This is a genomic window from Rhodococcoides corynebacterioides (assembly GCF_019834675.1).
GTDB classification, from domain to species: domain Bacteria; phylum Actinomycetota; class Actinomycetes; order Mycobacteriales; family Mycobacteriaceae; genus Rhodococcoides; species Rhodococcoides corynebacterioides_A.
This window is the reverse complement of record NZ_JABUBU010000023.1, coordinates 1-44,176: the sequence shown is the minus strand read 5'-3', so window position 1 is coordinate 44,176 and position 44,176 is coordinate 1. Positions and strand designations below refer to the sequence as shown.

46 protein-coding genes are annotated in these 44,176 nt (G+C 70.3%); 20 read left to right on the top strand and 26 right to left on the bottom strand.

The genetic code is table 11. From position 1 onward, the window contains the following. From HQ603_RS16520 to HQ603_RS16510, 3 genes are all read right to left on the bottom strand, one after another. Positions 1–1,685 (bottom strand): DUF222 domain-containing protein (locus HQ603_RS16520; RefSeq protein WP_222685859.1); only part of this gene is annotated, 1,685 nt, incomplete at its 3' end. 77 nt (positions 1,686–1,762) lie between these two features. Then, positions 1,763–2,254, bottom strand: coding sequence for a hypothetical protein (locus tag HQ603_RS16515; protein ID WP_222685858.1), 492 nt, complete (start codon positions 2,252–2,254; stop codon positions 1,763–1,765). Continuing rightward, on the bottom strand, positions 2,251–2,745 hold the full coding sequence (locus HQ603_RS16510; RefSeq protein WP_222685857.1) for a glutathione peroxidase: 495 nt from the start codon (positions 2,743–2,745) through the stop codon (positions 2,251–2,253). The genes HQ603_RS16515 and HQ603_RS16510 overlap by 4 nt, the downstream gene beginning before the upstream one ends. A gap of 69 nt (positions 2,746–2,814) precedes the next feature. Between HQ603_RS16510 and HQ603_RS16505 the strand changes: the two genes are divergently transcribed. The 3 genes from HQ603_RS16505 to HQ603_RS16495 are packed head-to-tail and all read left to right on the top strand — an operon-like array spanning position 2,815 to position 6,553. Then, on the top strand, positions 2,815–3,141 hold the full coding sequence (locus tag HQ603_RS16505) for a hypothetical protein (protein ID WP_222685856.1): 327 nt from the start codon (positions 2,815–2,817) through the stop codon (positions 3,139–3,141). A 41-nt stretch (positions 3,142–3,182) separates the two neighbouring features. Beyond that, positions 3,183–4,568, top strand: a complete 1,386-nt coding sequence (locus HQ603_RS16500; RefSeq protein ID WP_222685855.1) for a sigma 54-interacting transcriptional regulator — start codon at positions 3,183–3,185, stop codon at positions 4,566–4,568. Continuing rightward, positions 4,568–6,553, top strand: coding sequence for a vWA domain-containing protein (locus HQ603_RS16495; protein ID WP_222685854.1), 1,986 nt, complete (start codon positions 4,568–4,570; stop codon positions 6,551–6,553). The genes HQ603_RS16500 and HQ603_RS16495 overlap by 1 nt, the downstream gene beginning before the upstream one ends. A 1-nt stretch (position 6,554) precedes the next feature. Here HQ603_RS16495 and HQ603_RS16490 read toward each other — a convergent pair whose 3' ends face one another. From HQ603_RS16490 to rpmB, 6 genes are read right to left on the bottom strand one after another with little or no spacing between them, the layout of a single operon-like run. After that, on the bottom strand, positions 6,555–7,013 hold the full coding sequence (locus HQ603_RS16490) for a hypothetical protein (RefSeq protein WP_222685853.1): 459 nt from the start codon (positions 7,011–7,013) through the stop codon (positions 6,555–6,557). Between the two features lie 32 nt (positions 7,014–7,045). After that, complete coding sequence (locus HQ603_RS16485) at positions 7,046–7,972, bottom strand: AEC family transporter (RefSeq protein WP_214504125.1); 927 nt, start codon at positions 7,970–7,972, stop codon at positions 7,046–7,048. Between the two features lie 32 nt (positions 7,973–8,004). Next, complete coding sequence (gene rpsR, locus HQ603_RS16480) at positions 8,005–8,259, bottom strand: 30S ribosomal protein S18 (protein WP_068102727.1); 255 nt, start codon at positions 8,257–8,259, stop codon at positions 8,005–8,007. 41 nt (positions 8,260–8,300) lie between these two features. Then, positions 8,301–8,606 carry a 30S ribosomal protein S14 gene (gene rpsN / locus HQ603_RS16475; RefSeq protein WP_222685852.1) on the bottom strand — a complete coding sequence of 102 codons (306 nt, stop codon included), beginning with the start codon at positions 8,604–8,606 and terminating at the stop codon, positions 8,301–8,303. Next, entirely contained in the window at positions 8,606–8,773 is a 168-nt protein-coding gene (gene rpmG, locus HQ603_RS16470; protein ID WP_222685851.1) for a 50S ribosomal protein L33, read from the bottom strand. The genes rpsN and rpmG overlap by 1 nt, the downstream gene beginning before the upstream one ends. Before the next feature lies 1 nt (position 8,774). Further along, entirely contained in the window at positions 8,775–9,011 is a 237-nt protein-coding gene (gene rpmB, locus HQ603_RS16465; protein WP_068102722.1) for a 50S ribosomal protein L28, read from the bottom strand. Between the two features lie 93 nt (positions 9,012–9,104). Here rpmB and mrf point away from each other — a divergent pair, with 93 nt between their 5' ends. From mrf to HQ603_RS16440, 5 genes are read left to right on the top strand one after another with little or no spacing between them, the layout of a single operon-like run. Further along, complete coding sequence (mrf, locus tag HQ603_RS16460) at positions 9,105–10,361, top strand: ribosome hibernation factor-recruiting GTPase MRF (RefSeq protein WP_222685850.1); 1,257 nt, start codon at positions 9,105–9,107, stop codon at positions 10,359–10,361. Next, positions 10,358–10,606 (top strand): type B 50S ribosomal protein L31, encoded by a 249-nt coding sequence (locus tag HQ603_RS16455; protein ID WP_068147374.1) that lies wholly within the window; start codon positions 10,358–10,360, stop codon positions 10,604–10,606. The genes mrf and HQ603_RS16455 overlap by 4 nt, the downstream gene beginning before the upstream one ends. Positions 10,607–10,609: 3 nt before the next feature. Continuing rightward, positions 10,610–10,777 (top strand): 50S ribosomal protein L32, encoded by a 168-nt coding sequence (gene rpmF / locus HQ603_RS16450; protein ID WP_068102716.1) that lies wholly within the window; start codon positions 10,610–10,612, stop codon positions 10,775–10,777. Positions 10,778–10,827: 50 nt separating this feature from the next. Beyond that, entirely contained in the window at positions 10,828–11,307 is a 480-nt protein-coding gene (locus tag HQ603_RS16445) for a cation:proton antiporter regulatory subunit (protein ID WP_068147376.1), read from the top strand. 2 nt (positions 11,308–11,309) lie between these two features. Then, complete coding sequence (locus HQ603_RS16440; protein ID WP_222685849.1) at positions 11,310–12,488, top strand: cation:proton antiporter; 1,179 nt, start codon at positions 11,310–11,312, stop codon at positions 12,486–12,488. Here the strand turns inward: HQ603_RS16440 and HQ603_RS16435 are convergent. Beyond that, entirely contained in the window at positions 12,400–12,897 is a 498-nt protein-coding gene (locus HQ603_RS16435) for a J-domain-containing protein (RefSeq protein WP_222685848.1), read from the bottom strand. The genes HQ603_RS16440 and HQ603_RS16435 overlap by 89 nt on opposite strands. Positions 12,898–12,911: 14 nt before the next feature. After that, a complete protein-coding gene (locus HQ603_RS16430; protein ID WP_222685847.1) occupies positions 12,912–15,293 on the bottom strand; it encodes an ATP-binding protein in 2,382 nt (793 codons plus the stop codon). Between the two features lie 195 nt (positions 15,294–15,488). Between HQ603_RS16430 and zwf the strand changes: the two genes are divergently transcribed. Then, positions 15,489–16,940 carry a glucose-6-phosphate dehydrogenase gene (gene zwf / locus HQ603_RS16425; protein ID WP_222685846.1) on the top strand — a complete coding sequence of 484 codons (1,452 nt, stop codon included), beginning with the start codon at positions 15,489–15,491 and terminating at the stop codon, positions 16,938–16,940. 71 nt (positions 16,941–17,011) lie between these two features. Here the strand turns inward: zwf and HQ603_RS16420 are convergent, their stop codons facing one another. From HQ603_RS16420 to HQ603_RS16375, 10 genes are all read right to left on the bottom strand, one after another. Further along, complete coding sequence (locus tag HQ603_RS16420) at positions 17,012–18,202, bottom strand: lipase family protein (protein ID WP_222685845.1); 1,191 nt, start codon at positions 18,200–18,202, stop codon at positions 17,012–17,014. A gap of 3 nt (positions 18,203–18,205) precedes the next feature. Beyond that, positions 18,206–19,483 (bottom strand): hypothetical protein, encoded by a 1,278-nt coding sequence (locus HQ603_RS16415; protein ID WP_222685844.1) that lies wholly within the window; start codon positions 19,481–19,483, stop codon positions 18,206–18,208. Continuing rightward, entirely contained in the window at positions 19,470–20,582 is a 1,113-nt protein-coding gene (locus HQ603_RS16410) for a glycosyltransferase (protein ID WP_222685843.1), read from the bottom strand. Before HQ603_RS16410 ends, HQ603_RS16415 begins: the two co-directional genes overlap by 14 nt. Then, positions 20,566–21,804 carry a hypothetical protein gene (locus HQ603_RS16405; RefSeq protein WP_222685842.1) on the bottom strand — a complete coding sequence of 413 codons (1,239 nt, stop codon included), beginning with the start codon at positions 21,802–21,804 and terminating at the stop codon, positions 20,566–20,568. Before HQ603_RS16405 ends, HQ603_RS16410 begins: the two co-directional genes overlap by 17 nt. A gap of 250 nt (positions 21,805–22,054) precedes the next feature. After that, the gene (locus HQ603_RS16400; protein ID WP_308126579.1) at positions 22,055–23,167 is read right to left on the bottom strand and encodes a glycosyltransferase family 4 protein; all 1,113 of its coding nucleotides are present in this window, start codon (positions 23,165–23,167) and stop codon (positions 22,055–22,057) included. Then, a complete protein-coding gene (locus HQ603_RS16395) occupies positions 23,164–24,654 on the bottom strand; it encodes a flippase (RefSeq protein WP_308126578.1) in 1,491 nt (496 codons plus the stop codon). Before HQ603_RS16395 ends, HQ603_RS16400 begins: the two co-directional genes overlap by 4 nt. Before the next feature lie 10 nt (positions 24,655–24,664). Continuing rightward, positions 24,665–25,720 carry a glycosyltransferase family 4 protein gene (locus HQ603_RS16390; protein ID WP_222685840.1) on the bottom strand — a complete coding sequence of 352 codons (1,056 nt, stop codon included), beginning with the start codon at positions 25,718–25,720 and terminating at the stop codon, positions 24,665–24,667. Then, positions 25,630–27,003, bottom strand: coding sequence for an O-antigen ligase family protein (locus HQ603_RS16385; RefSeq protein WP_222685839.1), 1,374 nt, complete (start codon positions 27,001–27,003; stop codon positions 25,630–25,632). Before HQ603_RS16385 ends, HQ603_RS16390 begins: the two co-directional genes overlap by 91 nt. 10 nt (positions 27,004–27,013) lie before the next feature. Continuing rightward, entirely contained in the window at positions 27,014–28,465 is a 1,452-nt protein-coding gene (locus HQ603_RS16380; RefSeq protein ID WP_261773963.1) for a sugar transferase, read from the bottom strand. 190 nt (positions 28,466–28,655) lie between these two features. Further along, on the bottom strand, positions 28,656–29,384 hold the full coding sequence (locus HQ603_RS16375) for a GAF domain-containing protein (protein WP_222685837.1): 729 nt from the start codon (positions 29,382–29,384) through the stop codon (positions 28,656–28,658). A gap of 76 nt (positions 29,385–29,460) precedes the next feature. Here HQ603_RS16375 and HQ603_RS16370 point away from each other — a divergent pair, with 76 nt between their 5' ends. Next, the gene (locus tag HQ603_RS16370) at positions 29,461–30,585 is read left to right on the top strand and encodes a beta-xylosidase (RefSeq protein WP_222685836.1); all 1,125 of its coding nucleotides are present in this window, start codon (positions 29,461–29,463) and stop codon (positions 30,583–30,585) included. A gap of 292 nt (positions 30,586–30,877) precedes the next feature. Here HQ603_RS16370 and HQ603_RS16365 read toward each other — a convergent pair whose 3' ends face one another. Continuing rightward, entirely contained in the window at positions 30,878–31,108 is a 231-nt protein-coding gene (locus HQ603_RS16365) for a hypothetical protein (RefSeq protein WP_222685835.1), read from the bottom strand. A gap of 81 nt (positions 31,109–31,189) precedes the next feature. Between HQ603_RS16365 and HQ603_RS16360 the strand changes: the two genes are divergently transcribed. The 7 genes from HQ603_RS16360 (at position 31,190) to HQ603_RS16330 (ending at position 38,764) form a co-directional block, all read left to right on the top strand. Beyond that, the gene (locus tag HQ603_RS16360; RefSeq protein ID WP_222685834.1) at positions 31,190–32,332 is read left to right on the top strand and encodes an alpha/beta hydrolase family protein; all 1,143 of its coding nucleotides are present in this window, start codon (positions 31,190–31,192) and stop codon (positions 32,330–32,332) included. An 81-nt stretch (positions 32,333–32,413) separates the two neighbouring features. Continuing rightward, entirely contained in the window at positions 32,414–33,100 is a 687-nt protein-coding gene (locus HQ603_RS16355) for a response regulator transcription factor (protein WP_068102687.1), read from the top strand. Between the two features lie 62 nt (positions 33,101–33,162). After that, positions 33,163–34,635 (top strand): HAMP domain-containing sensor histidine kinase, encoded by a 1,473-nt coding sequence (locus HQ603_RS16350; RefSeq protein WP_222685860.1) that lies wholly within the window; start codon positions 33,163–33,165, stop codon positions 34,633–34,635. 49 nt (positions 34,636–34,684) lie between these two features. After that, positions 34,685–36,100 carry a trypsin-like peptidase domain-containing protein gene (locus tag HQ603_RS16345; RefSeq protein WP_222685833.1) on the top strand — a complete coding sequence of 472 codons (1,416 nt, stop codon included), beginning with the start codon at positions 34,685–34,687 and terminating at the stop codon, positions 36,098–36,100. A gap of 110 nt (positions 36,101–36,210) precedes the next feature. Then, positions 36,211–36,705, top strand: coding sequence for a MogA/MoaB family molybdenum cofactor biosynthesis protein (locus tag HQ603_RS16340; protein ID WP_139277256.1), 495 nt, complete (start codon positions 36,211–36,213; stop codon positions 36,703–36,705). Positions 36,706–37,474: 769 nt separating this feature from the next. Continuing rightward, positions 37,475–38,095, top strand: coding sequence for an MspA family porin (locus HQ603_RS16335; RefSeq protein ID WP_261773961.1), 621 nt, complete (start codon positions 37,475–37,477; stop codon positions 38,093–38,095). A gap of 228 nt (positions 38,096–38,323) precedes the next feature. Continuing rightward, positions 38,324–38,764: a hypothetical protein gene (locus HQ603_RS16330; RefSeq protein ID WP_222685831.1), complete on the top strand. Its 441-nt coding sequence runs from the start codon at positions 38,324–38,326 to the stop codon at positions 38,762–38,764. 65 nt (positions 38,765–38,829) lie between these two features. On the opposite strand, the gene mscL is transcribed toward HQ603_RS16330, so the two are convergent. The 4 genes from mscL to HQ603_RS16310 all read right to left on the bottom strand — a co-directional run bounded on the left by mscL (position 38,830) and on the right by HQ603_RS16310 (position 41,155). Next, complete coding sequence (gene mscL, locus HQ603_RS16325) at positions 38,830–39,288, bottom strand: large-conductance mechanosensitive channel protein MscL (protein ID WP_068147422.1); 459 nt, start codon at positions 39,286–39,288, stop codon at positions 38,830–38,832. 73 nt (positions 39,289–39,361) lie between these two features. After that, entirely contained in the window at positions 39,362–40,027 is a 666-nt protein-coding gene (locus tag HQ603_RS16320) for an SAF domain-containing protein (RefSeq protein WP_222676627.1), read from the bottom strand. Between the two features lie 90 nt (positions 40,028–40,117). After that, positions 40,118–40,468, bottom strand: coding sequence for an FmdB family zinc ribbon protein (locus HQ603_RS16315; RefSeq protein WP_222676628.1), 351 nt, complete (start codon positions 40,466–40,468; stop codon positions 40,118–40,120). Positions 40,469–40,561: 93 nt separating this feature from the next. After that, positions 40,562–41,155: a 5-formyltetrahydrofolate cyclo-ligase gene (locus tag HQ603_RS16310; RefSeq protein WP_222685830.1), complete on the bottom strand. Its 594-nt coding sequence runs from the start codon at positions 41,153–41,155 to the stop codon at positions 40,562–40,564. 75 nt (positions 41,156–41,230) lie between these two features. Here HQ603_RS16310 and HQ603_RS16305 point away from each other — a divergent pair, with 75 nt between their 5' ends. Genes HQ603_RS16305 through HQ603_RS16295 form a run of 3 tightly spaced genes read left to right on the top strand, consistent with a single transcriptional unit; the run spans position 41,231 to position 44,140 of the window. Continuing rightward, positions 41,231–42,187: a UTP--glucose-1-phosphate uridylyltransferase gene (locus HQ603_RS16305; RefSeq protein ID WP_222685829.1), complete on the top strand. Its 957-nt coding sequence runs from the start codon at positions 41,231–41,233 to the stop codon at positions 42,185–42,187. 28 nt (positions 42,188–42,215) lie between these two features. Beyond that, positions 42,216–43,472, top strand: a complete 1,257-nt coding sequence (gene glp, locus HQ603_RS16300) for a molybdotransferase-like divisome protein Glp (RefSeq protein WP_068102676.1) — start codon at positions 42,216–42,218, stop codon at positions 43,470–43,472. Positions 43,473–43,489: 17 nt separating this feature from the next. Next, the gene (locus tag HQ603_RS16295) at positions 43,490–44,140 is read left to right on the top strand and encodes a GNAT family N-acetyltransferase (protein ID WP_222685828.1); all 651 of its coding nucleotides are present in this window, start codon (positions 43,490–43,492) and stop codon (positions 44,138–44,140) included. Positions 44,141–44,176 lie beyond the last annotated feature (36 nt).

Here is a 44,176-nt window from a genome sequence, read left to right as displayed (position 1 = left end):
TGGAAGCGGCATTTGGCGCCGAGCCCGCAGGCCGTGGTCTGACCTCCCCGCTCCGGGTTGCGGTGGTCGTATTCGGTGATGTGGTCGAGGTCGCCGTCCCAGGCGGCTCGGTTGCAGCCGGGCCAGGTGCAGTACCGGTCGCGAGCACGGATGTAGGTGTCCAGGGCCGCGGACGGCCGGTAGGGGTCCGCCGGTTGCGTCGCCGGAAGCGGGGTATCGGTGCCGTCGCCGAGGGGTCGGATGAGGGTGGCGGGGTCGGCGGCGAGGTCGCGGAGGTGGGCGCCGGAGACGATGCCGAGTCCGGCGATGTAGCCGACACCGTCGACCAGCTCGGGGTCGACGCGCGGAGCCTCGACCGCAACGGCATCGGCCGCAGCTGCCGCCTCGACCGCAACCGCATCCGTCGCCGATTCGGCCGCAACGTCCTCAGCCGCGACCTCGTCGGTAGCGACCGCGTCCGCACCAACTCCCTCGGCTGCGACGTCCTCGGTCGAGACCGCCTCCGCGGCAACGCCATCGGCCGCAACGGCATCGGCCGGAGTCTCATTGGCCGCGAGCTCCTCGACCACGACCTCCTCGACCACGACCTCCTCGACCGGGGTCTTCTCGGGCGCGACCTCATCGAGTGAGACCTCGTCGGCGAGGACCTGGTCTGCCGGAGCCGCGACCGCGGTCGTATCCGCGTCTTGAGTCCGTGCGTGCGCTGCCGGCTGCCCGGGCTCGCTGACCGCAGCGTCGGCGGAGGTGGTCGCAGCGGCGGTGGTCGCTGAAGTGGTTGCGGGTACGGGTCCGGCGAGGGTGGTGGTGTCGGTGACGACGTGAATGACGATCCGTGCTGCGTTGGCCGCGACCTCGTCCGCATCGACCACGGTGAAGGCGCACTCCGGGCGTGCGCAGTCGCAGCCGAACGGGGCGTGCTTGACCAACGCGAACAGCGCATCCGATGCCCGCGCGGTCTTGGTGCGACTGTCGTGCTTGCAGACCTGTGCGGCGAGGCGTTCGACGACGCGGGCGACGATCGCGGCGTGTTCGGCGGACATCGTCGCCCCCACCGTCGCCATGCCGTCGAGTCCGGCCTCGGTGAAGAAGCACCGCCCCTTCAGTGCGTCGTCTCGGCGTTCGCGGACGGCGTCGGGGTCGCGGCGGTAGACCATCTGATCGCACAGATCCCGCACTCGGGCTGTCGACCACGTCCCCGGTTTTCGCAGGGCGGCGGCGATGTCGGCGTCCACCAACCCCTGATACGGGCGACCGTGGATCAGTTCGGTGCGCGAGACGATGGTGCGGATGAAGTTGGCGGAGACCACCCCGTCGCGCAGGCATTCCGCCACCCGCGGCAGGCGGTCACGCAGGGCGACGGCGTCGTCGAGGAGGCGTTCGGCGACGTACTGCGACACCGACAATGAGGTGGCGACGCGGGCGGCGCACTGAGCGAACGCATCCACCGCTCGCTCGTCGCTACCCTCCTCCGGGACGACCAGTTCGGTGTGCAGGGCGGCGGCGTGCTGGTAGCGGCGCCACTCGAGGTACGCCGTCCCCGCACTGAGGTCGGCCAGGGCGTCGAGGTGCCCACCGACGGGGAGATCGAACGAGGCGGGCAGACCGGTCGCAGTGAGGTCGCGCGAGGACCACGGCACACCGCCGACCTGCGCATCCCCCGCCGCTCCGACCCCCCGATCGCTCATGTGTTCGATTGTATCGACCCCCACCGACACGATCCAGCAAACCGACCGCAAACCGGGACGGAATCAGGAACCGAGTATCAGGAATCGGGCCCGCTCGACAGGCGCTCCGTGCGGTGCTCAGCCACCGCCTGGCGCAGCTCGGTGAGGGCCGAGCGGATCATCTCGCCGTACGCGTCGTCGGGTAGTGCCGACAGACGCTCCTCGGCGCGATCGAGGTGGTCGGCGGCGGCCGGAAAGGACCCCAACCGCCGGAGGTTGTCGGCAAGGTTCAGATGCAGGCTCGGGTAGAACGCCGCGACCTGCAGGCTCGCGTGGTGCTGCTGCGCCCGGTCGTCGTCGAGGGCATCGGCCGCGTCGAGAGCGCGAACATCCCAGATCAGCGCGACGGCGGCGTCGTCGTACAGATCGGCGAGGTAGTGCGCCAGCGTGCAGCGATGGAACTCGTCGCCGCGCACCCCGATCTCGGACCAGAGGGCCTCGAGGTCGGACCGCGCCCCGGCGACATCGCCACCGCGGCCGCGCATCACGGCCGCGGTGATCGCCTCCATCGTCGGATCGGGTGCCGTCATGCGCGGTCCGTCAGCACCTTCTCGATCGGGTCGGCGAGCTTCTCGGGCTTGGTGGTGGGTCCGAAGCGGTCCACCACCTGCCCGTCGGCGTCCACCAGGAACTTGGTGAAGTTCCACTTGATGCGGTTGCCCAGCACGCCGGACTTCTGCTGCCGCAGCCACTGATACAACGGGTGGGCCTCGTCGCCGTTCACGTCGATCTTCTCGTGCAGGGGGAAGGTGACGTCGTAGCGCAACGAACAGAAGTTCTTGATCTCGTCGGCGTCGCCCGGCTCCTGGTGGCCGAACTGGTCGCACGGAAAGCCGAGCACCACGAGTCCACGGGGACCGTAGGTGCGGTGCAGGGCTTCGAGACCTTCGTACTGCGGCGTGAACCCGCACTGGGAGGCGGTGTTCACGATCAGCATCGGCTTCCCGCGGTAGTCCGCGAGGTCGACGGGCTCGCCGTCGATGGTGGTGGCGGTGAAGTCGTAGGCACTGGTGCTCGTCACGTCGAACGACGCTACCGAAGATCCGCTCCGGGGGGTTTGGTCGGGTTTTTCGCAGGGTAGACGCGGCGCATGACTCCGGACCGAGTGGCGCCCGACGGCGAAGCCGAGGGAAGCGAGGACCGCGAGCCGCGCGACGACGAGCGAACCATGCGCGCGCACGCCGGCGAAGCGATCGCCGACGCGCGCAACTGGCCCGGCTACTTCCTCATCGCTCTCGGTCTGGGGGCGCTGGGGTCCGCTCTGGTGGCGGCCGGCTACGGCTTCGAGGGCTGGGCGATGATCCTCTTCCCCGCCACCGTCGTGCTGTGGGCGGCCGGCCTCGCGCTGGTTCTGCTCGAGCGCAAGCGGGTCAAGAACGCCGAGGGCAAGGACCTGTTGGATCAGACCGGTCACTGACGGGGCGTGCCGGATCGCCGCGGGGCTCGTACGTTGGAGAAGTGACCTCGAGCATCGACCGTCCGACCACACTCGGTGAACTCCGCGCGTCGGGCCACGTCCAGAAATCCGTGAAGACCGAACTTCGTGAGAACTTGCTCGCCGCCCTCCGGGACGGGCGCGACGCCTGGCCCGGCATCCTGGGCTTCGAGGACACCGTCCTCCCGCAACTCGAACGTGCCCTGCTCGCCCAGCACGACGTCGTGCTGCTCGGCGAACGCGGCCAGGGCAAGACCCGACTGCTCCGCACCCTCCTGACCCTGCTCGACGAGTGGACGCCCGTCATCGACGGTTCCGAACTCGGCGAGCATCCCTACGAGCCGATCACCCCGACGTCCCTCCGTCGGGCCGCGGAACTCGGTGACGACCTGCCGGTCGCCTGGCGCCATCGCAGCGAGCGGTACTCCGAGAAGCTGGCGACGCCGGACACCTCCGTCGCCGACCTCGTCGGTGACGTGGATCCCGTCAAGGTGGCGGAGGGCCGCAGCCTCGGGGACCCCGAGACCATCCACTACGGCCTGGTGCCGCGCACGCACCGCGGCATCGTCGCCATCAACGAACTCCCGGACCTCGCCGAGCGCATCCAGGTGTCGCTCCTCAACGTCATGGAGGAGCGGGACATCCAGATCCGCGGCTACACCGTGCGCCTGCCGCTCGACGTGCTGTTGGTGGCCAGCGCCAACCCCGAGGACTACACCAACCGCGGCCGCATCATCACCCCGCTGAAGGACCGCTTCGGCGCCGAGATCAGGACGCATTACCCGCTGCTGCTCACCGACGAGATCTCGGTGATCGAGCAGGAGGCCGACCTGTCCGCCGACGTGCCTCCGCACGTCCTCGAGGTGCTGGCCCGTTTCACCCGGCTGCTCCGTGAGTCTCCCTCGGTGGACCAGCGTTCCGGCGTCTCGGCGCGCTTCGCGGTCGCCGCGGCGGAAACGGTGGGCGCCGCCGCGGTCCACCGTGCCGCGGTGCTGGGCGAGGACGATCCCGTCGCCCGTCCCGTCGACACGACGACGGTGGTCGACGTGCTGCGCGGCAAGGTGGAGTTCGAGTCGGGCGAGGAGGGCCGCGAGATCGAGGTGCTGACTCACCTGCTGCGTCGCGCCACAGCCGACACCGCGCGAGATGCGTTGGGTGGCATCGATCTCGGCCCGCTGGTGAACGCGATCGACCAGGGCGAGCCCGTGGTCACCGGTGCCCGGGTGACGGCGAAGGCGCTGCTCGACGCGCTTCCCGACCTCTCGGTGGTCGACGAGGTCGCCCGGCGGCTCGGCGCGACCTCGGTGGGAGAGCGGGCGTCCGCCCTCGAATTGGCCCTGGAGGGCCTGTATCTCGCGCGGCGTATCGGCAAGGACACCGCCGACGACGGGCAGACGGTGTACAGCTGATGGCGCGCTCACCCGACAGGCCGACCCGATCGACCCGCTACGGCCCGTACGTCGACGGTCCGGATCCTCTTGCGCCGCCGGTGGATCTGCGCGAAGCGCTCGAGACCATCGGCCGCGATGTGCTCGAGGGCTCGTCGCCGCGGCGGGCTCTGCAGGAGATGCTCCGCCGCGGAACACGATCGATGCGGGGGCTCGACGATCTCGCGGCACGCGCGAACCGGAAGCGCCGGGAACTGTTGAAGAACCGCAACCTCGACGGCACCCTCCAGGAGGTCCGCGAGCTGCTCGACAAGGCGGTGCTCGAGGAGCGCAAGGCGTTGGCGAGGGCGTTGGACGATGACGCCCGATTCGCGGAGATGCAGCTCGCCGAGTTGCCGCCGTCGACCGCGCAGGCCGTGCAGGAGCTCACCGACTACGACTGGCGCAGCTCCGAAGCGCGCGAGAACTACGAGAAGATCAAGGACCTGCTCGGCCGCGAGGTGCTCGACCAACGCTTCCAGGGCATGAAGCAGGCGCTCGAGGGCGCCTCGGAGGAGGACCGTGCCCGGGTGCAGCAGATGCTCTCGGACCTCAACGATCTGCTCGACGCCCACGCGCGCGGGGAGGACACCGACCAGCAGTTCCGGGACTTCATGGCCGAGCACGGCGAGTTCTTCCCGGAGAACCCGCAGAGCGTGGACGAGCTGATCGACGCTCTGGCCCAGCGGTCGGCGGCGGCGCAGCGGCTGCGCAATTCCCTCTCGGCGGATCAGCGTGCCGAGCTGGATGCGTTGGCGCAGCAGGCCTTCGGCAGTCCGGACCTGATGGACCAGCTCGCTCGACTGGACGCGAATCTGCAGTCCGCCAGGCCCGGTGAGGACTGGGACGGGTCGCAGAACTTCAGGGGGCAGCAGGGCATGGGGCTCGGCGACGGGACCGGCATGCTGCAGGACATCGCCGAGCTCGAGGAACTGGGAGACCAACTCTCCCAGCAGTACAACGGCGCGGCGTTGGACGACATCGACGCCGACGCGCTCCTGCGGCAACTCGGGCCCGAGGCGGCCGCCGACGCGCGCATGCTGGCCGACCTGGAGAAGGCGCTGCAGCAGGAAGGATTCCTCGACAAGGGTGCAGACGGTCAATGGCGCCTGTCCCCGAAAGCCATGCGGCAGTTGGGTCAGGCCGCGCTGCGCGACGTGGCCGGGTCCCTCGCGTCGCGACGCGGTGAGCGCGACACCCGGCGGGCGGGTGCGATGGGCGAGCCCACGGGCGCGTCCCGCGCGTGGGAGTTCGGCGACACCGAACCCTGGGAGGTGGTGCGAACGGTGACCAACGCGGTCCTGCGGACCGCGGCGGAACCGCGGTCCGAAACGGGAGCGGTCGGAGTGCGTCTGGCGGTCACCGACGTCGAGATCACCGAGACCGAGCAACGGTCGCAGGCCGCGGTCGCGCTGCTGGTCGACACCTCGTTCTCCATGGTCATGGAGGGGCGGTGGGTGCCGATGAAGCAGACGGCCCTGGCCCTGAACCATCTGGTGTCCACCAGGTTCCGGGGCGACGCGCTGACGATGATCGGATTCGGTCGGCACGCACAGACGCTGACCCCGTCGGAACTGGCGGGGCTCGACGGCGCCTGGGACCAGGGCACCAACCTGCATCACGCGTTGATGCTCGCGGTGCGCCACCTCCGCCGGCACCCCAACGCGCAGCCGGTGGTGCTGATCGTGACCGACGGCGAACCGACGGCGCATCTGGAATCGGACGGCAACGCCGTGTTCGACTACCCGCCGAGTGCGCGCACGCTGGGGTTGACGGTGCGCGAACTCGACACCGTGGCCCGAATCGGCGCGCAGGTCACCATCTTCCGGCTCGGGGACGATCCGGGGTTGGCTCGTGTGGTGGACCGCATGGCCCACCGCGTGGGAGGCCGGGTGATCGCCCCGGACCTCGACGGGCTGGGCGCCGCGGTGGTCAGCGACTACCTGTCGTCGCGGAAGCGGCGGTAGGTCAGGTTCCGTTCCGGACGGTGCGGTCGCCCACCGGGGCGGAGAGGTCGAGCTCCATGGTGCCGACGACGGCGATCATGATGCAGGACTTGTCCTGCGCGGACGCGAGGCGACCGGTGCGGACGGTGATCGTCACGTCGCGGTCGGTCTCGGCGACGGTCGCGTCGGCGCCGTAGCACTCGGGGGAGCCGGTGACGAAGTGCACCGCGATGCGGTTGCCGGACAGCGGAGTCCAGGCCTCGAACGGTGTCGACTGCGCCATCACGAGGGCGGGCTCGGGGCGAAACGCGGTGCCGGACTGGTCGATCGGTACCTCGTGCGGCACGGGCGGGGCGCCGGGCACCGGCACCATGTCGGTGGGGCTCGCTCCTGCGCCGTCGGGGTCGGCGGGTTCGGCGGAGCCGGAACTGCAGGCGGCGAGCGCCAGACAGAGCAGTAGTCCGACCGCGAGCGCCTTCATGACCTCCACCGTAGCGAAAGTTTTTCGCGCCCCTAGGCGAGCAGCGCGGCCACGGTGGCGATGAGGGGGATGGCGAGCACGGTGGTGACGAAGCCGGTGTCGCGGGCGAGGACGACGCCGCGGCCGTAGCGGGAGGCGTAGACGAACACGTTCTGCGCCGTCGGGAGCGAGGCGATGACGACGACGGCGAAGAGTTGCTCGCCGTCGACTCCCCACACCCACCGTGCCAGGACGTAGGTGAGGACGGGCAGGGCGACGGTCTTGAGTCCGGCTGCTATCAGGACGTCCGATCGGGGGGTGTCTCCGCCGCGCTGGAGTACGCGTGCGCCGCGCAGCGACATGCCGAACGCCAGGAGTGCGCCGGGGACGCTGACGGCGCCGAGAAGGGCGAACGGTTCCGCGACCGGCGCGGGCAGGGTGACACCGGTGACGGCGAGGGCGAGGCCGGCGAGCCCGGCGAGCACGATGGGGTTGGTGAACGGCGCGGCGACGATCGACAGGGCCGAGGCGCGCCCGGGTGACGTCGTGACGTCGAGGATGCCGAGTGCGACGGGGGAAAGCACCATGATCTGGAAGAGCAGCAACGGGGCGACGAAGGATGCGTCACCGAGGACGAAGACCGCGATGGGGATGCCGAGATTGGCCGCATTGACGTAGCACGCGGAGAGGGCGGCGACCGTGGCCTCGGGTGCCGGGCGTCGCCGCAGGAGTGCAACGACAAAGGCGAGGACGCCGATCGCCGACGCGCTGACCGCGGTGATGGCCAGGGTGGACGAGAAGACCACCGACAGGTCGGACGTGGAGAGGGTGTCGAACAGCAGCGCCGGGGTGGCGACGAAGAAGACGGTGCGGCCGAGGACGAACTCGCCGTGGGCGCCGAGCACCCCGGTGCGGGCCACGACGTAGCCCACGGCGATGACCACGAAGATAACGGTGAACCCGGCGACTACTCCCGACACGTCGCCGGCCACACCCTCCTACGTCGTCGGTGTCACCGAGTGGTGAACGGCAGCAGCGCCATCTCGCGGGCGTTGCGCACGGCGGTGGCCACCTGCCGCTGCTGCTGCGGGGTGAGGCCGGTGACGCGGCGGCTGCGGATCTTGCCGCGGTCGGAGATGAACTGACGGAGCAGGTTCACGTCCTTGTAGTCGACCTCGGTGATGCCCGCGGCGATGAGCGGGTTCTTCTTGGGCTTGCGGTTCGCCTCGGCGCGGTCCTTCTTGGACGGGCCTCGCTTGACTGCCATGTGGTGCTCCTACTTCCCGGCTCGTGTCGGTGCTTGCGCTGTCACCAGCTGCTCTTGTGGACGCCGGGGAGTTCTCCACGGTGTGCCATCTCGCGTACGCGGATGCGGGACAATCCGAACCGGCGAAGATGCCCGCGGGGGCGTCCGTCCACAGCGTCGCGTCGGCGCAATCGTACCGGACTCGCGTCACGCGGCAGACGCTGCAGGGCGGCGAGGGCGGCGGTGCGGTCCGCGTCCGAGGTGGAGGGGCGCCGGATGGTCTCCTTGAGTTCGCGACGACGCTCGGCCCACCGCTCGACGACGACGCTGCGCTGGGCGTTGCGGGCGATCTTGGATTTCTTGGCCATCAGCGCTCCTCGCGGAAACGGACGTGCCGACGCACGACGGGGTCGTACTTCTTCAGCACCAACCGATCGGGGTCGTTGCGTCGGTTCTTGCGGGTGACGTAGGTGTAGCCGGTCCCGGCGGTGGACTTCAGTTTCACGATGGGCCGGATGTCGGTGCTCTTCGCCATCTCAGACCTTCCGTCCGTCGGCGCGCAGCCGAGCGATCACGGCGTCGATGCCGTCGCGGTCGATGGTCTTGATGCCCTTGGCGGACACGGTGAGGGTGACGCGGCGGCCGAGGCTGGGGACGAAGTACGTCTTCTTCTGGATATTGGGGTTCCAGCGTCGTGAGGTGCGGTGGTGCGAATGCGACACCGACTTCCCGAAGCCGGGTGCGCGTCCGGTGACGTCGCAGTGCGCGGACATGATCGAGCCTCCTTTGTCGACAACGATTGTCGTTTCGGTCTCTGGACTGTACGCTGAACCGCCGGTAATGACAATCGTTGTCGAAAGGATGCCATGACGGTCGATCGCACCCCGCTCGTGCTGGTCTGCGGACCGCGCGGGCCGCTCGAGGCCGTGACCACGTCCCTCGCCGAGCCCGGCACCGCCGTCGTCCACCACGACCTGAGCGGCGTCGAGGCCGGCGTCGTCACCCGACGCACCACGCGCGTCGACGCCGACGGGGACGCCCGCGTGCGCGACGTCGCCCTCGGCGTCGCGGGCTGCTGCGTCGACTGCATGCTGCGCATGGACCTGCTGCCGCTGCTGCGCACGCTCGCCGACGACGCCGCGGTGCGCCGCATCGTCGTGCGCCTCGACCCTCTGTTGGAAGCGGAGGCGTTGTGCTGGGCGATCGAGAACACCGTCGTCACGGGCATGGTCGGCCGGGTGGACGCCCCCGCGGGTCACGACGTCCGGATCGAGGCCGTGATCGGCTGCGTCGACGCGGCGTCGTTCCTCGGTGACGCGACCGGCGACGAGCCGATGTCGGCGTACGACGACCGCACCGTCGCGCAGGTGACCGTGGGCAACGCGCGTCACGCCGACGTGCTGGTGGTCGCCGACACCGCGCCGGATCGCTGGACCGCGGCCCGGCTCACCGCCGTCCTCGCCCGCCTCGCGCCGCGGGCGGCCACCAGGTGGATCGTCCCGAACGAGACGCCCGCCGACCTGCTCTCCGCGGTGCCGGCGTCGTCGCGTCGCGGTGCGGTGGACGACGCGCACGCCCCGCTGCTCGACGGCGCCCCGCCGCTCACCGAGGACTGCGGAGTGCAGTTGCTCGAGATCGCCGACCGCCGTCCGTTCCATCCGGGCCGACTCCACGAGGCGGTCGACGTCCTGCTCGACGACGTCGTCCACGCCCGCGGCCGACTCTGGGTGGCCACGCAGCCCGACGCGGTGCTCTGGCTCGAGTCCGCCGGCGGCGGTCTCCGCATCGCCGCCGCCGGGCGGTGGCTCGCAGCGATGGACCCTACCGAGTACGACGACGTGTCGGTCGCCCGCCGGGCGATGGCCGCGCTGGGGTGGGACGACGAGTACGGCGACCGCGCCCAATCGCTCGTCGTGCTGCTCGCCGGCGCCGACCCCGAGCACGTGCATCGCGTCCTCACCGACGCGCTGCTCACCGATGTCGAACTGGCCGATCCGGAGAGTTGGACCACCCGGGACGACCCGTTCGGCCAGTACCACGAGGACCCGTGCGAGACAGACGACTCCCGCACGAGCACCACCGAATCCACCCTCCCGCGCAACACCGGAAAGGCACGCGAATGAAGAACGGCATCCACCCCGACTACCACCCGGTGGTCTTCCAGGACTCGGGCACCGGCTCGATGTTCCTCACTCGGTCCACCGTGACCAGCGACCGCACCGTCGAGTACACCGACGGCCGCACCTACCCGCTGGTGGTCGTCGACGTCACCAACGAGTCGCACCCGTTCTGGACGGGCGCCGCTCGTGTCATGGACACCCAGGGCCGCGTGGAGAAGTTCGAGCGGCGCTACGGAAAGCGGCGCTGAGCCATGGCCGTTCCGAAGCGGAAGATGTCGCGGTCCAACACCCGCAGCCGACGCGCCCAGTGGAAGGCGACGCCGCCCGACCTGGTGACCGTGACGGTCGACGGGGTGACCCACCGCGTTCCCCGACGGCTGGTCAAGGCTGTTCGGCTGGGGCTGGTCGATCCGCGGTGAGGCCGGTCGATCCACGCTGACGGCGCCGCGGTGAGGGCTAGCATCGCCGCATGAACGTCGACGTCACCCTGCTGCCCGGGATCGGAGTGCGGAAGGACTTCGCGCTGGCCGGTGGTCGGCGCATCGGGGTGATCACCCGCAAGGACGGCACCAACGAGCTGATCGTGTCCAAGCGCGACGATCCGGACACCACGCAGGCGTCGATCACTCTGAGCAACGAGGAGGCGGCGGCACTGGGCAACCTGCTCGGTGCGCCGCAGCTCGTGGCACAGCTCGGCGAGGAACACCGCGAGCTCCCCGGCATCCGGACGCGGCAGCTTCCCGTGCAGGAGGGTTCGCGGTTCGACGGCCGAACCCTGGGGGACACGGCGATGCGCACCCGCACGGGGGTGTCGGTGGTGGCGGTCATGCGGGCCGGGCAGGTGCAGCCGTCGCCCGCTCCGGACTTCACCCTGGTCGCCGGTGACCTGCTGGTGGCCGTCGGCACCACCGACGGGCTCGATCACGCCGCCAAGATTCTCGGCTGCTGACCGTGGGGGAGACCGCGCTGGGGCTCACCGAGCTCGGGGCGGTCTTCTTCGCGCTCGGCCTGCTCGCCCGTCTGGCCTCGCGCATCGGCCTCTCGCCGATCCCGTTCTATCTGGTGGCGGGCCTGTTCTTCGGCGAGGGCGGCTTGATCGACCTCGACGGCATCGACGAGTTCACCGAACTCGCCAGCGAGATCGGCGTGGTCCTGCTGCTCCTGCTCCTCGGTCTCGAGTACACGGCGGCGGAACTGGTGACGGGTCTGCGCCGCTCGTGGATCGCGGGCGTGGTGGACATCGTCCTCAACGCGGGCCCCGGCGCGGTGGTGGCCCTGATGCTCGGGTGGGGTCCGGTCGGCGCCCTGGTGCTCGCGGGCGTCACGTACATCTCGTCGTCGGGCATCGTCGCGAAGGTGCTCACCGACCTCGGTCGCCTCGGAAACCGGGAAACGCCCGTGGTGCTGTCGATCCTCGTCTTCGAGGACCTCACCATGGCGCTCTACCTCCCCGTGCTCACCGCCGTCGTCGGCGGCGTGACGCTCCTCGGAGGTGCCGAGGCCGTCGGGATCTCCTTGCTGGTGGTCTCCGTGGTGCTTCTCGTGGCCCTGCGGTACGGGCGCGTGGTGTCCGCGCTGCTCGCCGGCCCGGACCGAGAAGTGATGCTGCTGAAGGTGTTCGGGGCCGCGCTGCTCGTCGCCGGACTCGCGTCCGCCCTGCAGGTGTCCGCCGCGGTCGGGGCGTTCCTGCTCGGCATCGCGGTGTCCGGCACCACCGCGCAGGCGGCGACCCGCGTCCTGGAACCGCTGCGGGATCTGTTCGCGGCCGTCTTCTTCGTGGTGTTCGGGTTCAACACCGACCCTCGCGCGATTCCACCCGTACTGGGTTACGCGGCCGCCTTGGCCGTGCTGACCGCGGTCACCAAGATGATCACCGGCGCCTGGGCCGCCGGCCGTCTCGGCGTCGCTCCGCTCGGCCGGATGCGCGCCGGAGCCGCCCTGATCGCGCGGGGCGAATTCTCCATCGTCATCGCCGGTCTCGCGGTCGCGGCAGGTGCGGTCCCGCCCGATCTGGCCGCCCTCGCCACCGCCTACGTGTTGATCATGGCCGTCGTCGGCCCCATCGCAGCCCGCGTCGTCGAGCCGGTGACGGAGCGGGTGCTGGCTGCACGCGCCGCGCCTCCGCCCTAGCGCGGGCCAGCGCGTCCCGGTCTCGAACCCACTGCGCGACAACGGCGTCGACGTCGACCCGCGACACCGGGATCACCGGCCCGACGGGGATGCGCAGATAGTCCATGATGCGCCGGTTCAGCTCGCGCACCTCGGCCCGCACGGCGTCCTCGGTGCGCAGACCCGCGACCGTGTCCCGCAGGTTCTCGATCTCCTTGCGCAGCCGCAGCGGGGTGGGGAGCAGCGCGTCGGACGGCAGATTCTCCCGCCGGAGATATCCCCGCACCCAGGCCAACTCGTCGGTACTCGACGCGGGGATCGGCTTGCCCGCCCCCGGCAGATTCTCGAACGCACCCGCCTCCTGCGCCGACCGGATCTGCCGGTCGACCCAGGTCTCGATCGAGATGTCGTGGGGTTTGCGGTCGGTCATCGGGCCTGCCGGGGTCAGCCCAGCTCGCGCACGAAGTCGTCCACCACCTGCGCGGCGAGGATGCGGGCCTTCACGTTGTCGGTCTGGCTGCGCTTGGCGATGATCTCGAACGCGCGGTCCGGACCCACGTTCTCCTGCGCCATGATCAGGCCCACCGCCTGGCTCAGCACACTGCGACTGTCCAAGGCGATCCGCAGGGACGAGATCTCGCGCTGCGCGTCGCCCAGCAACTGCTCGCGCAGTCGCGCCAGCTCCAGATGGACGCGCACCCGGGCCACGAACTCCGCCGGCTGGAACGGCTTGACCACGTAGTCGTCCGCCCCGATGCGCAGGCCCTCGATCACCTGCGCGGACCCGGTGCGGGCGCTCACGAGCACGATCGGCACGCGGACCAAGCGCCCGTCCGAGCGTGCCTCGTCCACGAGCGACAGTCCGCTGCGTCCCGGCAGCATGATGTCGCTGACGATGATGTCGGGCGGAGTCGCCCGCGCGGTCGCGAGAGCGGTGTCGACTTCGTCGGTCGCAGCGACGTGCCAGCCCTGGTCCTCGAGCAGACCGGTGACGTAGCGGCGCATGTCGGCGTTGTCCTCGACCAGGAGGACCCGTCGTTGCCCGTCCGTCGGCGGGGCCTGCGTCGATCGGGTCCCGTCGGAGTCGATGGGCCGCCACTGCTCGGCCTCGCCGACGTAGCGCGCTCCGAGATCGGTGACCAGGTCGGTCGGCGCCACCGTGTCCGGTTCGGCGTCGGCGGTCGTCGTCGGAACCACGACGGTGAACACCGTTCCGTGCGGGGCATTGTCGGTGACCTCGACGGTGCCGCCCAGGGCTGCGACGATGTCCGACACCAGGGACAGCCCGACACCCGATCCTTCCCGACTGCGGCCGGACACCCCGGCCACCTGGTAGAAGCGCTCGAAGATCTTCCCCCGGTCCGCCTCGGGGACGCCGGGTCCGGTGTCGGCGACCTCGAGGACGAGGCGGCGTGCCCCGTCCACCTCTGCGACGGGGCCGCGCAGCGTGACGCGAATGGATCCCCGGGTGGTGAACTTGACGGCGTTGGACACCAGGTTCATCACCAGGTGGGTCCACAGCGTGCGATCGAGATCCAGCAGGGTGCCCCCGGTGTCGCTGTCGATCGTCAACTCCACCCCGGCGCGATCGGTGCTGTCTCGGAACAGGTTGACGGCGTCGCGAATCAGGGCGGCGGCATCCGTCGGTTCCGGGCGGGGTCGCAGTTCCCCGGCGTCCGCGCGAGCGACGTCGAGCAGCGTGTCGACGAGCTTCTGCAGGCGCAGGGCGGACCGACGGGCCGACTGCAGAGCCTGGACGTGGCGGTCGTCGAGGTGGTCGGCCGCTTCGGACAGCACGGCATCGAGCGGCCCGAGCAGGAGGGTCAGGGGTGTGCGGAACTCGTGGCTGACGTTCTCGAAGAAGCGGGTCTTGTCCGCGTCCAGCTCCTCGAGCTGCGCGGCGCGGCGGCGCTCGGCCGCGTAGGAGTGGGCATCGGTGAGCGCGGTGGTGATGCGCCCGGCCACGAGTTCGAGGAAGACGCGGTAGTGGTCGTCGACGCGTCGCAGTTCGCTGGTTCCCGTGACGAGCACGCCCGTGGGCGCGTCCGACGACGCCAGCAGCGGCTGTACCAGGGCCGACGTCGGACCGACCGTGACGGTCTCGGCGACCCCCGACGCGGCGACGCGGGACGCAACGTCGCCGAGGTCCGTGGTGCTCAGGACCGCGTCGGCGGTGTCGAACGACGCCACCTCCCGCAACCCGTCGTCGCCGACCAGGTAGGCGGCGGCGAACGGGACGTCGTCCCGGTTCTCCGACAGCCGCGACAGCACCGCGCGGCAGACGCTGTCGACGCCGGCGGCCGCGGTGACGGAGACGGTGCCGAGGTCCCGCAGCGTCGCGAGGCGGCGCTCGGTGAGCACCTCCTGCGTGACGTCCGAGGTGGCCACGAAGACGCCGTTCACGGTGTCGCCCTCGCCGCGAATGGGGCTGTAGGAGAACGTGAAATACGTTTCCTCGGGATAGCCGAAGCGGTCGAGCAGGAACAGCTCGCGACGTCGATGCACGGCCGTCCCGCGCAACGCCTCGTCCGCAAGGGGGCCGATGGCGTCCCACGCGAAGTGCCAGCAGTCCTCCGCCCGTTGACCGACTGCCTTGGGGAACAGCTCGCCGGCCATGGGGGTGTAGGCGTGGTTGAAGATCTGGACCAGATCGTCGCCCCACCAGAGCAGCATCCCCACCTCGGAGGGCAACACGGTGCGGATGGCGGAGACGAGGGCCGCAGGCCAGTGCTCGACGGGACCGAGCGAGGTGGTGGACCAGTCGAACTCGCGATGCGCGGTCGAGGTGGGATCGGTGCCGGGGAACAACTCGTCCCGGGTCGTCATGCTGCGTCGACCGTCATGCGCGGTGCGACCGGTGGGTGAACATCCCGGCCATGATTCTGTGACTGCCCTTCCCGTATCGGTACTCGTACAGTGTAAAGCGTTCGCGGACCCCCGGGTGACGATCCGACGACCGGCCCACGCCTCGGGGTCTGTGGAACCATGTGAGCGGTGACGCCCTCGAGGATCGATCCACCGATGTCCGCGCCCTGCCCGCAGGTGGTCGTTCTGTTCGGAGCCACCGGTGACCTGGCCAAACGCAAGCTGCTGTCGGGCATGATGCACCTGGTTCTGTCCGATCTGGCTCCCCGCCTGCGCATCGTGGGCACCTCGCTCGAGGCGATGACCGACGAGGAGTTCCGGGCGATGGCCGAGACGGCGGTCGAGACGTTCTCGGCGCGGTCGCCGTCGCAGGAGGAATGGGACCGGTTCGAGGGACGCCTCACCTACGTCTCGCAGCAGGACGGCCCGGAGGCCCTGGCCGCGGCGGTCGACCGGGCCGAGGAGGCGCTGCGCGCCGACGGTGGGGACGGGAGCGGCGAGACGCGGGTGGAGCGACTGCACTACCTGTCGGTTCCGCCGGCTGCCGCGTTGTCGGTGGTCGAGATGCTCGATCGGGCTCGGCTGGTCGAGCGGTCCCGCATCGTGATGGAGAAGCCGTTCGGTACCGACCTCGCGAGCGCCCGTGAGCTCAACGCCGCGGTGCACGAGACCTTCGCCGAGGACCAGATCTTCCGCATCGACCACTTCCTGGGCAAGGAGCCGGCGCAGAACATCCTGGCGTTCCGCTTCGCCAACGGCCTGTTCGAACCCATCTGGAACCGCACGTTCATCCAACACGTGCAGATCGACGTGCCCGAGACGCTGGGTCTCGACGGCCGCATCGGGTTCTACGAGGCGACCGGCGCGTTCAAGGACATGGTGGTCACCCACCTGTTCCAGGTCCTGGCGTTCGTGGCGATGGAGGCCCCCACCGCCCTGGAACCCGACGCCATCCGCGAGGAGAAGAACAAGGTCTTCCGGTCGATGCTGCCGGTGGAGCCGACCGACGTCGTACGGGGGCAGTACGCCGGGTATCGCGACGAGGAGGGCGTGGCGCCGGACTCGGAGACCGACACCTTCGTGGCGCTGCGGGTGCACATCGACAACTGGCGTTGGGCCGGGGTGCCGTTCTACCTACGGACCGGGAAGAGGTTGGCGGAGGGCCAGCGCATCGTCTCCATCGCGTTCCGGGAACCGCCCAAGTCCATGTTCCCGGCGAATTCCGGTGTGGGAGCTCAGGGTCCGGATCATCTGACCTTCGATCTGACGGACAATTCCAAGGTCTCGCTGTCCTTCTACGGCAAACGTCCGGGCCCCGGTATGCGCCTGGACAAGGCCAGCATGCAGTTCGCGCTCGAGGACACCGAGTCCGCCGACGACGCGCTCGAGGCCTACGAGCGGTTGATCCTCGACGCGATGCTCGGCGACCACACGCTGTTCACCACGGCCGAGGGCATCGAACGGCTGTGGGAGGTCTCCGCGCCACTGGTGGAGAACCCGCCGCCGGTGCGCACGTATCAGCCGGGGTCCTGGGGGCCCAACGCGATTCATGGTCTGGTCGCCCCGCACACCTGGCGCCTGCCGTTCGAGCGGCAGTGGCGCGAGTAGCGACACCATCGGGGCAGTGGCGCGAGTAGCGACACCATCGGGGCGGTGGCGGGAGTGATCACACAGTCGAGTCAGGGCACCTCGGCGCACGACGACGGCGCGGGCGCTCCGGCGTAGCGGTCCCGGAGCCACTCGGCCGGGGCCGCCCCGAAGTCGAGAATGCCGTGTCCCTGGCCTGGTGCGCCCCGCAACAACACCGTCGAACCCCGCTCGCACGCCTCGCGGGCCGCGTCGATGGTCCACTGCGGCAACGTCAGGCGATCCTCCTCGCCGTAGCTTACGAACATCGGCGCCGACGCGGCCGACGTCGGCACTCGGGCCTGGCGTAGCCAATCCCGTAGGCGGTCGGCCGCCGCGTCGTCGACGGGCGCGTAGTCGGCCGGCGTCGTGCGTGCGGCGATGTCGGCCTGAAGGGCCGCGTTCTCGCCCTCGCACGCGGCGAACACGTCGGCTCGATCCGCGAGTTGCCCACGGAGGTAATCGGATCGGACGAGGTCGGGGTGCACCACCTCCAGTCCGCGAATCAGCGACGGCAGGACGACGATCTGCTCCTCGGTGAGCGTGCCCGCCGTCATCTCGTCGACGATCGGGGACAGATCGGTGGCCGGCGACGCGCTGATGGTGCCCAGCAAGGAGAGTTCGCCGGCGTAGTTCGCCGCGGCCTCGTTGGCGGCCCAGACGGCCTGACCGCCCTGGGACACTCCGTATCCCACCCAGCGCGCCCCGGCGTCGCCGCTCACGGCGCGGGCGGCGCGCACCGAATCGAGCACGTTGTACCCGGCGGTGCGGGCGTCGAGGTAGGGGTGCTCGTCGGAGGTGCCGAGGCCCTCGTAGTCGGTCATGGTGACGAGGTAGCCGTTCGCGAGGAACGGCAGCACCGTCGGCAGCGAGCCCAGCAGGCCGGTGTGCGTGGACGGGGCGCAGCGACTCGCCGTCCCCGACGTGGCGTGCCCGACGGCGACCACCGGCCACCCTCCGGCGGGCGGAGTCCCGTTGGGAACGAATACCACTCCGGTCACGGCCGTCGGCGAGCCGTCACGCGCGGAGGTCGAGCGGTACCGGACGGTGACCGCCGTGGAGGTCAGGTCGTCGAGTGCGGCGTACCCGACGAAGTCCTCCGGCGGTTCGAGTAACTCACCGGGGTCTGCGGCCGCCGGTGACAGGGTGGTCGAACTCGGTGTCCGTACCTCGCCGCCGGGTGTGCAGGACGCCGCCAGCACGAGCGTCGCCACTGCGGCGAGCACCCGAACCGGCGACCCCACGGCTCACTCCCCGTGACGCAGCAGGGCGACGGGATCGAGGCACGCCCGCCGCAACGCTCGCGTGACCACGTTCGGGTCGATCATGTCGGCGCAGAAGGTCGCCGCGAGGGTGCGTCCCTTGTTCAGCCGGGAGACCAGGACGGTGATGCCGTCCGGACCGTCGGGTTCGAGCGTCGCCGTCATCTGCGCCGGGCGTCCGTCGTCGGCGAATTCGAGGTGGCGGTACAGGCCGGTGAGGTTGCCGAGGTCGCTGACCGCGAGGCGCAGTCGGTCCGGCACGGTGACGGTGCCGGTGTCGTCCGCCACCGAAGCGATCCGGTGCCGGGTGAGCGCGCTCCGGGCCTCCGAGGCCCCGAGAACGGCCAGGGGCCAGCCGGAGTCGATGACGTCCTTCATCACGGTGGCCACGAGGCCCGGCGTCGCACCGGCGCCGACGCGCACGGGAATGCCGATGGCGAAGTTGCCGTGGCCCGTCCGGTCCGCTTCGGCGAGGTAGCGCCGGCAGTTGAAGAGGATCATCACGTGATCGTCGAGCGCCACCTGCTCGGCGCGCAGCGCCGCGTTCACCAGGGCGACGGTGACGGACGCCGCCGTCGCGCCCGGGGCGTGCTCGCGCGCCCACGCCTCCAGTGCGGCCGAGACCTCGGGGGTCATGAACTCGGCACGGCAGGTCTTGGTCTTCGCCCAGTTGTCGACGGTGCGGGTGGGCACCCCGTCGTCGGCGGTGTCGGGGCGGGCGTGGTCCGCGCGGACGCGGCGCAGATCCCGGACGGCGCGGGGGTTCTCGCGGTAGTGGCGCCACAGGGCGCGCCGGGTGGCGTCGGCCGGCAACGCGGGTGCGAGGGTCGGGGAGAGAGTGCCGTCGGGATCGCCGGCGGCGACTCCGACCAGCAGGATGCCGAACTGCCCGTCCCCGACGCCGTGGGAGTAGTCCACCACCGTGTAGTCCCCGCAGAGGATCACCTCGACGGGCAGTCGCGCGCCGTCTCGCTCGCGGATGCGGTTCATGAGCTCGCCGAGATCGTCGGTCGGCAGATCGGGCCGTTCGGTCACCGCGACCCCACCGGCGATGTCGTCGCGATACGACCAGATGCGCTGGTCTGCACGAGGATCGAGCGCGATGCGGGAGGTCGGGGACGCGGATCGGGCCGCGGTCAGGACCTCGCGCACGGCGTCGGCGGTCACACCGGTGATCGGTCCGAGCACGGCGATGGACCGGGCCGGCACGAAGGTGCGATCCAGGGGAGTGGAGGTGTACCGGGGTCGATCAGAGCGCGGCATCGACGACCTCCTGCATCTTGCGACGGAACTCGGCCCGCGAGAACCCTTCCGCCCACGACCGGATGTCGGCCCGGTCGAACGTCGACGGGTCGAAGGACCGCATCGCCTCCGCGAACCCGTCGACGATCTTCTCGTCGGAGCCCGGTGCGACGTGAACGCCGGTCCGGCCGTCGAGGACGGAGTCGAGTGCGCCACCCTCGCCGAGTGCGATCACCGGCGTGCCCGTCGCCATCGATTCCACCGGCACGATGCCGAAGTCCTCGATGCCCGGCATGAGCAGGGCGCGGCAACTGCGATGCAGGTGCAGCAGCGTCTCGTGCGAGACCCGGCCGAGGAACTCGGTGTCCGGGCCCGCGAGGGCACGGCACTGGTCCATCGCCCGGCCGTCGCCTGCGACCACCAGCCGCACACCGGCTTTCGCCGCCGCCCGGATGGCGATGTCGGGGCGCTTGTAGGGGACCAGACGGCCGGCGAGGAGAAAGAAGTCCTCGCGCTCGACGGACGGATCCGGCGTGAAGCCCTCGGTGTCGACGGGCGGATGGACGACGAGCGCGTCGTCGCGTCCCCACCAGTTCGCGATGCGCTCGGCGACCGCCGACGAGTTCGCCACCACCGTGCGCAGCCGTGGCGCGGCGCCGATCTCGCAGCGGCGAGCCACTGCGGACAGGCCGGTGAGGATGGCCGCACCCGCCTTGCCGCCGCCCTCGCCGGCGCGCAGCTCCTTGTCCCAGGCCCACCGCGCCGGACTGTGTACGTACGCGATCACCGGGGCGTCCGTGGCGTGCACGGTCTGCGTCGCGAAGGCGTGGTGGCTGACCACGACGGCGTCGACGTCGCGAAGCGGGAGACGCCGGAACGCGAGCGGCATGAGCGGCAGCACCGGGGCGTAGGAACGCTGCCCTATCCCGTCGTAGATGCGGTTGAGCCACGTGGTGTGCGGCGGCGAACTCAGCCCGGCCGGAATGCCTTCCGGGCGTGCGATGGGCGCGTACACCTGCGCCTGCGGCCACTGGATCGACAACTGCTCGACGACGTGCTCGGAGCCGGCGATCTCGGTGAGCCGCTCGTGGACGACGGCGATTCTACGATCGTTGGGCATTGTCCTCGACCTGTCTGTCGGGGCGTCGCACGGACGCGGGAGCGGGCCGGCTCGCGCTGCCGGCGGGTTGGACCACCAGGTGGGTGGGGATCTGGAACTCGGACAGGCGGCGCAGCGCGGCCTCGGCGGCTTTGCGGTCCGACCCGCCCTCCGAGACGAGCACCACGGCGGTGTCGACACTGCTCGCGTCGACGTACGTCCACCACTGACCCGTGAGGTCGGCACCCACCAGGGCGTCGGGGTGGCGGGCGTGCCCGTCCGGGCCCGTCGACATCGGCGCGGGGTAGCGGGCGTCGTCGCCGACGAGAACGAGAATGGTGGGCGACGACCCGTGCCGGGCGTGGCGCGCGCCGCTGCCGTTGCCTCGCTCCGCCGTGGCGACGGCCGCGGCGACGACGGGCGGAAGGCCTTCGCGGACGGTGGGATCGAAGCGGGCGCGGTACTTGCGCGCGATGCGGCGCGCCCAGGCGCGGCGGGGCTTGCGCCCGATGCGGCTGCGGATCAGCACGATCAGTTCCGCCGCCACGATGAACGCGGCGATCGCGGCCACCGAGGCCTCCGAGACCGGCAACGGCGAGACCGGGGTGTCGCTGGGTTCCGGCACGGCGAGCACCACCAGGCGGTCGCCGCTCCCCGTGGTCTGCAGTTGCGTCGCCTGGTCCCGCAGCTGCGTCAGGGACTGTTCGGCGGCCGTCCGCGACGGGTCGCCGGGGATGAGCTGGGCGATGCGTGCTTCCTCGGCCGCGATGGAGGCCTGGACCTGCTCGAGGCTGCTCTGCGAGTCCCGGGCGGCGTTGGCGCCGGCCGCCTGCGCCACGGTGGTGACCGTGGTGCGGGCGACGTCGAGTGCCTGCTCGGGGGAGTCGGCGGTGACGGTGAAGTCGAGCAGGGCCGGCGACGTCCCGGGCGCCAGCTCGAGGTGGGAAGCCAGTTCCGCTGCGGTCCATCCGGTGTCGGTCTGCGAGACCACCTGCTCCAGGACGTCGTTGTCGGCGGCGAGCCCGATGAACGGCGCGCGGAGCTGCTCGATGAACGCGTCGCCGGGGATGACCTCGCCCGACGGCACGATCTCGGTGGTGACCGTGGCGGCGTACTGCTTCTCGGTGGCGAACGCACGCAGGCCGTAGACGCCGGCGCCGACGAGCAGTGCGATCAGCAGGGCGGGCACGACGGCGCGCCCCAGTTCCTTCATGTGCCCGGCCAAGTCGATCGGCGGCGGCACGTCACCGCGGTGAACGGGATCGTCTATGGGCGCCAACCGAATCTCCCGGGGTTGTCCGTCACTGGTCTGCGGTGCTGAACGGTGCTGCATCGCGTCGCACGGAATCGCACGTGTGCAACGCCGATACTACGCAGGGGCACAGGGCTTTCGCGGTAGGTGAACCGCCCCGTCGGCCCGCCGTCGGTGGCCGGTCGGAAACGGTCGGCGAAACCGCCGAGTCGACCGATTTCGGGAGCCGTGCCGTCGGTCCTCATCGGCTCACCGCCGTCAGGGCGTCCAGCAGGTGCGGGAGTGTCGTCGCCACGTCGTGACGGTCGGCGACGGCGGCGCGAGCGCGTCCGCCGATGGTCGCCCGGCGTTCGTCGTCGGCGAGGAGCGCCGCGATCTCCCGGGCGAGGGCGTCGGCGTCACCCGGCGGAACCAGCACGCCCGCACCGTCGGTGAGGAATTCGGTGGGCCCGCCGTGAGCGGAGGCCACCACGGGCAGGCCGTGCGCCATGGCTTCGAGCACCGAGAGCGGGCCGGCCTCCGGCAGGACCGAGGAGGACACGACCACGTCCCACCCGGCCATCACCGTGTCGGGATCGACGTGGCCGAGGAAGCGGACGCGGCCGGCCAGGTCCGGTCGGGCTGCGCGCGTGCGCAATTCGTCGACGTACGCCTGATCGCCGGAGAAGCTGCCACCGGCCAGTTCCACGATCACGCCGTCCAACCGGGCGACGGCGTCGAGCAGAACTCGGTGTCCCTTCCACGGCGTGAGCAGGGCGAGCATCCCGACGACCGGGGGATTGTGGCGGGCACCGCGAAAGTCCGTCACCGGCCACCGCACCCCGTAGGGGACCACCCGCACGTCGGCGCCCAACGCGCGGACGGGGGCCGCGGCGGCCTCCGTGCAGGCCACCACGCGGTCGATGCCGGGGAGTCCGAGTCGCGCGACCGCACGTTGCCGGCCGCCGGGCACCGCGTCGTGCACCAGCCAGGACACCCCGCCGGGCAGCCCGCCGCCCCGGCCGGCCAGCCGCGCCGCGGGCAGGGCGAAGAGCGAATTGACCACGACGACGGGCCGAGTGCCGTCGGTGGCCGGACGCGCGATGCGCCGGAGGACGCGCGCGGCGGTCGCCCACCGCGCGAGCATGCGTCCGGCGGCGGCGACGCGCGCGACACCGCCCTGGCCGCCGAGACCGAGGTCGGGGATCGACACGTGCCGGACCTCGGCGGGCAAGGTGTCGGCGAGCGCGCCCGGCGGGCACAGCACGGTCACCGGACGGTTGGCTCGCCGGGCTTCCCCGAGCACGGCGAGCAGCATCTTCTCCGCCCCCGAGACGTTGGCGGTGTGAGCCACCAGGATCACGGGCGCCCTCACGACTGCCTCCGCAGCAGCAGGAACCCCGTGCCGCCGACCACGGCAGCGCCCACTACCGAGATCGGGAACCACCATGCGGGGGCGGCGGATTCGAGCAGGGACCCGAGCGCCGCCACCGCGGCGGTGACGACGGCGACGATGCCGATCGACGCGACCGGCAACAACCCGGACACCGGCATCGTCCGGCCGATGACCACCCACAGCGCGACCACGGTCACGGCGAAGGTCACCACCGTCGCTACGGCGGATCCGGTGTAGGAGTACCGGGGGATGAGGATCAGGTTGAGCACCACGTTGAGGACCAGTCCGGCGAGGGCGACGGCCGGGTAGTGACGTTGCTTCGACGCCGACGCCAGCAGGAACACGCCGAGCAGGATCAGGCTCATCACCGCGGCGCCGAGCACCAGCAACCGCGCCGCGTCGGCGCCGGGGACGAAGCGATCGCCGTACAGCAGGCGGATCAGCGGATCCGCCGACGGCCAGAACGCGGCCACCGCCACACCGCCGAACGTCGCGAATGCCAGTGCGGCGGTGCGAGTTCGCTTCCGGAAGGTCGGCAGTTCCGACGGCCACGCGGCCACCAACAGGGTGCTCACGGGAGCCACGGCGGCGAGGGCGATGGTGTCCATCATGTCGGAGAACTTGTAGCCGATGGAGTAGAGCCCGACGGCGTCGAACGTGTCCAGCAGACTGAGCATGAGCACGTCGATCTTGAGCATCGCGATCGTCAGCGCGAAGCCGATGGCGAGCGGAATCGCCTCGCGCAGATAGGGACCCCACCGGTGGACGTCGAGGTGCCGAGACGGGCGCAGTCCGACCGAGCGTCTCCGCACGGCGAGTCCCTTGGTGATCACGCGGAACGCCTCGTTGGCCACCGCGGGGAGGACGAAGATCAGCAGGGTCGGCGCGAACACCGCCGCCAGCACCGTCAGGGCGAGTTGGAGTACCTGACCGGCCGATTCGGCCACCGCCACCAGCAGCATGCGGTGGCGTGCCTGGAACAGCACGGACAGCGCGTGCGACGGCGTCGCGAACACCACCACCAGGCCACCGAGCACGGTCGCCAGGATCACCTCGCCCGGGTAGCCGAGTGCCACGACGTATCCCACCGCCAGGACGTACCCGACGAGTCCGAGGACGGTCCGCAACGCGAGGAACGACGATGCGGTGCGGGCGATCTCGTCGGGATCGTCGTCGATCAGCTTCGCCAGCACCACACGTCCGACACCGAGGTCGGTCACCACCGACATCAGGCCGAGCAGGGCGAAGACGAAGCTGAACTGGCCCCACTCCTCGGCGCCGAGCGATCGGGCGACGACGACGCTGCCGGCCCAGCCCAGACCGGCGACGATCACGCGCGACGCCAGCACCGCGGCGGTGGCGCGCGCCGCGGCCTTCGGGTCGGCGGCGAGCGCGCGGTAGTCCGGGGACGTGCGCTCCGCCTCGGCGGTGACGTCCGGTGGCAGTTGATCGGGATTCTCGTCCACGGCCGTCGCCCTACGCGATCAGGCCGGCGTCGCGGTAGGCCTGCACGGTGCGCTCGGCGGTCCGCTCCCACGTCAGGTCGGCCATCGCCCGCCCCGCCTCGGCCACGAGGTCGGCGCGGGCGGTCTCGTCGAACAGCAACGGCCCCATCGCTTCCGCCCAGGCGCTGGGCCGCTCGTTCTCGAGCAACACCGCGCCCTTGCCGACGACCTCGGGTAGGGCGCCGACCGCGCTGGCGACGACGGCCCCTCCGCAGGCCATGGCCTCCACCGGCGGCAGTCCGAAGCCCTCGTACCGAGACGCGTACGCGGTGACCGTCGCCGCGGCGTAGAGGGCGGGCAGGTCCTCGACGTCGACGTACCCCAGGCCCGTCGCGTATCGCGGTTTCGAGGGCCCGGTCGACCCGGCGCCCGCCAGCAGGCACGGCACTCCGAGGTGCTCGGCGGCGTCGGCCACGAGCTGGACGTTCTTGCGGGGCTCGACCGTGCCGACCTGCATCACGAAGGTCTCGGGGAGGCCGTACTTGGACCGCACCGCCTCCACTGCGGCGGGCGCCGGCGGGGTGGCCCAGGCCGCGGGGGCCAGCTCCACGACGGTGGCGCGACGGCCGGACACCGCCTCGATGCGGTCGGCGGTGAACTGGGACACCGCGATCAGCAGATCCGCTCGGCGCAGGGATCGACGTACCAGGCGCTGCTCGCCCGCGGCGCGCAGCCGGGACGACGCCGACGGCATGTCGATGACGGACACGTCGTGCACTGTCGCCACCGTCGCGCCGCGGGTGCCGAACGGTAGGTCGACGTCGAGACCGTGGACGATGTCGTGCGCCCCGACGGGCAACGCGCCCAGAGCGGCTCGAACGACGCCGTCGCTCACCGGCCGCGGCAGCGGCTCGATGTCGGCGGGCAGGTCGCCGACGGCATCCTTCTGCACCACCGCCGCGAGCTCGGCGTCCGGCAGCTTGCCGGGCAGCTCGTTCAGGAGCTCGCGAATGTAGGTCTGGACGCCGGAGCCGCCCGGTCGGAGGGCGAGCGCCCCGTAGACGATTCGTGTTGTGCTGCGGCGCATCCCACTACTCCTAACAACAGCCAGAAATACACGTCGATGGGGAAGATCTCGAAGTACGTCGCCACCAGGGACGCGAAGAGCGACGCCACGATGGACGCTCCGACGCCCAGCGTGAGTGCGCCGTCCTGTCCCGGCAGGGTCCGGGACAGTCGGGTGCACCAGAGCAGCGAGGACAGCAGCAGGGCGATCACGGCCCACAGACCGATCGGGCCCAGCTCGAGCGCCGTCTTCACGTAGTAGTTGTCCGGTTGGTAATTCGTGGACAGGCCGGAGAAGACGGTGCCCTGCGCCGTCGAGATCCGGTCCGCTGCAGCGCCGCTCGACCCCAGGCCTTCCCCGAACGGGTGGGTCCGAATCTTCTCGATGACCTCGTTCCACCGCCCGGACCGTTCGTTCAGGCTGGACGAGGAGAAGAAGACGGACGTGATCGTGGGGACGAACGGCAGGATCGCCCCGATCAGCACGGCGACCGCGATCACCGGGGCGGCGAGCGCGCGGAAGCGGATGACGATCATGTAGATCGCGCCGACCGCGAGTCCCAGGATGGCCGCGCGCACGATCGCGGTGGACATGGCCACCACCATGACCGGGGCGAAGCACAGGAACAGCAGGTTCCGTCGTCGAGACGGATTCGCGAGCGCCACCGCACCTCCGACGAGCAGCGAGAGCATCACGTAGAGACCGAAGGGGAAGGGCAGATTGAACGTCGAGAACACGCGCAGCAATCCGCCGGACGTGCGGACCTGGGTGCCGTACTCGTAGCCGAGGGAGACCAGAAAGGCCGGTCCCGCGAGCAGTTGGGCGATGCCGACCAGCGAGGTGAACGCGCCCATGCCCATGAGGACGCTCACCAGGTGGTCCCGGTCGCGTGCGTCGAACGGCGCGAGCCACAGGACGACGACGAGCAGCAGGTAGAAGAACGTGACCTTGATGCCGACGAATCCGATGACGCCGAACGAGATCAGCGCCGAGGCGACGCCGAAGGCCACGAACAGCGCCGCGGCCGGCCACCAGGGCAGCAGGATGGTCGGGGCGGCCACCTCGCCGGCCGGAACGCGGCGACGGCGGAGCCACGCGCAGATCAGGGTGTAGAGGAGCAGGCCCTCCTTCCACCCGGAGACTAACCCCGGCAGCGGCAGGATCACCAGGAGGCCGTTGAGCGGGACGAACGCCGCCAGCAGCAGGACGCCGAGCTGCGGGCGGAAGTACACCGCTCTGGCCACGATCACGGCGGCGATCGCGACGACCAGGGCGGCGAGGACGGCGATCGCCGTGGTGATCACCGGATCACCGTCAGTCCTCGGCCTTCTTCAACACGGCCGCGACGGTGAGGAACAGGATCTTGATGTCGAGTGCCAGCGACCAGTTCTCGATGTAGTAGTTGTCCCACTCCGCGCGGTCGGCGATGGAGGTCTGTCCGCGCAGTCCGTGCACCTGTGCCCATCCGGTCACACCGGCCTTGACGCGGTGTCGCTCGCCGTAGCGACGGATCTGCATCTCGAACAGGTCGACGTAGGCCGGTCGTTCCGGGCGCGGCCCCACCAGGGACATGTCGCCTCGCAGCACGTTGAGCAGCTGAGGCAGCTCGTCCAGGGACGTCTGACGCATGAGCTTGCCGATCTTCGTCCGTCGATCCACGCCCTCCACGCCACCGGGGGCGGCCCCCTCGGTCAGCTGGAAGTCGGCGTCGGACGCACGGGGCGGCCGCATCGACCGGAACTTCAAGCAGCCGAACGGGACTCCATCGCGGCCGATACGCTCCTGGGAGAAGAAGATCGGGCCCGGCGAGCTGAGCTTGACCAGGATCGCCAGCGTGAGGAAGACGGGGGAGAGCACCAGGACCCCGAGGCCCGCCAGCGTGCGGTCCATGGCGCCCTTGACCAAGAACTGCCAGCCCTTGGGGTCGACGTGCGGGAGAACCATGAGCGGGAGGCCGCCGAGGTGCTCGACGCGGGTGCGCACACCCACCGTGTCGAAGAGGCGGGGAACCACCCAGACTCGCATCTTGTTGCGATGCGCCGCCCTGATCATCTTGACCAACTGCTCGGTCGGAACGTCGGCAAAGGCCACGATGAGTTCTTCCGCCCCCGTTGCCTTCACGGCGGCGTCGAGGTCGCTCGGCAGCCCGAGATAGGGCACGGTGAACTCCGCCGGCGCATCCGACGGGACATCGTGGACGGGCGCCTTGTCCAGGACGCCGACAGGGTTCAGGCCGTATTCGGGGAACTGCTTCATCCGCGCGGCGAGTTGGTGCACGACGGGCCCGCCCCCGACGATCAACGTCGGGGCCTTCGACTTGCCCCGAACGCGCAGGTAGCGCTGGATCGTCGTGCGGAGGAAGCGGGCCAGGGCGACCAAAACGGCGGCGGCGATCCAGACCCGGACCATGAAGATCCCGGGGCGGTACTCGGTGCCGAGGGTGATGAGGAGGGCGAGGATCAACAGAACGGACAGGGCGACCGACGTCTGCACTGGCCCGATCTCGTCAAGGAAGTTGCGCCGCAGCCCTCGCCGGTACATCGAGCGCGACGCGAGCAGGAGCAGCAGGAGCGGGACGAAGAGCCACGGCACCCAGCCGTAGTCGACGCCGCCCGAGCCGGGCCAGTTCCGCGCCACGAGGATGGCGAGAACGGCGGCCACGACGTCCCCGGCCACCGACAGTGCGGTGTAGGCCGGGTCGGCTCGCAGCCGATCGGCGAGCGAGTGGCCTGCCGGCCCGGCCGCTGGAAAGCCGTTGTCCGACAGCGTTTCTCGCGACTCCAGTGTGTCGGACACCAGCTGTTCTCCGTCCGGGTTCGACGATGACCTTCGTGCAATTCGTAGCCTATCCCATAAAAGACGGAACACACTTATGAATGGTCACGAGGCCATTACGAGAAAAGGACCGACAGACAGAAAAAAGCGCTGGCGCTCGGCTTACGGTCGGGAACGGCGGTCAGTCGAAGATCTGCTCTCGAACGATCCACGCCAGATCCTTGAGAATCTGGATGTGGCCGGTGGTCCACTGCCGCGGCTGCTGGTCCCACACGCAGAGCGTGCCCAGCGCATGACCGCCGTCGTCGAGCAGGGGAATGCCCAGATACGACACCCAGGTCTTGTCCAGAACGCCCGGATGGTCCGCGAACAGCTCATCGGTGCGGGCGTCCTCCACCACCAGAGGCCGGCCCGTCTCCACCGCGTAGCGGCACACCGACCGCCCGACGGGCATCTCGGTGATCCGGTCGTCGTTGTCGCCGAGACCGACTGCGGCCTTGAAGAATTGGCGCTTGTCGTCCACCAGAGAGACGGCCGCGATGGGAACCCCGAGCGCGTCCGCCGCCATGGCGACCAGTCGGTCGTATTTCGGATCCGGTGGGGTGTCCAGCAGGCCAGTGTCGCGCAGCGCCTGCAGGCGGGCGGCATCACGGATGACGGAGTCGAACGGGATGCCGTCGTCGGGGGCGGACTCTTCGGCCGGCGCGGGGGTGGGGGCCGCGTCCTGCGCGTCCCGCATCGTGCGCAGCATGCGGCCGAGGTCGGAGTCGGCGTCGTCCGCCAGTTCCTTGACCAGTCGCGTGACCACGGCGCGTCGCACGTAGGCGTCCACGGACTCACCGCTCTTGTCGGCTTGCTGGGCGAGTACCTCGTTGAGACGGTCGTCGAAGCCGGCCATTCCGGATGTCATTGCTCCGATGATAATGCAGACTCCGTGCATTCTGCGGTGAACATTTGCCGTGACACGGCGCGGTAGCATCGGCGACGTGACATCGCGGCGTGCACGCGTGGGGGTTCGCGTCGTCCTCACGGCATTCCTGGTTGCGTTCGCGGCGCTCTCCCCGCTCGGCCCGGGCCTCGCGGCCGCGCAGGCTCCGACGAGCTGCACCACGGCGTCGGGGTCCACGCAGGTGGGGGGATCACCCGGCGCGTTGTTCGGTGGTCTCTCCGACGCGGATCTGGCGCGGGAACTCGATCTGGCGCGGGACGCGGGCATGTTCGCGGTGCGTATCGACGTCGACTGGTCGGTGATCGAACCGGTTCGCGGTGACCGTGATTGGAGCGTCCCCGACCGCATGGTCGACGCGATCACCGCGCGCGGCATGTGCGTTCTCGGCATCGTGACCTATGCGCCCGAGTGGGCGCGCGTGGCCACGGCCGTCGACGAGGATTACGGGCGTCCTGCGGACCCGGGTCGTTTCGCCGAATTCGCCGGAGCCGCCGCCGAGCGCTACCGCGACCGAATCTCGTTGTGGGAGATATGGAACGAGCCCAACCTCGCGACCTACTTCAAGCCGGCGCCGGATCCCGTCGTCTATGCCCTGATGTTGCGTGGGGCCTACCGCGCGATCACGCGAGCGAATCCGGATGCCGTGGTGGTGGCGGGCGGAATGGCGCCCGGGTCCGCCGCGGCCGGTGGCATCCCGGCCGTCGCGTTCGTTCTCACGCTGTACGAGCTGGGGGCGGTGCGGTACACCGATGCGCTGAACGTGCACCCGTTCACGTTTCCCGGCCTGCCGAACGACGCACCGGCCGCCGGGGACGCGGACGGGAATTCGGCGATGGTGCTGTGGCCGATACGCGACATCATGGTCGCCCGCGGCGACGCCGCGAAGCCGGTGTGGATGACGGCCGTCGGAGCGCCGACGGGCACGGCCGAGGGCGCGGTGTCGGAGGAGGGGCAGGCATCGACCGTGCGCATTCTGCTGAATGCGACCGTGGGGAATTCGTGGCTGGGGCCGTCGTTCGTCTACGCGATCCGGGACAACGGAACGGACGAGTCGGTTCTCGACGACAATTTCGGCATCGTGCGACGCGATTACACGCCGAAACCGGCGTTGGCGGATGTCAGGGACTTCACCCGGCTGTATCCACCCAACGCCGGTCGGTGACCCTCAGCGACGACGGTACTGCTCCGCTGTCTGGCGTCCGGCGAAGTCGAGATCGCGTCCACCGGACAGCAGGGCGACGGCCAGCGCGGCCGCACCGAACAGTGCGAATGCGATCATGGGTTCCTCCTGGTGTGCGGGTCGGCGGCGCCGTGGCGGCCACCGCTCTGCTCACATGATTGCCCGCAGCGCGGTGCTTTTCACCGAACTGAGGGCGACTCCACCCCGCCTCCGTCGGCATGACGCGCGTCACGATAGGTGTGTCGCGCGGTCACGGTTACCCCTGCGGGTCGGTCTACTCGCGCAGCCCGTCGGCCAGTTCGCACGCGCGACCCACGTAGCGCCGCGCGAAGACCTCCAGAGCGGAGTCGGACAGTTCCGCGCACCCCACCCGCCGGAACCAGTGTTCGAGGTCCACCAGGCGGGCGCCGAGCTCGACCCGATGATCGTCGAGCGCGCCGAGTTCCGCCGCGAGGGCCTGCAGTTCCGCGACCTTCACTGCCACCTGATGCGCTGCGACGTCCATGTCCTCAGCGTACCGATTATCGAACACATGTTCTAGTTAATTGCTCGCCCACCCTCGCCACCGACGCGATACTGTGACGCCGTGCCGAACCGCGTCGCATCAGCCCTGCTCGTGACCGCCGCGACCGCGGCGCTCGCCCTCGTCCCGGTGTCCGTGGCAGCTGCCGAACCGACCGCACCGCCCGGCACGCTCGTCGCGTCGGCACCGTCGCCGGCGCCGATCCCGGGCAGCGCCGATGCGCAGCGCATCACCTACTGGTCCACCGGCCCGCAGGATCGACCGGCCCTGAGCACGGGCGGCGTCTACCTGCCCGCCGGCACCCCGCCCGAGTGCGGATGGCCGGTACTCGCCTGGGCGCACGGCACCTCCGGCCTCGGGGACGACTGCGCACCGTCCGTCATCGGCCCGACCCTCCCCGAGCGGGACTACCCGTACCTGCAGCGCTGGCTGGACGAGGGGTACGCGATCGTCGCCACCGACTACGTCGGCCTCGGCACGCCGGGTGTCCATCCGTATCTCGACGGGAAGACCTCGGCCCGCAGCGTCGTCGACAGCGTCACCGCGGCCCGTGCGCTGCATCCCGAGTTGTCGAACCGCTGGGCGGTGGTGGGCCAGTCGCAGGGCGGCGGCGCCGCGGTGACCACCGCGCGGTACGCGACGCAGTTCCAGGCCGCGGACCTCGACTTCCGCGGTGCCGTCGGCACCGGCGTGCCCGCCAACATTGAGCTCGCCCTGCTGCCGCTGGGACCCGGCGTGCCGCCGGTGGCGATCTCCGACGGCCTGACGGAGTACGTCCTCTACATCCTCGCCGGGCTGCGCAGCGCGCGCCCGGACATCGACCTCGACTCCTACCTGACCCCGCTCGGACGCGAGTGGGTCGACCGCGCGGAGACGGTGTGTGCCGTGCCGTTCGAGGAGGAGGTCCGGGGGCTGCGGCTCGGGGATCTGTTCTCGCGACCCCTCGCGCAGGTTCCCGATCTCTACGGAGTCCTGAACGGCTACATGGGCGTGCCGACGTCCGGCTACGACCGGCCGGTGTTCATCGGTCAGGGCCTCGCGGACGTCGACGTCCCCGCGCCGAGCGCGCTCTCGCTCGCCGCGGCGATGACGGCCAACGGAGAGCCGCTCACGTTCCGGACCTACCCCGGCGACCACAGTGCCGCATTCCGGGACTCGCAGCCCGACGCCATCGCCTTCGTGAACGGACTCTTCGGCCGGGGCTGACGAGTCGGGACCCGGCAGCATCGTCGTGATCGGGCGGGGCCCTCTCAGCACCATCTCAGTCGCTCGGGCCACACTGATCACATGCGCATTCTGGTGACCGACGACGATCGTGCGGTGCGCGAGTCGCTGCGCCGCTCGCTGACGTTCAACGGCTACACCGTCGAACTCGCGTCCGACGGTCTCGACGCGTTGGAGAAGGTGGCGTCCGACCGACCCGACGCACTCGTTCTCGACGTGATGATGCCGCGTCTCGACGGTCTCGAGGTGTGTCGCCGCCTGCGCAGCACCGGGGACGACCTGCCGATCCTGGTGCTCACCGCGCGTGACTCGGTGTCCGAGCGCGTGGCGGGCCTCGACGCCGGCGCGGACGACTACCTGCCCAAGCCGTTCGCCCTCGAGGAGCTGCTGGCCCGCCTGCGGGCATTGCTGCGCCGGACCGGGGGAGAGCTGGGGCCGGACAGCGAGACCATGACCTTCGCGGACCTCTCGTTGGACCCCGTCACGCGTGAGGTGCGCCGCGGCGAGCGGCCGATCAGCCTGACGCGCACCGAGTTCTCCCTGCTCGAGATGCTGCTCGCGAACCCCCGCCGGGTGCTCGGGCGCAGCCGCATCCTCGAGGAGGTCTGGGGATACGACTTCCCGACGTCGGGCAACGCCCTGGAGGTCTACGTCGGGTATCTGCGACGCAAGACCGAGGCGGACGGCGAGCCGCGACTCATCCACACCGTCCGCGGCGTCGGGTACGTGCTGCGCGAAACGCCGCCGTGAGCCTGCGCCCACCGTTCGGCCGGGCCGCCCACGGCCGCCGCGGTGACGCCGCGTCGCCGCACATGCGCCCGCCGATGCCGCTCACCCGGTCGGTCTCGTTGCGGTGGCGCGTCACCCTGCTGGCGGCCTCCGTCGTCGCCGTCGCCGTGGCCGTCATGGCCCTCGCCGCGTACGCGGTGGTCTCGCGCGCCCTGTACGACGACGTCGACAACCAACTTCGGACGCGCGCGGACTCGCTGATCGACACCAATCTGGTCGCCTTCGATCCCCGTTACGTCGCCGGGGCGACGCTCTACAGCACCGATGTCAGTGTGGCGCTGATCTTCTCGGACCTGACCAAGTACACCCCGCCGGGATCGACGGTGCCCATCGGGGAACCGGAGATGGACGTCGCCCTCGGCCGCACCGACACCTCGCTGCGGACCGTCGCGGGCGCGCGGGTGCTCGCGGACCGCACGCAGGACGGCAGCACCATCGTCATCGCGCAGCGGCTCCAGCCGACCGGGGAAGTGCTCGAGCGACTCGCCTGGGTGCTGTTCATCGTCGGTGGGTGCGGCATCGGCCTGGCCGCCGTCGCAGGAACCACGGTGGGGCGCACGGGACTTCGGCCGATCGGCCGTCTCACCGCCGCCGCCGAGCGGGTCGCCCGCACCGACGACCTCACCCCCATTCCGGTCACGGGCAACGACGAGTTGGCCAGGCTCACCGAGAGTTTCAACACCATGCTGCGGGCCCTGGCCGAGTCGCGGGCACGGCAGAGCCGGCTGGTCGCCGACGCGGGCCACGAACTTCGCACTCCGCTGACGTCGCTGCGCACCAACATGGAACTGCTCATCGCCTCCGGTCAGCCCGGTGCGCCGCGCATCCCCGAACAGGACATGGCCGAACTGCGGGCCGACGTCGTCGCTCAGATCGAGGAACTGTCGACCCTCGTCGGGGACCTCGTCGATCTCGCGCGCGAGGACGCTCCCGAGGACGTCTTCGAACGCGTCGATATGGCCGACGTAGTGGAACGCAGCCTCGAACGCGTCCGTCGGCGTCGCAACGAGGTCACGTTCGACGCCGTCCTGACGCCGTGGATCCTCTACGGGGACGGCGCGGGACTCTCGCGCGCCGTGCTCAACGTGCTCGACAACGCGGCCAAGTGGAGCCCGGCCGGAGCGACCGTCGAACTGCAGATGCTCGCGCGGGACGACGGGCTGCTCGAACTCACCGTCGCCGACGCCGGACCGGGCATCGCACCGGACGAGCGCGAATTGGTCTTCGAGCGCTTCTACCGTTCCACCGCGTCACGGTCGATGCCGGGATCCGGGCTGGGTCTGGCGATCGTCCGTCAGGTGGTGCTCAAGCACGGCGGCACCATCGCCGTCGAGGACTCCCGGTGGGGCGGGACGCTGATTCGGATCGTGCTCCCCGGGGAATCAGCGACCGTGGGGCGGCCGGGCAGGGCCGTGAACTCACAGGACCCCGACAGGGCGGGCTCAGTCCCCTCTCAGGGCGGCCCGGCATCGTCGACTGCAGACGAGGTGAACTGACCGGCCCGCGTCGGCAAGGACGACGACCGGTAGGACGATGGAGTGAGACATGAGCGACGACCGCAACACCGGTGAGGGCAACCGCGAGAACGCGCCCGGCGGCTCCGGTAACTCCGCGCAGGGTGGATCCGACGATCGGACTCCCGGCACGGGATCCCCGCAGCAGCACCCGCAGGGTGGGTGGAGCGGTTACGGGGGGTCCGACCCCCGCACGCAGCAGTACGGCGGGTCGGCCTACGGGCAGCAGCACTCCACCCAGCAGCACCCCACCCAGCAGCACCCCACCCAGCAGTTCGGCCCGTACCAGCAGCCGCCGCAGTACTACGGTGCGCCCGGTCAGGCCGCGACTCCCCAGTCCTCGCAGCGCAAGCCGGGACGCACCGCGCTGGTCGCCGGCGCCGTCGCGCTGGCCCTGCTGAGCGGCGGCATCGGCGGCGCGGTGGGTGCGCTCGCGACCGGCTCGTCGAACGGCGGCGTGACCAACGCGCTGAATCAGCCCGTCACGCAGGCGAATCAGGCAGCCAACGCACCCGACGGATCGGTGCAGGCGGTCGCCGCGAAGGTCGTGCCGAGCGTCGTGCAGATCCAGGTGACCGGGCGTACCGGCGAGGGCGAGGGTTCCGGCGTCATCCTGTCCTCCGACGGGCTGATCCTCACCAACAACCACGTCGTGTCCGGGGCCGGCGCGGGTGCGCGGCTCGAGGTCAGCTTCAGCGACGGCAGCACGGCCGGCGCCACCGTCGTCGGCACGGACCCGTCCTCCGACATCGCGGTCATCAAGGCGCAGGGCCGCAGCGACCTGCAGCCCATCGAACTCGGAACGTCCGACGGTCTGCAGGTGGGCCAGGGCGTCGTCGCCGTCGGCTCGCCGCTCGGACTCGCCGGCACGGTGACCTCCGGCATCATCTCCTCACTGAACCGGCCCGTCGCGACGTCCGGACAGTCGACCGACCAGACGACCGTGATCGACGCGATCCAGACCGACGCCGCGATCAACCCCGGCAACTCCGGCGGCGCGCTGGTGGACATGAGCGGCAAGCTGGTCGGCATCAACAGCGCCATCGCCACCCTGGGCGCCGGCGCGAGTTCGGCGGAGTCGCAGAGCGGGTCGATCGGTCTCGGCTTCGCGATCCCCGTGGACCAGGCACGTCGCATCGCCGACGAGCTGGTGCAGAGCGGCAAGGCGACGCAGGCGATCATCGGCATCAGCGTGCCGAGCCGCGACGACGCCAACGGTGCCACCGTGCTCGGCGTGACGGACGGGGGGCCCGCGGCACAAGCGGGAATTCCGACCGGCGCCGTGGTGACCAAGGTCGACGACCGCGTCATCTCCAGCGGCGACGCTCTCATCGCGGCCGTGCGCTCCCACGCGCCCGGTGATCAGGTCTCGGTCACCTACGAGCAGGGCGGTCGATCGAACACCGTCTCGGTGACCCTCGGGACCGCTCCGAGCGGGGGCAACTGATGCGGGGGCCGCGCTTCGTCCGCGACAGCGGACACCTGACGACGGTGGTCGGGCACGTGGAGTTCGTCTCGGGTTCTGCGCCCGACGGCCCGGGCATTACGGTGAGCGATATGAACATGGATGCACCCGTCGCCGGTCGTGCCCTGGTGGTGGTCGTCGACGACCGCGCCGCTCACGGTGAGGCGGATCAGACCGGACCGCTGGTGACCGAACTGCTCACCGAAGCCGGCTTCCTGGTCGACGGTGTCGTGGTGGTCAGCAACGACGAGGTCGACGTGCGTAACGCCCTGAACACCGCCGTCATCGGGGGAGTGGACCTGGTGGTCTCGGTGGGCGGGACCGGAATGTCGCCGCGCGACGTCACGCCAGATGCGACGGCCGAGGTCCTGGACCGCGAGCTCCTGGGCATCAGCGAGGCACTGCGGTCCTCCGGTCTGGCGGCCGGCTCGCTCGACGCGGGTCTGTCGCGCGGCCTCGCCGGAGTCTCCGGCAGCACCCTCGTGGTCAACCTCGCGGGCAGCCGCGCTGCGGTCCGCGACGGCATGGCCACCCTCACGCCCCTGGCCGCTCACGTCATCGGTGAGTTGTCGAGCCTGGACGGCTGAGATCTCCGATCACGCGCCGGACGAGATCGGCGACCGGACGAACGACTCGAGCCGGGCCCGCGCACGACGGGCCCGGCTCGATCGTGTCTTCGGGGACGTCCTGCCCGAGCCGACGTCCGACGACGCGCCGGAGGCATCGGAGCGGTCGCGCGGGGGCGACGACTGGTGGCGTTCGCAGCGACCGCCCCACTACGAGTGATCTGTATTTGTGATCTGCATCACTGTGAACCTCCACAGTGACCCCGTCGATTCTGCGCGAGTTCACCGGATGTTTTCTTCCGGGCGAGTGTCCGCGCGACCGCTACCAAAGGGTAGAAGTGACGCGTGGGACTCGTGACCGCGGCGTGACGGCACTTCCGCTCACTCGTGACCCAAAAAAGTCCCATGTCACGCGCCGTGACCCGAAAGAGACCTCGTGTTTCCGCCGTTCGGCCGCGTTCGGGCGCCCCTCGTTGCGCAACGAAAAGTGTTGTGTCGGGAGTTCACAAGGGCGAAACACACGGGCGTGAGTTCGCGTCGCGGCTTCTCGTCGTAAGTGTTGTCAGCCCCCCGTCCGCCCTCTAAGGTTCCGTTCAGGTTCATCGGCCGACGCTGAATCGATACGAGACTGCGTCGGATTCGTGGTCCTGCTCAGACACGACGCGCGAGTCACGAACTCGCCGTCGCCGCCTGATACGGTTCGCTCGCCAGCGGCCGTTCGGGAGGATCCGAGAGCCCGACAGCGCACCCGGCGCACACGCGTGCCGGGACGAACATGATGAGGAAATACATGAGGATTCAGAAGTCCGTGCGTGCAGCAGTGGTTGCCAGCGCCGCAGTCGTCGGCCTGGTCGTCGGCTCCGGATCGGCCTCGGCGGCTGTCGACGATTCCAACTCCATCGTCGACGGTGGCGGCAACACCATCACGGTCTCGCAGAGCGACACCTTCATCAACTCCGTCTTCCCGCTGGACGGCAGCCCGCTGACCCGTGAGTGGTTCCACAACGGTCGCGCGATCGTCGACGTCACCGGCCCCGACGCCGAAGACTTCTCCGGCACCGTCACCATCGGCTACCAGGTCGGTTACCCGGCCTCGCTCGGTGGCGAGCTGACCTTCGATTACACGACGCCGCAGATCGGTCTCGAGATTGGTTCCGCTACCACCACCACGGTTTCGGACATCCTCCCGCAGGCCGGCGTCGGCGTGACCCTGGAGCCGGGCCCCGGCATCGAGACCGTCGAGGTCGCCTCCGGTGCTGCGTCGGGTGCGCACACCGAGATCCAGATCGCGAACCTGCACGGCACCGCCACCAAGATTGCCGGCAATGTCTCGGTTCGCCCCTACGTGCAGGTCGTCTCCGACAACGGTGACGTCGCCACCACGTTCGGCCAGCCGTGGCGCTTCAACTGATCCAGCCCTGACGGCCGAATCGGCTGCCGATCGGCCCGCTGATCGGTAAAACCCGAACACCGCACGAAGCCCCATCCGAATTCTCGGGTGGGGCTTCGTCGTGTTCGGGAGCGGCTCGAGGGTGGGTGACAACGGCACTGGGCCATGTCTCGTCCATCGTCACGAGGCGCCCGATCCTGCACCGCCCCACCGGCTTCGGGCCCGACTCGGTGAGGTTGAATGGGGGACATGACTTCTCTGTCCACTCGTTTTCTCACCGCGAGCGTCGCCTCGGTCGCCGTCCTGGGCCTGGCGGCCTGCGGGGGCGGTGACTCCGGCGGCGGCAACAGCGAGAACGCCTCCGCCTGCAGCGAATTCGAGACCACCTACAACGAATTCACGGCCCTCGTGAAGGCCGGCCCCGCCGACAGCGACGTCCAGCTGTGGACCGACGCCAAGACCGCCGAACTGCAGAAGTTCCAGCCGCTGGCGGACACCGCCACCGGCAACGTCGAAGGCGCCCTCGGCACCCTCATCGGTGCTCTCCCGGAGGACTCGCTGGAGCTGAGCGAGCCGGACAGCGAGTCGGGCAAGGCCTTCGTCGCCAACTCGACCGCGGTGGCCGACGCCTGCTCCGCAGACGGAACTCCGATCGAGCTGAACGACTTTCCGCTCCTGAGCTTCAACTGAGCTCGAGCCGAACGCACGAAGGCCCGATCCCGCCGCGCGGGATCGGGCCTTCGCTCGTCTCGGGGTCAGCTGGGGGTGCTGCCCGGCGTCGTGCCACCCGTCGACGGTCCGGTGACGCCGTCCTTCGTGGTGGTGACGCCGTCGGCCCGGCCCTCGGCGAGCAAGTCGCGGATCTGGATGAGGATGTCCTGATCGCTGAGCGACTTCTCCTTCTTGGTGGCGAAGCGCTTCTTGGCGGTGTTGACCGGCAGGATCAGCACGAAGTACACCACCGCGGCGATGATGACGAAGTTGATGACCGCGGTGATCACGGCGCCGAGGTTGACGAACGTCGCGTCGTTGCCCGCGCGGATGAAGAAGCCCCATCCGAGATCGCTGCTCGCCCCGATCGACGAGATCAGGGGGTTGACGATGTTGCTGGTGAACGCGGTGACGATCGCGGTGAACGCCGCGCCGACCACCACGGCGACCGCCAGATCCACCACGTTTCCGCGGAGCAGGAAATCCTTGAAACCCTTGAGCATGCACCTCACCCCTCGCTAGGACTGCGTCTGTTAGACCGGGAAGTTCGGACCCGATCCGAACGGCGCGAGAAGCCTAACGCACCACCACGGTGAGGGCGTCGGTCAGCGACGCCGCGGCGACGCGGGTGGCCGCGGCCGCCGGTAGGGCGATCAGTACCACTCGGTCTTGTCGAGTGGTTCCCGTGCCGGCCTCCGAGACCAGGACGACGAGGGCGTGGTCGGCCAGCACGTCGGGGGTCGAGGGCAAGTCGCCACCGGACACGTCACCTGCGCCCCGGACGACGTCGACGACGTCACCGATCCGCAGGACGTCGGCCACCGAAGGATCGGCGAGGCGCACCGGGACGATGCGGGCGTCGTCGTCCCTCGTGCCCGCGGCGGCGAGCTCCGGGCCGAGCAGTCGGACATCGGTGAGGATCTCCCCGGCGCGAACCGGGCCGGCGACGGTGCGGTCGACCGCGTGGGCGAGGTCGATCAGGGGAGCGGTCGGTGCGGTGTCGTCCTCGACGGCCGTCATCTGCACCTGATCGGCCGTGACGACGACGCCCGGCATCAGGTCGACGGTCGCGGTGACCACGGTGACCGTCCTCCGGTCGGGATCGGGGCGCACCGCCGCGACCAGAGCGAGGACGACGAGAAGACCGGCGATCACCCGTCGTGACGCGGGCGAGGTCAGCCGCGGGGGCAGAGCCGGGAGGCGATCGAGGAGGCGAGGCGAGAGCGGAGAGCGGGGCGTCACGCGCCGAACGCTAGGAGACGGCCGCGGCCCGACGCGGCCGAGCCGAGGTGCCCGGGGACAACCGACGGCTTGTCCCCGGGGTGCGGAGGATCAGCTTGCGGCGGCGGTGCTGCTCGTGCTGGAGCTGCTGCTCGAACTGCCGGTGCTGCCGCTCGAGCTCGAGGTGGAGGGCGCCGACGACCCCGACGACGACTTGTCGCTGCTCGACGAGGATTCCTTGCTGCTGCTCGACTCGGATCCGGCGGATTCGCTGCTGCTCGAGCTGCCGCGGCTGTCGTTGCGGTAGAAGCCGCTGCCCTTGAAGACGATGCCGACGGTGTTGAACAGCTTGCGCAGCTTCCCGGAGCACTGGGGGCAGACCGTCAACGAGTCGTCGCTGAACGACTGAACGATGTCGAACCGGTTGTCGCACTCGGTGCAGGCGTAAGAGTAGGTAGGCACGTTTCCTCCGTGGTCGGACCTGATTGGCACTCTACAACCGACAGTGCCAACCCCGGCAATCGAGCAACGCTCACCAGGGGCGACGCATTCCGCTCACTCCAGCGGCAGCGGTCGCAGGCCGCCGCCCGGAGTCAGCACGTGGGTCATTCGCACGTCGTGGCCCTCGGTGGGCAGCCGGTCCACCAGGTCGTCGTCGTACACCACGCCCACCAGCCACGCATCGGGCGCCGCGAGGTGGAGGGTGCGGTCGTAGAAGCCGGCGCCGCGGCCGAGTCGACCGCCCCGACGATCCACTGCCAGGGCCGGCACGAGAATCACCGCGGCATCGCCGATCGTGTCCGGCGGCAGGACCGGTCCGGACGGCTCGAGCAGACCGTGTCGAGCGGGAACCAGCGAGTCCGGGCCCGTGTAGTGCGCCCAGGACATCGGACCCGGATCACCCGCGATCGGCAGCAACACGGTGACACCCGCCCGCATCGCGGCGTCGAGCATGGCCGTGGACCCGGGCTCTCGACCGATCGGTACGTACGCTGCCAGGGCTCGGTCACCACAGTCGCGGAGACGAGAGGCCAAAGTCCCGACGGCGTGAGAGAGTGCCTCTGACGCGTCCACGCGGTACCCGTCGTCCAGGCCCCGTCGAGCGGCCCGGGTGCGGTCTCGCCAGGCGCGTTTGTCGTCGTCGGTCACGGGGGAAACCCTAGGGTCTTCGCGATCGGGCTTCGCGAACGGAGTTCGCGTTCTACAAGGATGGGAAACAGGCGCATGAGTGCAGCAGGCAGTGGGTCCGAGACCGGCGGCAAGAATCCGCCCTTCCGGACAGCCGTCGTGCCCGCCGCCGGTATGGGCACGCGCTTCCTGCCCGCCACCAAGACGGTGCCGAAGGAACTGCTGCCCGTGGTGGACACACCCGGTATCGAACTGGTCGCCGGCGAGGCTGCCGAGGGTGGGGCCGCGCGGCTGGTCATCGTGACCTCGCCCGGCAAGGACGGCGTGGTCGCCCACTTCGTCGAGGACCTGGTGCTCGAGAACAAGCTCGAGGAGAGCGGCAAGCTGAAGCTGCTCGAGAAGGTGCGCGTTGCGCCCAAACTGCTGGACGTGAAGTCCGTCGTTCAGCAGAAGCCGCTGGGACTCGGGCACGCGGTCGCGTGCGCCGAGGAGGCGCTCGACGACGACGAGGACGCCATCGCCGTGCTCTTGCCGGACGATCTGGTGATGCCGCGCGGCGTGCTCGACGTCATGTCCCGCGTGCGCGCCAAGCGCGGCGGGTCGGTGCTGTGCGCCATCGAGGTGCCCGAGGAGGCGGTCTCGGCGTACGGCGTCTTCGACACCGAGGTCGTGCCCGACGCGTCGAACCCCAACGTGCTCAAGGTCAACGGCATGGTGGAGAAGCCCGCGAAGGAGGAGGCGCCGTCCAACTTCGCCGCCGCCGGCCGATACCTGTTGGACCGGGCCATCTTCGACGCGTTGCGACGCATCGAGCCCGGCGCCGGCGGTGAGCTGCAGCTCACCGACGCCATCGCCCTCCTCATCGAGGAAGGCCACCCGGTCCACGTCGTCGTCCACCGTGGGGTGAGACACGACCTCGGAAATCCCGGGGGATATCTTCGTGCTGCGGTTGACTTCGCGTTGGAACGCGAGGATTACGGCCCGGCACTGCGCGAGTGGCTCCAGGAGCGCTTGAGCGACAGCTGGGCACCGGAGCTCACCACCTACGAGTGACGCGCCGGTCGACGGATGGAAGGTGCGGATGCGCTCGGTCGAAGAGCAGCAGTCGAGAGTGACGGCTGCGGCGGTAGCTCCCCGGCCGGTGCGGGTCGCCATCTCCGAGGCGCAGGGCCTGCTCTGCGCGGAGGAAGTGGTCACCGAGCGCCCGCTGCCCGGCTTCGATCAGGCCGCCATCGACGGGTACGCCGTCCGTAGCGTCGACATCGCTGCCGCCGGATCCGCCGTCGACGAGAACGACGAGCCGGTGGACATCACGTTGCCCGTCGTCGGCGACGTCGCCGCCGGCTCGCGTCAACCCATTCGGCTCCAACCGCGGCAGGCGGTCCGCGTCGACACCGGCGCTCCGCTGCCCACCCTCGCCGACGCCGTCCTCCCGACCGACCACGCCGAACTGGTTCGCGGCCGCATCAAGGTCCTCGCTCCCGTCCGGTCCGGCGACTACGTGCGGCGCATCGGCGACGACGTGCAACCCGGCGACGTCGCCGTGCGGTCCGGCACCATCATCGGGGCGGCGCAGGTGGGCCTGCTGGCCGCCGTCGGCCGCGACAAGGTGCTGGTGCATCCCCGCCCACGCCTGTCGGTGATCTCGCTCGGCGGGGAACTCGTCGACATCGAACGCACCCCCGGTCAGGGGCAGGTGTACGACGTCAACAGCTACGCCCTCGCCGCCGCGGCACGGGACGCGGGCGCCGACGTCAACCGCATCGGCATCGTCTCCTCCGACCCCACCCGATTGCGAGAAGTGGTGGAGGGCCAGCTCATTCGGTCCGAGATCGTCGTCATCGCCGGTGCCGTCGGCGGCACCGCGTCTGACACGGTCCGCGCCGCGCTCGAGGATTTCGGCGACATCGAGGTGGGCCGCGTCGCCATGCATCCGGGGTCGGTGCAGGGCTTCGGGCAGCTCGGCCGGGACGAGGTCCCCACGTTCCTTCTGCCGTCCAACCCCGTGAGCGCGCTGGTGGTGTTCGAGGTGATGGTGCGTCCGCTGGTGCGCATCGCGCTCGGCCGTCGGCAACCGATGCGACGCATCGTCACCGCCCGCACCGTCGGTCCGATCACCTCGATCGCCGGGCGTCGCGCGTACCTGCGCGGCCAACTCATGCGCGACGAGGGGACGGGCGAGTACCTGGTCCAGGCACTCGGCGGGGCACCGGGCAGCTCGTCCCACCTCCTCGCGACCCTCGCCGAGGCGAACTGTCTGGTGATGGTCGACGCCGACGTCACCGAGGTGCGCACCGGCGAAGAAGTCGAGGTCGCCTTCCTCGCACAACGGGGCTGAGCGGTAGCTTTCGGTCCATGGCGCGATCGTGGTCGGCTCACCCCGGGTGGCCGGCGAAACTGGGACCCCTCGTGGTGTCCGCCGGGTCCGTGACGGTGCGGCCCGTTCGACTGCGCGACGCGTCGGCGTGGTCGCGCACCCGCCTCGAGAACCGCGCGCACCTCGAACCGTGGGAACCGACCGGCGAGGCGCCGTGGGACGTGCGGCACGCGATGTCGTCGTGGCCGCCGCTGTACTCGTCGCTGCGCTCGGAGGCCCGCCGCGGCACCATGATGCCGTTCGCCATCGAACTCGACGGCGCCTTCTGCGGCCAGTTGACGGTCGGCAACATCGTGCGCGGCGCGCTGCGCTCCGCGTGGATCGGGTACTGGGTGGCGCGCGACGCCGGCGGCGGGGGAGTGGCCACCGCCGCCCTCGCCATGGGCCTGGACCACTGCTTCGGGCCCGCGAAACTGCACCGCATCGAGGCGACCGTGCGGCCGGAGAACCAAGCGTCGCAAGCGGTTCTGCGCAACGTCGGCTTCCGGCAGGAGGGGCTGCTGAAGCGGTACCTCGACGTCGACGGCGCCTGGCGGGACCACCTTCTGGTCGCCATGACCGTCGGGGAGGTGCCGGGGACGGTGTGCGACGTGTTGGTGCGGGGTGGCCGGGCGTCCTGGCCGCGGTAGTTCTGTCCCTGCCCGCCCCCTTCTCCTGTTCCCCTT

Excerpts from the sequence above, each read along its gene's own strand:
- HQ603_RS16515 (WP_222685858.1), bottom strand. The coding sequence starts at position 2,254 with ATGACGGCACCCGATCCGACGATGGAGGCGATCACCGCGGCCGTGATG.
- HQ603_RS16505 (WP_222685856.1), top strand. The coding sequence starts at position 2,815 with ATGACTCCGGACCGAGTGGCGCCCGACGGCGAAGCCGAGGGAAGCGAG.
- HQ603_RS16495 (WP_222685854.1), top strand. The coding sequence starts at position 4,568 with ATGGCGCGCTCACCCGACAGGCCGACCCGATCGACCCGCTACGGCCCG.
- HQ603_RS16490 (WP_222685853.1), bottom strand. The coding sequence starts at position 7,013 with ATGAAGGCGCTCGCGGTCGGACTACTGCTCTGTCTGGCGCTCGCCGCC.
- rpsR (WP_068102727.1), bottom strand. The coding sequence starts at position 8,259 with ATGGCAGTCAAGCGAGGCCCGTCCAAGAAGGACCGCGCCGAGGCGAAC.
- rpsN (WP_222685852.1), bottom strand. The coding sequence starts at position 8,606 with ATGGCCAAGAAATCCAAGATCGCCCGCAACGCCCAGCGCAGCGTCGTC.
- rpmG (WP_222685851.1), bottom strand. The coding sequence starts at position 8,773 with ATGGCGAAGAGCACCGACATCCGGCCCATCGTGAAACTGAAGTCCACC.
- rpmB (WP_068102722.1), bottom strand. The coding sequence starts at position 9,011 with ATGTCCGCGCACTGCGACGTCACCGGACGCGCACCCGGCTTCGGGAAG.
- mrf (WP_222685850.1), top strand. The coding sequence starts at position 9,105 with ATGACGGTCGATCGCACCCCGCTCGTGCTGGTCTGCGGACCGCGCGGG.
- HQ603_RS16455 (WP_068147374.1), top strand. The coding sequence starts at position 10,358 with ATGAAGAACGGCATCCACCCCGACTACCACCCGGTGGTCTTCCAGGAC.
- rpmF (WP_068102716.1), top strand. The coding sequence starts at position 10,610 with ATGGCCGTTCCGAAGCGGAAGATGTCGCGGTCCAACACCCGCAGCCGA.
- HQ603_RS16445 (WP_068147376.1), top strand. The coding sequence starts at position 10,828 with ATGAACGTCGACGTCACCCTGCTGCCCGGGATCGGAGTGCGGAAGGAC.
- HQ603_RS16435 (WP_222685848.1), bottom strand. The coding sequence starts at position 12,897 with ATGACCGACCGCAAACCCCACGACATCTCGATCGAGACCTGGGTCGAC.
- HQ603_RS16430 (WP_222685847.1), bottom strand. The coding sequence starts at position 15,293 with ATGACGACCCGGGACGAGTTGTTCCCCGGCACCGATCCCACCTCGACC.
- zwf (WP_222685846.1), top strand. The coding sequence starts at position 15,489 with ATGTCCGCGCCCTGCCCGCAGGTGGTCGTTCTGTTCGGAGCCACCGGT.
- HQ603_RS16415 (WP_222685844.1), bottom strand. The coding sequence starts at position 19,483 with ATGCCGCGCTCTGATCGACCCCGGTACACCTCCACTCCCCTGGATCGC.
- HQ603_RS16410 (WP_222685843.1), bottom strand. The coding sequence starts at position 20,582 with ATGCCCAACGATCGTAGAATCGCCGTCGTCCACGAGCGGCTCACCGAG.
- HQ603_RS16390 (WP_222685840.1), bottom strand. The coding sequence starts at position 25,720 with ATGCGCCGCAGCACAACACGAATCGTCTACGGGGCGCTCGCCCTCCGA.
- HQ603_RS16375 (WP_222685837.1), bottom strand. The coding sequence starts at position 29,384 with ATGACATCCGGAATGGCCGGCTTCGACGACCGTCTCAACGAGGTACTC.
- HQ603_RS16365 (WP_222685835.1), bottom strand. The coding sequence starts at position 31,108 with ATGGACGTCGCAGCGCATCAGGTGGCAGTGAAGGTCGCGGAACTGCAG.
- HQ603_RS16355 (WP_068102687.1), top strand. The coding sequence starts at position 32,414 with ATGCGCATTCTGGTGACCGACGACGATCGTGCGGTGCGCGAGTCGCTG.
- HQ603_RS16350 (WP_222685860.1), top strand. The coding sequence starts at position 33,163 with ATGCGCCCGCCGATGCCGCTCACCCGGTCGGTCTCGTTGCGGTGGCGC.
- HQ603_RS16345 (WP_222685833.1), top strand. The coding sequence starts at position 34,685 with ATGAGCGACGACCGCAACACCGGTGAGGGCAACCGCGAGAACGCGCCC.
- HQ603_RS16340 (WP_139277256.1), top strand. The coding sequence starts at position 36,211 with ATGAACATGGATGCACCCGTCGCCGGTCGTGCCCTGGTGGTGGTCGTC.
- HQ603_RS16335 (WP_261773961.1), top strand. The coding sequence starts at position 37,475 with ATGAGGATTCAGAAGTCCGTGCGTGCAGCAGTGGTTGCCAGCGCCGCA.
- HQ603_RS16330 (WP_222685831.1), top strand. The coding sequence starts at position 38,324 with ATGACTTCTCTGTCCACTCGTTTTCTCACCGCGAGCGTCGCCTCGGTC.
- mscL (WP_068147422.1), bottom strand. The coding sequence starts at position 39,288 with ATGCTCAAGGGTTTCAAGGATTTCCTGCTCCGCGGAAACGTGGTGGAT.
- HQ603_RS16305 (WP_222685829.1), top strand. The coding sequence starts at position 41,231 with ATGAGTGCAGCAGGCAGTGGGTCCGAGACCGGCGGCAAGAATCCGCCC.
- glp (WP_068102676.1), top strand. The coding sequence starts at position 42,216 with ATGCGCTCGGTCGAAGAGCAGCAGTCGAGAGTGACGGCTGCGGCGGTA.
- HQ603_RS16295 (WP_222685828.1), top strand. The coding sequence starts at position 43,490 with ATGGCGCGATCGTGGTCGGCTCACCCCGGGTGGCCGGCGAAACTGGGA.